Origin of the sequence: Sphingomicrobium clamense (assembly GCF_019264355.1) — a bacterium.
Taxonomy (GTDB): Bacteria; Pseudomonadota; Alphaproteobacteria; order Sphingomonadales; family Sphingomonadaceae; genus Sphingomicrobium; species Sphingomicrobium clamense.
On record NZ_JAHVAH010000001.1, the window covers coordinates 225,116 to 279,770 of the forward strand.

The window sequence follows — 54,655 nt, forward strand, 5'->3', positions numbered from 1 at the left end:
AGTCGCTCAAGCCCTTCGGGCGCATCCTCGAACTGCTCGTCAAAGGCAGTTTCTAGCCCTTTCCCGTTCGTCGATTTGCCGATTGGTCGAAGCCTCGACGGGGGTTCGTCGAAGCGATCCGCTCCATTCACATAGCGTTCACCGGGCGGCTGGCTGGTGTCTTATCTGCATGAGGCACCGCCCCCAAAGGGTGCCGGCATCAAAAGGGGATGCAAGCAATGAAGAGCGAGAAACCGATCTGGGTGCTGGCCAGCGCCAGCCTGATGACATTTTCAACACCGGCGTATGCGGGCGAAGGCGATGTGGAGACCGCCCCGCCCGAGGGCGTCGAAGCCGAGGCCGACGAAGAGGCGGTGCTGGAAAGCGGCGACTACGCCGCGAGCGTCGAACTAAAGGGTAGCCTGCAGGACCAGGCCAACCGCGTGTTCACGAAGGCCGATTTCGAACGCTTCGCCCCGCGCACCGCGCTCGACATGGTGTCGCGCATTCCCGGTTTTTCGATTTCAGGCGGCAATGGCGGAGGCCAGCGCGGGCTCGGCCAAGCGAGCCAGAATATCCTCCTCAACGGGCAGCGTGTTTCGGCCAAGTCGAACGATGCAGCGACGACGCTCAGCCGGATCGATGCCGACGACGTCATCCGCATCGAGGTGGTCGACGGCGCGACGCTCGACATTCCGGGACTCACCGGCGAGGTTGCCAATATTCTATACCGCGCGAGTGAAATGGGCGGGACGTTCGAATGGACGCCGCAATTTCGCAAGCGCGTGGGCCATTCCATCCTGGTCGGCGAGCTCGCGCTCAACGGGCGCAAGGGCAATACCGAATGGAATGCCAGCATCACTGCCGACCGCCGCTTCCAGGGCCATTGGGGTCCGGAAACCGTGTTCGATCCCGACGGCGACATCCTGCTGCGCCGCGACGAATTCGGGCGCTATCCGCAAAACCGCTCGGGCGTCGCCGCGTCGCTCGCGCGCGAGGCGGATAATGGCAACAAGCTCAACCTCAACGCATCGGCCGGCCTGCGCCACTTCGCCAACAGGATCGAAGGCGATGTGTTCGACGGCACCGACCTGTTTCTCGGCAGCGAGGTCGCCGACAACGACTTTAACGGCTACGACCTTGAACTGGGCGGAGACTATGAGTTCGCGCTCGCGTCGGGCCGGCTCAAACTCATCGGCCTGCAGCGCTTCGAATCGCGCCCGGGCGAGAACCGTTTCACCAACCTCGACGGCGACGTCAGCGAGTTCATCGTCGACCGCCTCGGCCGCGAGAGCGTCGTGCGCAGCGAATATCGCTGGGGCGACAAGGCCGACTGGCAGGTCAGCCTCGAAGGCGCGCTCAACACGCTCGACAGTGAGGCGGAGCTGCTCTTCACGCCCGTCGGCGGTTCGGTCATCGACATCCCGGTCCCCGGCGCCAACGCCACGATCAAGGAAAAGCGCGCCGAAGCGATCCTGAGCTACGGACGCCCGATCGCCGAGGGGCTGACGCTCCAGCTCAACCTGGGCGGCGAATATAGCCGGATTAGCGTCGACGGCGATGCCGGGAGCGGCGCGCGCACTTACTGGCGGCCCAAAGGCTCGGTTTCGCTCGCATGGCGCGCATCGCCCTCGCTCGCGGTCAATGCCGAGGTCGAACGCCGCGTCGACCAGCTGAGCTTCTTCGACTTCCTCGCCGCGGTCGACATCGCCAACGACACCAACCGTGCGACCAATATCTCGCTCGTTCCCTCGCAGCGCTGGCGCGGGCGGATCGAAGCGACCAAGACCTTCGAGGGGATCGGCGCGATCAATCCTTTCTTCGAGTTTGCCTTCATCGAGGACAAGATCGAGATCGTGCCGATTTCCTCGACCGAGGAAGCGCTCGGCAACGTCGACAGCGCGTCGGCCTTCTGGGCGGGCGTGCAAGGGACGCTCGAACTCAACAAGCTCGGCTGGAAGGGTGCGCGGCTCGGATTCAACGCCAGCGCGCAGAAAACCTACATCGACGATCCGCTGCTCGGCGACGAGCGCGACATCAGCCAGGTGCTCGACTATTTCGTGTCGGCCAACATCCGCCACGACATTCCCGAAACCAACTGGGCATGGGGCGTCGAGGTCAATCGCAACCGCATGACGCCCTTCTATCGGCTCGACCAGGTCAGCTTCCGCTACAATACGGGCGTCCAGGGCAACGTCTTTGTCGAGAATAAGGATGTCGCCGGGCTCACAATCCGCGCCGCGGTCATCAACCTGTTCGACAGCAAGGACGGATTCTGGCGCGACGTCTATGCCGACCGGCGTGACGGACCGCTGGCCTTCCGCGAGGAGCAGCTGCGCGAATATGGCCGCATCTTCCAGCTCTCGGTGAAGGGCAATATCTAGCCGAACCCTGAGCCTTCGGGCCTATCCTAGGCCGAAGGCTACAGCGGTCCAATAGGTGATGCCCGCCGCGACATAGGCGATCGCGAACAAATAACCGGTCATGAAGAGCGGCCATTTCCACCCGTTCGTCTCGCGCTTGGTCACCGCGATGGTCGAGATGCATTGCGGCGCGAACACGAACCAGGCGAGGAAGGCCAGCGCGGTCGCGAGGCTCCAGCGGCCCGCGAGCCGCTCCTCGAGCGTCTGCAACCCCTCATCCTCTTCCGCATCGAGCGCGTAGACCGTGCCGATCGCCGCGACCGCCACTTCGCGCGCCGCCATCGCGGGCAGCAGGGCGAGGCTGATGTCGCGGTTGAAGCCGATGGGCTCGACCACGACTTCGATCCCGGTGGCGATCTTGCCCGCGATCGAGGCTTCGACCTGGCTTTCGCCCGGCCCCGCCTTGGGGAAGCTGGCCAGCGCCCACAGGATGATAGTCGTTGCGAGAATGATCGTGCCCGCGCGCTTCAAAAAGATCATCGCGCGCTGCCACAATCCAATGAGCACGTCGCGAATGATGGGCATCTGGTATTTGGGCAGCTCCATCAGGAAGCCGCCGCCCGTGCCCTTTACCACGAACTTGCGCAGCACGAGCGCGACGATGAGCGCGCCCAATATGCCCGCGACATAAAGCCCGAACAGCACCAGCCCCTGCAGCCCGATGCCGGGGCCGACATCGCGATTAGGGATGAAGGCGGCGATGATCAGCGCATAGACGGGAAGTCGTGCGCTGCAGGTCATCAGCGGCGAAATCAGGATCGTCGTCAGCCGGTCCTTCGGATCGTCGATCGTGCGCGTAGCCATGATACCCGGGACCGCACAGGCGAAGCTCGATAGGAGTGGGATGAACGCGCGCCCGTTAAGGCCCACCGAGCCCATCAGCCGGTCCATCAGGAAGGCGGCGCGGACCATGTAGCCCGAACTTTCGAGCACGAGGATGAAGAGGAACAGGATCAGGATCTGCGGCAGGAAGACGACCACCGCGCCCACCCCCGCGAACAGCCCGTCGATGATCATCGACTTGAACCAGCTGTCGGGGAGCGTTGCCGCGACCCATTCGCCCATGCCGATCACCGCGCCTTCGAGGAAATCGGCGGGCGGCGCTGCCCAGGCGAACACCGCCTGGAAAATGGTGAACAGGATGACGGCGAGGATGATCGGGCCTGCAATCGGATGCAGGAACAGCCCGTCGAGCCGGTGCGTCATGCGCCGGACCGGGGTTTCCGAGACGATCGAGGCCAGTGCAATGTCGCGCGCGCGCCGCTGGCGATTGATCGCTTCGTCGGGGAAATGTTCGTCCGCCTTGGCGTCTTTGGGATGCGCAAGCGCCTCGCCGATCGCGGCTTTGAGCTGGTCGAGCCCGCGGCGACGGACCGCCACGGTCTCGACGACCGGCACGCCCAATTCTGCCGACAGCTTGGCAGCGTCGAGTTCGAGCCCGTCGCGCGCGGCGAGGTCGATCATGTTGAGCGCGACCACGGTCGGGATGCGCAGGTCGATCAGCTCGAGCGCGAACCGCAGGTGATTGTCGAGGTTCGAGGCATCGAGCACGATGACCAGCGCATCGGGCTTGTCCTCATATTCACGTTCGCCGAGCAGGACCGAGCGGGTGACTTCCTCGTCAGGGCTGCTCGCCTCAAGCCCGTAGGCGCCGGGAAGGTCGACGATGCGTGTCTCGCCAGCGCCGTCGAGCACCAGCCGTCCGACATGGCGTTCGACCGTCACGCCGGGATAATTGCCGACCTTCTGCCGCGCGCCGGTGAGCGCGTTGAACAAGGCGGACTTGCCGGCATTGGGGTTACCGGCGACGGCAATCGTTCTCATGTCAGCTCACGCAGCGAGGGGGACGACTTTGACGGCCGCGGCGTGGCGGCGGCGGATGGCGACGGTCATGCGCCCGACCTTGATGGCCAGCGGATCGCGCCCGAACGGGCCGAGGTGGAGCGGTTCGACCCGTACCCCCTCGTCAAAGCCGAAATGCTTCAATCGCATCGCATCGCCATCGGTGAGCCCCGCCCAGTCGATCGCAGCAACCGTCGCAGCGGTCCCGAGGGGAAGCTGGTCGAGCGCCAGCGCGTCACAGGGCGTCATCTCAGTCATTTGCGACTGATTATCAATAACAGCGGGTGCTGGCGAGTCTTTTAACGCGGCGGGTAGCGCAGGCGGCCGGCGAAGCGCACGAAACTGGGACGGCGCGCCTGACCCTTGCGCCATTGCGCCTTCAGTTTCTCGAACTTGCCGACATCGGCGAGCCGCCGGTCGAGGAAGGCGGCGGTTTCGGTCCAGCCTTCGCTGTCATCGTCTAGCCAGCTCAGGAGCGTCGCGCCATAGACACCCGCAAGGATTGTCCGCTTCGAATAATGATTGAAGTCGGTCGCGGTATCGCCCGCGAGCCGCCACATCACGTCGGCGCTGTGCCAGGCGGTGGAGAGGCCGAGCCCGATATTTTGCGGCATGGACAGGATCGAAAGGCCCTGGCGAACCGCTTCGCGCGCGTCGCCCGCAATTTCAAGCCGCGTCCAGATCAGCGTGCGGATACGCTCGGTGACCCGCAGGTCGGCCAGTTTCTCGGGCGGCTGGCGCCGCGCCATTTCGGCGTCGACCGCCTCGATCCACGCCGCGACCATCGCCTCGGGCCGCTTCGGAAAGGCTAGTCGCGCCTTGTCCCGGTCGATGTCGAGCTGGGCTGCGGCGCTATCGACCGCTTCCTGCTTCCAGCCGTCGAACACGGCGTTCTCGCCGACCTTGAGCGCCAGCTCGGCGCGGATCTTCTCGAGCGGTGTCATGACCCGGACATGGGGACGATGGGCGGTTTTCGCAAGCGTACGATGACAAGCGCGACCACGATCGCGGCAGCGCCGATCCAGTCGAGCGGTGCAAAGGCCTCCTCGTAGATCAACCAGCCTAACCCCGCCGACACCGCAACCTGCGCGATCAGGCCGAGCCCGATCACCAGTTGCGGCAAGCGCCCGATTGCGAAGATCAGCAGCCCCTGCCCGACGACCTGGCTGGAGAGCGCCAGCAGCGCCACGATATCCCAACGCCCGGGCACCAGCGGCTCTCCGGTCGCCATTGCCATGGGCAGGATGAAGAGGCTGCCGAACAGGCTGGCCCAGAAGATCAGCGGCAGCGGCTCCATTTCCGGACGGACCTTGTCGACCGCGATCAGATAGAGGCCATAGAGAATGCCCGCCGCGAGGCTCAGCAGGTCGCCATGGACATGGTCGAGACCGAGTTCGAGGCTGCTGGAGAGAAGCGCCACCGCGCCGAGCACCGCCAGCGCGAGCGCCGCCACCTGGCGGACGTGCGGCCAGCGCCGCGCGAGCACCAGCCCGTAAACCGCAAACATGAAGCTGCCGAAGTTTCCGAACAGCGTCGCATTGCCCATTTTGGTCAGGTGGATGCCCTCGTGCCACGCGGCGAGATCGGCGGCGAAGAAGAAGGCCCCCAGCGCCAGCAACCCAAGCAACCGTCCTGGCGGCGGCGCGAGCGATTGGCCGAGCGCCAGCGCTAGCGCACCCAGCATCGGCACTGCCAGCGACAAGCGCCAGAAGCCCGCCGCCACCGCGCCCACCTCGGCCGCGCGGACCAGCCACGGACCCAGCGCCAGCGCCGCCGACGCGGTCATCAGCGCCGCGAATGCAATGGCAGGTGAGGAGAATCGCGCGCCCATGCCAACCCCGTGCATTTGCGCGCCGATGGAAACAAGCGGGAAAGTGAGGCATTCCCCTTGGAAAGGAGACTGCATTGCCCTCATTGTTCGATCCCGTCGCCATCGGTGACATCGACTGCCCCAACCGTATCGTCATGGCACCGCTCACGCGTGGCCGCGCCGACAAGGATGGCGTCCATTCCGACCTCGCGGTCGAATATTATCGCCAGCGCGCCTCGGCCGGGCTGATCATTACCGAAGCCACCGGTATCTCGCGCGAGGGGCTCGGCTGGCCGTACGCGCCCGGCCTATGGAGCGAAGCGCAGGTCGAGGGGTGGAAGCCGGTTACCGAGGCGGTGCACGAGGCGGGCGGCAGGATCGTCGCGCAGCTGTGGCACATGGGACGACTGGTCCATCCCGACCTTGGCGGCGGCCAACCCGTCTCGGCCTCCGCAACCGCGGGCCCGCACCGTCTACACACCTACGAGGGCAAGAAGGATCCGGTCGAGGCACGCGCGCTCTCGGTCGACGAGATTGCGCGCGTCGTCGAGGACTATGCCCACGCCGCGCGCAACGCGATGGCGGCCGGGTTCGACGGCGTGCAGATCCACGGCGCCAATGGCTATCTGATCGACCAGTTCCTGCGCGCCAACGAGCGCGACGACGAGTATGGCGGCGACATCGAAGGCCGCGTCCGCTTCCTGCGCGACGTCTGTGATGGCGTGGTTTCGGCCGTCGGGGGCGGACGCACCGGCATCCGCCTTTCACCCATCGGCGAGGTCAATGGCTGCGACTTTCCCGAGCCCGAGAAGCTCTTCGTTGCCGCCGCCAGAGCGCTCGAAGAGGTCGGCGTCAGCTGGCTCGAAATGCGCGAGCCGGGCGACAGCAGCAGCTTCGTCGAAGCCGAGCACGAGCGCGTCAGCCCGGCCATGCGCAAGGTCTTTTCGGGCGCGATGGGGCTCAATAGCGACCTCGGTGCCGACAGCGGGCAGGCCTTGCTCGACCAGGGCATTTGCGACTTCATCGCCTTTGGCCGGCCCTTCATCTCCAACCCCGACCTCGTCCGCCGCTTCCGTGAGGACGCGCCGCTCAACGATTGGGACGTGAAGAGCTTTTATAGTCGGGGCGCCGAAGGCTATATCGACTATCCGACCCTCGAAGAGGTGGAAGCATGACCGAGAAATCAGGCCGCGACTGGAAGAAATGGGTGATCGGCGGCGGGCTTGTCGCCGGGATCGCGCTGGTCGGCGGCGCGCGTTTCCTGATGCGCGAGAAGAACACGCCCGAGCCCGATTATGCCGACGTCATGGAGGAAGGCGACTTTGCCGTCCGCGACTATGGTAGCCTGTGGATCGCCGAGACCATCGCCGTCGGCGACCGACGCACCGCGATCAAGTCGGGCTTCAAGATGCTCGCCGACTATATCTTCGCGCGCAGCCATGACGGCGACGAGGTGCCGATGACGGTGCCCGTGCTCCAGCAGCTGTCGGGCAACGAGACCTGGACCATCGGCTTCGTCATGCCCCCCGACTGGGCGCGCGCCGAACTGCCCGACCCGCCGATCGGGGTGAAACTCGACCATGCCGCCGCACGCCGCGTCGCCATCGTCCGTTTCGACGGCAAGCCCGAAGAGGTTGATTTCGCGGAGCAGGAAAAGCGTCTCGCCGGGTGGGTCGAGGCCCAAGGACTCACGCCGATCGGCAGCGCGCCGCTCTACGCCTTCTACAACTCGCCCGCCATGCCGGGTCCGCTGCGCCGCAACGAGATCTGGCTCGAAGTCGAGCGCTAGGCCGCGAATTTTTCCTTGAGTGCGAGCAGGGCAAGCGCGGCCTTGGCCGCTTCGCCGCCCTTGTCCTTTTTCGCCGGATTGGCGCGAACCTCGGCCTGATCGCGATTCTCGACGGTCAGGATGCCGTTGCCGATCGCCAGCCCGTCCATGGTGAGTGCGAGCAGCCCGCGCGCGCTTTCGCCCGCCACGATTTCGAAATGATAGGTCTCGCCGCGAATGACCACGCCGACCGCGACATAGGCGTCGTAGCGCCCGGTCTCCGCCGCCATCGCCACGGTCGCGGGCAGCTCGAGCGCGCCCGGAACGGTCACCGTTTCATGGCTGTGCCCCGCTTCCTCGATCGCGGCGCGCACGCCGTCGAGCAGCTGGTCGTTGAGGTCATCGTAGAACCGCGCTTCGGCAATAAGGACATGCGCCATGGTCAGCCTTCCATCTCGATCTTGCGCTCTTCGACGATGGCCAGCCCGTAACCGTCGAGCGCGACCGGCGAGTGGCGGGTGTTGGACAGGAGGATCATGTCGTGAATGCCCAGCGCGGCGAGGATCTGCGCACCGACGCCATAGCTGCGTAGCGCTTCAGGATTGCCCGGCGCCTTGCCCGAGCGCAGGTCGGTCGAGCGGCTGAGCGAACCCGGGTCGGCGGCATGGAGCGCCACCACGACGCCCGCGCCTTCCTTTTCGATCATCCGCATCGCGCCCTGCAGCTGCCCGGTCTTGGGACCCTGCTCGCCCAGCACGTCGGCGAACAGGTCGAGGCTGTGCATGCGCACCAGCGTCGGCTCGTCGCCATCGATGTCGCCATGGACCAGCGCCATTTGCTCGGCGCCCGTCGCCTTGTCGCGGAAAACGCGCGCGTGCCACGCGGCGCCCGTCGACGACTGGAAACGCGTCTCCGACACCTCGACCACCATGTGATCCTTCTTCAGCCGATAGGCAATGAGGTCGCGGATGGTGCCGATCTTGAGGTTATGGGTCGCGGCAAAATCGATCAGGTCGTCGAGCCGCGCCATCGTCCCGTCCTCGCGCATGATTTCGCAAATCACGCCCGACGGGTTGAGCCCCGCCAGCCGCGAGACGTCGACCGCGGCTTCGGTATGCCCGGCGCGCACCAGCACCCCACCCGGATTGGCGGTGAGCGGAAAGACGTGGCCCGGCGTCACGATATCGTCGGGCCCCTTGGTGCCGTCGATCGCGACCGAAATGGTGCGCGCGCGGTCGGCGGCGCTGATACCGGTCGTCACGCCTTCCTTCGCCTCGATCGAGACGGTGAAGGCGGTCTGCATGCTCTCGCGATTCACGCTCGCCATCGGCGGGAGGCCGAGCTGGTCGACCCGTTCCTTGGTCAGCGACAGGCAGATCAGCCCGCGCCCATGCCGCGCCATGAAGTTGATCGCGTCGGGGGTCGCCATCTGTGCTGGGATGATCAGGTCGCCCTCATTCTCGCGATCGTCATCGTCGACCAGGATATACATGCGCCCGTTGCGCGCTTCGTCGATGATCGCCTCCGCGCCGACCAGCACGTCGCTCTTGCCGCCCGAGAGGAATTTCTCGAGCCGGCCGAGCGTGTCGGCGGTCGGGTTCCAGTCGTCGGCGCCGATCTTGCGCAGCGAGTTGGGATGGAGGCCGGCAGCGCGTGCCAGCCCGGCGCGGCTCATTTCGCCAGACGAGACGAGCGCGGTGACTTTCTCGATGAGGGCAATGGACATGGCGAGGCCGCTATCACACCACAATGTGATTCGGAAGAGCTAGATTGGGAATTTTCCCAAAATGATCACATCCGGCTGTCCATCATGCGCTTGAGGTAGCGCGCAAGAATGTCGATTTCGATATTGAGCTGTCGTCCGGCTGTCATCCCGGCAAAGGTCGTATGGTCTGCCGTGTGCGGGATGATGTTGACCGAGAAGTTTGCGCCCTCGACCTCGTTGACCGTTAGCGAGACCCCATCGAGCGTGATCGACCCCTTCGCTGCAAAATAAGGACTAAGCGCTGCCGGGGCCGCGATCGTCACGCGCATCGAATCGCCGTCCTCGACGACTTTGGTCACCTCGCCGACGCCGTCGACATGGCCCGTGACGATATGGCCGCCCAGCTCGTCGCCGACCTTGAGCGCGCGTTCGAGATTGAGCTTCGCGCCCTCGTCCCACAGGCCCTTTGCGGTCTTCGAGACCGTTTCGGCCGACAGATCGACCGCGAACCAGTCGTCGCCCTTGTCGACCACGGTCAGGCAGGCGCCCGAGCAGGCGATCGACGCGCCGAGATCGACGCTGTCCATGTCATAGCCGCAGCCGATGGTCAGCCGAAGGTCGCCCCGCTGCTCGGCGCTGCGCACGGTCCCGATGTCGGTGATGATGCCGGTGAAGATAGGCCTACTCCTCTCGCACCCGCTCGTAGACTTCGAGCCGGTCGATGCCAAGAACCCTGGGCGTCCCCGCGCGCCACCGTCCATGCGCATCGGCGATCTGGTCGAGCCCGATATAGCCGACGCTCGACTTTCCCTCGCCGATCAGGATCGGGGCGCGATAGATCAGGATGCGATCGACCAGGTCGGCCTTGAGAAACGCGGTCGCCGCGCCCGACCCGCCCTCGACCATCAGGTCGTTGACGTTTTCGAGGTCGTGAATCGCTTCCGGCGACGACAGGATTTCCCAACCCTCCTCGCCATTGCCGCCGGTCAGCACCGCGCGGCGGGGACTGCGATCCTCGAGCCCGGGCAAGCGCACGTCGAGCGATGGCGTGTCGGCAACCAGCGTCCCGCGCCCGACAAGGATCATGTCGGCCTGGCTTCGCACGACATGGACGTGCGCGCGCGCATCCTCGCCCGTAATCCATTTCGATTCGCCCGACGGCAGCGCGATCTTGCCGTCGATCGACAGCGCCAGCTTGAGCGTCACGAAAGGGCGGCCATGCCGGATCCGCATCAAAAAGCCTTCGAGGCTCGCCTCCGCATCCTCGGCCCCGACGCCCTCGACAACTTCGACCCCTGCCTCGCGCAGCATGGCGAGCCCCTTGCCCGCGGTGCGCGTGTCGGGGTCGACGATCGCGGCGACGACTTTGCGGATGCCCGCTTCGGGGATGATCGTCGCGCAGGTCGGGCCGCGCTCGCTTTCGTGCGCGCAGGGTTCGAGCGTGGTGTAGAGCGTCGCGCCCTTGACGTTCTCGCGAGCCTGCCCGAGCGCCACCGCCTCCGCATGCGGTCGCCCGCCGGGCGCGGTCGCACCCTCGCCGACAACCTCGCCATCCTTGACGATCACGCAGCCGACATTGGGGTTGGGCGCGGTCGTCCCGCGTGCAGCGCTCCCCAGCGCGATCGCTCGATCCATGAAGGCCTGGTCAGCCGCGCTCATCAAAGCCCGATACTATTGTTGAAGTCTTCGAGTTCCTGGAACTGCCGACGCCGCTCTTCAAGCGCGCGATCCTTCTCCGCCTGGTCGATCTGCTGCTGCGCGATGATCTCTTCATCCGAGCGATTCTCGGGCCAGCTCTCGACATAGGTAATCGTGGGCGGCGGCGCGGTGTTGTACTTTGAATCGACGAAGAACAGGATTACGATCACGATGGTCGTCAGGATCGCCAGGAACAGGCCGATCGTCTTTTCCGGACTGCGCTGGCGCAGGAAGGCCAGCAGGTCCTTGAAGGCAGCCTTGGGGCTGTGCAGCGGGGGCATGAACGACATGGTTTCAACGTCCTAGCCGCGATGGTCCCGCGCGCCAAGCGGTGAGCGCACCACCGCCTGGCGCACGAGAGGGTCAGTCGTCGAGCTTGAACTCGAGCGACACGACCGTGGTGTCGGCAATCGCATCCCCGCCGAGCGTCGCGGGCTCGTAGCGCCAGTGGCGCAGGATGTGGCGTTCGGCGGACGACAGGAAGGCGCTGTCGAAGCTTCCCAGCGGGGTCACCTTGGTCACGCGCCCGACCGCGTCGATGTCGAGCCGGAGGCGCAGCACCGCTTCCTCGCCCAGCCGGCGCTTGGACGCGGGATATTCGGGCTTGAGCCGATGGGGCGGCGTCTTGAGCCTCCCTTCGGTGCGGACCGGGGCGGGTGTGCCCAAATTGGGCAGGTCGACAACCGTCCCGACCTCGGCCGGCGGCGCGATGTCGATGAAAGTGTCGGTCGCGATGGTCGGCCCGTCGATCGGCAGCGGGACCAGCGCGATGGGCGGGGTCGGCAGCGCCTGTGTCGTCGGCTGCTGCACGCTCGACTGCGGCGGCACCGGATCGGGTGGCGGCGGCGGTTCGGACTGCGGGACGAAACGAACTTCGGGATTGTCGGGCAGGACCGTCGTCACGAATTGCGGGTTGGCCGCCATCAACGCGGCAAGGCCGGCGACATGGATCCCGATGACGATGGTGAGGACCGAGGGCGATTTTCTGGCGCTCTCGCGGGGCGGGGCATAGGCAAGCATACTGATTCTCCCTTCCGAGAATCATGATACACTATATCATTGTTGCCCCAAGCTGAACGCGTCGGTTGCGATTAGCCACCGAGCCGTTCGAGCGCCCGCTTCTTTCCGATCAGCGGCAGAAGTGCAGCCATCTCGGGCCCCGAGCTGCGCCCGGTCAACGCGAGGCGGAGCGGCATGAAGAGCGACTTGCCTTTGCGCCCCGTCTCGTCCTTGAGCGCCGAGGTCAGCGCCTTCCATACGCCATCGTCCCACTCGAGCCCGTCGGCGACATCTGCCGCCTGCTTTAGGAAGTCGCGATCCTCATCGGCGATTGCAGGCGGATCGATCGTGCCGTGCAAGATCGGCACCCACTCCTTGGCTTCACCGAGATGCGCGAGATTGCCGCGCAGCGCATTCCATTCGCGCTCGGCGATCCGCGCGGGCAGGCGGTCGGCGACGGCATCGAAGTCCATCGCGTGGAGCAGCTTGGCATTGAGCGTCTCGACCTCGTCCCAGTCGAAGCGCGCCGGCGCGCGGCCGAAATGCGCGAAGTCGAGACCTTCGGCCAACGTGTCGAGGTCCGCCACCGGTTCGACCGGCTGCGACGTCCCGATCCGCGCGAGCAGCGAAAGCAGCGCCATCGGTTCGAGCCCGCGCTCTTCCATCGTGCCGACACCCGTCGAGCCCAGCCGCTTGGACAATTTGCCTTCCGCCGCCACCAGCAGCGCCTCGTGCGCCAGCTGCGGCCGATCCGCGCCAAGCGCGTCGAACATCTGCAACTGCACCGCGCTGTTGGTGACATGATCCTCACCGCGCACGATATGCGTGACGCCCGTGTCGATATCGTCGACCACGCTCGGCAGCATGTAGAGCCAGCTGCCATCCTCGCGCCGCACGACCGGATCACTGATCAACTTGGGATCGAATTTCTGCGGCCCGCGGACCAGGTCATCCCATTCGATCACCGCGTCATGCGACAGCTTGAACCGCCAGTGCGGCTTGCGACCCTCTGGAATCCCCGCGTCAGGGTCCTTGCGCTCGTAGACCGGCGGCAATCCACGCCCCAGCAAGACCTTGCGGCGCAGCTCCAACTCTTCGGGCGTTTCGTAGCAGGCATAAATCCGCCCCGCCTCGCGCAGCTTGTCGAACGCCGCCTCGTAGGCGTCGAAGCGATCCGACTGGCGCATCGTCTCGTCGGGCGCCAGGCCGAGCCATTCGAGATCGGCCTCGATGAGATCGGCATATTCCTGTGTCGAGCGCGCCGCATCGGTATCGTCGAGCCGCAGGAGAAACGTCCCGCCCTCTTTCTTCGCGAAAAGATAATTGTGCAGCGCCGTGCGGATATTGCCGACGTGCAGCCGCCCGGTGGGCGAGGGAGCGAAACGCGTTTTCATGGATCGCGCCCTAGCGCGGCGCGCCTATTGCGTGAAGAGGGTCAGGCTCCCGCCCGGCCCGTCGAGCACCAGCGCCCCGTCGGGCAGCCGGTAGGCGGTGTCGGCCTCGACGAGCGCCGACTGAACGGCACGCTCGACCTCGCTGAGCGGTCGCAGGCAGCTGGGCGGGGGATAGTTTTCTAACCGATCGGGGTCTCGCTCGACATCGGGTTTGGGAGGCACGCGCAGCAAGGTCCTGCTTAGGGCGTAGAAGCGCCATATCACCACGCAATCCGACCGGAACACGATCCACTCGTCGCTGATCGAGGCCGTGACGGCGCGATCGAGATCGACCACCTCGCCGTTGATCCCGGCAAGTCGCCATTCGCCCTCGATCGAGACAGGCGCCCGCGCCCCGATCGGGAGGGCCTCGAGCCCTTCCGAAGCGGCGTCTGCGCGCTCTTCTTCTACTGCAGGAGGCGGGCTTTCCGCCTGGGGCGAACAGGCGGCGATCGCCAATGAGAGGACCGCCGCCCGCTTCACCTCAGCCCGCTTTTTCGAGCGTCATCGAGCCGCCCGGTCCCGACATCGAGATCTGGTTCTCGCCCGCGCTCATCACGATATTGGCGTCGCGGACGATTTTGGCGATCGAATATTCCCAAGTTGTGCGGTCGCCCGCGCAGCCCGACTTGTCGCCCGAACCCTCGCCCGTTTCGATGATGTTGCCGTTGACCGTGTAAGGCCAGCTCATGTTCGCGCAGCTCGAGCGCACAGCGAACCGGTCGCCCGTCGCGGTGATGGTCATGTTGACCGTCGCGGGAATGGACTCCGCCGCGAACCCGACGAGATTCCAGCTTCCCTCCAGCTCGATATCTTCCATCGCCGGACGCTCGGTCACGGTCTCTTCTTCCTCGACCGGAGCCTCTTCGACCGGCGCGGCCTCCTCGCCGCACGAGGCCAGTGCGAACACGCCCGCGATCAGTACCAGTTTCTTCATGGTCGTCATTCCTCCCCAATGATGCATGCGAACTTTGCCCAGCACGCCGCGCCTGTCCAGCGTCAGCTGCCCGAGCGATAGAAGTTGGTGATCGGATAGCGTCGGTCGCGACCGAAATTGCGGCGACCGATCTTGACCCCTGGCGGGGCCTGGCGGCGCTTATATTCGGCGATCAGCAGCTTGCGCTCGATCTCGCGCACCGTCTCCACATCGACCCCCGTGATCCGCGCCGCCTCGCCCACCGATACTTCGTCCTCGACCAGCGCCTCGAGCATCCGATCGAGCTTGGCATAAGGCGGCAGGCTGTCCTCGTCCTTCTGGTCGGGGCGCAGCTCCGCGCTCGGCGGTTTCTCGATGATCCGCACCGGCATCACCGGCCCGTCGGGCCCCAGCGCACGGCGCGGCTTTTTGGCGTTTCGCCAGCGCGACAACTCGAACACCGTCGTCTTGTAGGCGTCCTTCAGCGGATTATAGCCACCCGACATGTCACCGTAGAGCGTCGCATAGCCCACGCTCATCTCGCTCTTGTTGCCGGTCGTCACCAGCATATGACCGTGTTCGTTCGACAGCGCCATCAGCGTGACCATGCGTAGCCGAGACTGGATATTCTCCGCCGCCAGCCCGTCGACGCCATCGAGCATCTCGTGCATCGCCTCGACGCCGGGCTTGATCGGGATGATGTCGTATTTGACGCCCAGCATTTCGGCGCAGGCCTTGGCGTCCTCGAGACTGTCCGAGCTGGTGTAATCGGACGGCATCATCACGCACCACACCTTGTCCGCGCCCAGCGCATCGACCGCGACCGCCGCGGTCAGCGCGCTGTCGATCCCGCCCGACAGGCCGATGATCACGCCGGGGAAGCGATTGCGGGTCACGTAATCGCCCAGCCCCACCATCATCGCGTGATAGACGTCTTCGGGATAGGGATCGAGCGGCTCGATGCTTTCGGTCGTGCACGCCCAGCCGTCGTCGCCCTTTGCCCATTCGGTAATCGTCAGCGCCTCGTCCCACTCGCGCATCTGCACGACGATCTTGCCGCCGCGATTGACCACGAAGCTCGACCCGTCGAACGCCAGCTCGTCCTGCCCGCCGACACGGTTGAGATAGGCGAGCGGCAGGCCGGTTTCGGTCACCCGCTCCATCGCCAGCGCTTGCCGGATTTCGTCCTTGTTGAGCTCGTAGGGGCTGCCGTTGGGGACCAACAATATCTCGGCACCCGCCGCCTTCAGGTACTGGCACACCGGCTCGAGCCAGATGTCCTCGCAGATCGGCACGCCCAGCTTCACTCCGCGCCATTCGATCGGCTCGGGCAGCGGTCCCGGGCGGAACACGCGCAGTTCGTCGAACGTGCCGTAATTGGGAAGCTCGTGCTTGAATCGGCGCGCAAGAACCTTGCCGTTCTCGGCCAGCAGCACCGTGTTGTAGGCAGCGCCCGCGCGGCCGTGGATCGAGCCGAACAGGATGGCCGGCCCGTCATCCGCCGTCGCGTCCGCCAGCCGCTCGCTCGCCTCCATCGCCGCCGCGACGAAGCCCGGCTTGAGCACCAAGTCCTCGGGCGGATAGCCGGTGATCTGCAGCTCGGGAAACATGACGAGGTCCGCGCCCGCGTCCGCCGCCTTCGCGCGCCACTCGAGCATCGCCTCCACGTTCCCCGCAATGTCGCCGACCCGCTGGTCGATCTGGGCAAGTGCGATTTTCATCGCTCCCCCGCTAGCCCATGTCGTGACACCGTCACAAGCGGTTGCGGTTCGACGCGCCGCCCCCTAAAGATTCGCCAACGCGCGAACAGGGGACTTTGCACTCATGAAACTGCTGGCCGGCAATTCGAACGAGCCGCTTGCAAAAGCGATCGCCGACTATCTTGAAATTCCCCTTACCGAAGCCAGCGTGAAGCGCTTCGCGGACGAGGAAATCTTCGTCGAAGTGCTCGAAAACGTGCGCGGGCAGGACATGTTCGTGGTCCAGTCGACCAGCTATCCGGCCAACGACAACATGATGGAATTGCTCATCATGATCGACGCGTTGCGCCGCGCCTCGGCCAAGCGCATCACCGCAGTGCTTCCCTATTTCGGCTATGCCCGCCAGGACCGTAAGCCCGGGCCCCGCACGCCGATCTCGGCCAAGCTGGTCGCCAACCTCATCACCACCGCGGGCGCCGACCGCGTGCTGACGATGGATCTCCACGCCGGGCAGATCCAGGGCTTCTTCGACATTCCGACCGACAACCTCTGGGCAGCCCCCGTGATGGCCGCCGACATCATGGCGCGCTACGGTGACAAGAAGCTCATGATCGTCTCGCCCGACGTCGGCGGGGTGGTCCGTGCGCGCAGCCTCGCCAAGCGGCTCGACAACGCGCCGCTGGCCATCGTCGACAAGCGCCGCGAGCGCGCGGGCGAAAGCGAAGTGATGAACATCATCGGCGACGTCGAAGGGCACACCTGCATCCTCGTCGACGATATCGTCGATTCGGGCGGGACGCTGTGCAACGCCGCCGCCGCGATGCGCGAACAGGGCGCCACCGAAGTCATGGCCTATTGCTCGCACGGCGTCCTGTCGGGCGCGGCGGAGGACCGGATCAACAAGTCGGAGTTGACCGAGGTGGTCGTCACCGATTCGATCCACCACGAGGGCATGGGCACCGACGGCAAGATCCGCAAACTCACCATCGCCCCGCTCTTCGGCGAGGCGATCAGCCGCATCGCCGACGAGAGCAGCGTGTCGAGCCTGTTCGACTAGGGACGCTATTCCCTTCACAAGGCTTGCAGAATCGGTGGGCGCCCTCTATGTGCGCCCCCGATCTTCCAAATCATTGGAAATCCGACCGGTCCGGCCATGAAGGCTGCCGTGGCAGGTTGAAATCGTCGTCCCGCGCGTGAGCAAGGGGCAACATAGGAGACGAAAATGCCGAAACTGAAGACCAAGAGCGGCGTCAAGAAACGCTTCAAGATGACCGCTACCGGCAAGATCAAGGCCGGCGTCGCTGGTAAGCGCCACCGCCTGATCTCGCACAACGCCAAGTACATCCGCTCCAACCGTGGCACCAAGGTGCTCGCGGACTGCGACGCCAAGACGGTGAAGCAGTGGGCGCCCTACGGCCTCAAGTAAGGAGACGGACAGATGGCACGAGTTAAACGCGGCGTCACCACGCGCGCCAAGCACAAGCGGCTGCTGAAATCGGCGAAGGGCTATTATGGCCGTCGCAAGAACACCATCCGCATCGCGCGCCAGGCGGTCGAAAAGGCCGGCCAGTACGCCTATCGCGACCGCAAGGTCAAAAAGCGGAACTTCCGCGCTCTGTGGATCCAGCGCATCAACGCTGCGGTTCGCGCCGAAGGCATGACCTACGGCACCTTCATGCACGCGCTGAAGGTTGGCGGCATGGATCTCGACCGCAAGGTCCTGGCCGACATCGCCATGCACGAGCCGGAAGCGTTCAAGGGTATCGTCGAGCAGGCCAAGAAGGCCGTCGCCTAAGCCCACCGCGACTAGCGAACATGAAGGGCGCCGGGAGATAATCCCGGCGCCCTTTTTGTACGCCTACGCCACCAACATTCGGTAGGCCGGGAGGGTCAGGAACTCGGCGGGCTCGCGCGCGGTCGCCAGCTCGTAGACCAGCGCTCCCGCCGCCGCGATATGCGCCCCGTCGCCCAGCGCCAGCATCTCTTCCTGGAACCAGTGTTCGAACAGGTCGCGGGTCAGCCGCCGTTCGTCGTCAATCTCGGCTTCGAAGCGTAGCCACTGCCACAGCTGCGTGCGGCAGATTTCCGCCGTCGCCGCGTCTTCCATGAGGTTGTAGAGCGGCACCGCCCCCGCCCCGCCGAGCCACGCCGCGACATATTGCACGGCGACGCGAATATTCTCGCGCACGCCCGCCTCGGTCCGCGGCCCCTCGTGCAGCTCGAGCAGCGCCTCGCGACCTGGCACTGTGTCGGGCATCACGTCCATCTGGTTGGAGCCCTCGACCTTTTCGAAGGTCTCGAACGCGGTCGCGACCAGCCCTGGATGCGCGACCCAGCTGCCGTCATGCCCGATCGCGACCTCGCGCTCCTTGTCGGCACGCACCTTGGCGAAGGCGGCCGCGTTCGCCTGCTCGTCGCCCTTGACCGGGATGAAGGCGCTCATGCCCCCCATCGCGAAGGCCCCGCGCCGATGACAGGTCGCCACCAGCCGCTCGGCATAGGCAGCGAGAAAGGCGCGATCCATCGTCATCGCCCCGCGATCGGGGGTCAGCCGGTCGGCGCTGCGCCCCAGCCGCTTGATGTACGAGAAGATATAGTCCCAGCGCCCGCAATTGAGCCCGACGATATTCTCCTTCAGCGCGTGAAGAATTTCGTCCATCTGGAACGCCGCATCGATCGTCTCGATCAGCACCGTGACCTTGATGGTCCCGCGCTGCAGCTGCAGCCGCTCCTCGACGAGCGCCAGCACGTCGCTCCACAGCGCAGCCTCCTCCATCGTCTCCAGCTTGGGGAGGTAGAGATAGGGCCCGGCGCCCCGCGCCAGCGCCGCATGCGCGTTGTGGATCAGGTAGAGCGCGGCATCGAAGAAGGCCCCCGCCACCGGCGCGCCCTCGACCGTTACATGCGCCTCGAACAGATGCAGCCCGCGCACCCGCGCGATCAGCACGGCCGGGTCGGGCGCTACGCGATAGGCCTTGCCCGTGCGCGGATCGTCATAGGCCAGTGTGCCGCGCCAATAATCCTTGAGATTGCGCTGCCCCGCGACGAGTTCGTCGAACCCCGGCGCGGTCGCATCCTCGAAGTCCGCCATGAACACCCGCGCGCCCGAGTTGAGCGCGTTGATGACCATCTTCGCGTTGGTCGGCCCGGTAATCTCGACCTTGCGGTCCTGGAGCGCGGGCGGGATTGCACCCACCGTCCAGTCGCTTTTCCGAATGTCGCGCGTGTCGGCGCGAAAGTCGGGGAGTTCGCCCGCATCGTATCGCGCCTGCCGCTCCGCCCGCGCCGCGATCAGCGCCTTGCGCCGCTCGTCGAACCGCGCATGCAGCTCCGCCACCAGGTCGAGCGCCTCGTGCGTCAGCACATGGTCAGCCCGCTCGACAGTCGATGCCGCCGCAATCGCGCGCGGCCGTTCCAGCACCGCGCTCATCGCGGCAGCACCGTCGTGCCGGTGGCGATCGCATAGCGCGTCGTCGCACTGCGGCAGCCATTGTCGTTGAAGGTCAGCCGGGTCCATTCCTTCTTCGCCTTCGCCGCGTCGGCAAAGGGTCCCGCCACGCGCGCGGTCTCGGGGATCATGGTCGTGAAGTCGGCGTCGGCATAGTCGCCCCCGACCACCCAATAGAGCTGTTGGTTCATCGCTGGTCTCCTCGTTACGCGGTGGCGAATTGCTGGGCTTCGGTCGATTCCGACAGCGCGGTAGTCGAGGCCTGTCCCGCCGCGAGCGCGTTGGTCACCGCGTCGAAATAGCCGGTGCCGACCTCGCGCTGGTGGCGCGTCGCGGTATAGCCGTCGGTTTCGGAGGCGAATTCGGCCTGCTGCAGCGCCGAGTATGCCGCCATGCCGCGCGCCTTGTAGCCCTTGGCCAGCTCGAACATGCCGTGATTGAGCGCGTGGAAACCCGCCAGCGTGACGAACTGGAACTTGTAGCCCATGCGGCCCAGTTCGGCCTGGAAGTTGGCGATCGTATCGGGGTCGAGCTTGGCCGCCCAATTGAAGCTCGGCGAGCAATTATAGGCGAGCAGCTTGCCCGGATATTCGGCGTGGATCGCCTCGGCGAACTGGCGCGCCTCGTCGAGATCGGGGTGGCTCGTTTCCCACCACAACAGGTCGGCATGCTCGGCAAAGGCCAGCCCGCGCGCGATGCAATGCTCGAGCCCCGTGCCATCCTTCAGGCGAAAGAAGCCTTCGGGCGTGCGCTCGCCGGTCAGGAATTTGCGGTCGCGCTCGTCAATGTCCGAGGTGATCAGCTTGGCGCTTTCCGCATCGGTGCGCGCCACGATCAGCGTCGGCACGCCCATCACGTCCGCCGCCAGCCGCGCCGCGTCGAGATTGCGCACCGCCGCCTGCGTCGGGATGAGCACCTTGCCGCCCAGGTGCCCGCACTTTTTCTCGCTTGCCAGCTGGTCCTCGAAATGGACCCCCGCGACGCCCGCCTCGATATAGGCCTTCATGATCTCGAAGCAGTTGAGCGGCCCGCCGAACCCGGCTTCGGCATCGGCCACGATCGGCGCGAACCAGTCGCGCTGTGTGCCGCCCTCGCTATGCTCGACCTGGTCGGCGCGCTGCAGCGTTTTGTTGATCCGGCGCGCGAGCTCGGGCCCGCTGTTTGCGGGATAGAGCGACTGGTCGGGATACATGGCCCCCGCCTGGTTGGCGTCGGCCGCGACCTGCCAGCCCGAGAGGTAGATCGCCTCGAGCCCCGCACGCACCATCTGCATCGCCTGGTTGCCTGTGACCGACCCCAGCGCGCGCACCGGCTCGTCATCCTTCAGGCGCTCCCACAGCTTGAGCGCACCTTTGCGTGCGAGCGACGAATCAGGGACGAAACTGCCGCGCAATTTCTCCACCGTTTCGGGATCGTAGGGGCGGGTGATGCCGTCGAAACGGCCGTCGGGAGCGGCAACGAGATCGGAAAACTGGGTCATGGCAAGCCTCTTCGTGACAGTGAATAGGCCCACGAAACCGCGCTTTCCTCCATGTTGCACCAGCGAAAAGGGAGAAGTTGACAAGAATTGACTTGTGCAACTTGTAAAGAGTTGCACAGATTTCATTATGAAACCGGCTCGCAAGCTCTTCCTCGGCGCCCGCCTGCGTCGCCTTCGCCGCGACCTCAAGCTCAAGCAGGTCGACATGGCGGGCAAGCTCGGCATCTCGGCGAGCTATCTCAACCATCTCGAGCGCAACCAGCGGCCGGTCACCGCCACGGTGCTCCTGCGCCTCGCCGAGACGTTCGACATCAATGTGCGCCAGTTCGCGGCCGAGGGCGGTGAGCTCGCCGGCCCCGACCAGCTGTCGGAGATTTTTTCCGACGCGCTGTTCGCCGACCTCGATATCGGGCGGCAGGACATTCTCGACCTGTCCGACCATTCGCCGGGTATCGCCGAGGCGATCGGGCGGCTCTATACGACGCTGACCGAAACCGCGCGGCGGCAGTCGCCCAGCGACACGTCGGACCCGCGCTCGCTGATCACCCCCGAGACCTGGGTGCGCGATCATATCCAGGCGCATCGCAACCATTTCCCCGCGCTCGAGGAAGCCGCAGAGACGGTCGGCGGCGCGCTCGCCAATCGCCTCACCATGATCGACACCCTGTGTCACCGGCTGCGCGACGCGTTCGGTGTCAATGTCGAGATTGCCAGTTCGACCGATCTGGGCGGCGCGACGCAGGCTTATGATCGCTCGCGCCGCACCCTGTTCCTCAATGCGTTGCTGCGGCCAGAAAACCGCGCCTTCGGGCTCGCCTACCAGCTCTCCTTGCTCGAATTCGACGCTATCCTGACGCGGATGGTGCAGGAGGCCGCGCCGTCCGACGAGGGCGTGGCGCGCCTGCTCCACATGAGCCTCGCCAACTATGCCGCGGGCGCGATCCTGATGCCCTATGGTCGCTTTCTCGAGAGCGCCGAGCGGCACGGTTATGCGCTCGATCCGCTGTGCGGCGAATATAACGTCAACGTCGAACAGGTCGCGCACCGCCTGACCACCATGGGTCGGACCGGCGCGGAGGGCGTGCCCTTCTTCATGCTACGAGTTGATCCGGCGGGCAACGTGTCGAAGCGCTATGCGGGGGAAAGCTTTCCCTTCTCGCATTATGGTGGGACCTGCCCGCGCTGGCTCCTCCACCTCGCCTTCCAGACGCCGGGCAAGACGATCACCCAGCTGATCGAAACCCCCGACGGCGAGCGCTATTTCACCTTCTGTCGCACGATCGAGCGGCCGATCCGCCCGACGCTGACCGACGATCATCTGCTCGCGATCGGCGTTGGCTGCCACGTCCGCCACGCCTCGCGGCTGGCCTATGCCGAGGGGCTCGACCTCGCCAAGGGAATGGCGACCCCGGTGGGGCCGGCCTGCGCCATTTGCCCGCGGCTCGATTGCGCCTATCGCGCGACCCCGCCCGCCGGCCATCAGCTGGCGATCGACGAGACCCGCAAGACGATTTCGCCCTATCCCTTCCTCGCCGACTAGGGCGCGACGGGCTTTCTCTCGAGCCGCTCGCGCTCCCACTCGCCCGTGTCGGCCGCCGCCCGGTAAGCGCTGTCGAGAAATTCGTCGAGCATCGCCGCCGGGTCGTTGACGCTGCGGACCTCGTCATAGGGTAGCACCCATTCCCCGAACTCGTCGGACCATTTGCCGTGCGCAATGCTGCACTGGCGATACTGGTCGGGCTGGGGATAGGCGTAGGCGTAGAAGAAGGGCTCGGCCTCGACCACGCCGCCGCCCCAAAAGCCGCAGCTTTCAACCTCGTCCGAATAGGCCTCGCGCGTGATGCGGTCGGGCAGGCCGGGCACTCCGCCCGGATGTTCGGGCGCGTCGCGTCCCGAAAAACGAGTCACCGCCAAGTCGAAGCTGCCCCAGAAGAAATGGGTCGGGCTCGACTTGCCGGTAAAGCCCGCGCGGTAGCTATCGAAGACCGGCACCATCGCGACCAGCGCCTCGCGAAACCGCGCCGCAACCTCGGGATCGTAGCTGCGGGGCGAAAGATCGGCAGAAAAACGCACCGCGTTCTCGACCTCGTTGGGCGTGTGATGGAAGCGGCTCGGCAGACCGTGGCGCTCAAGCATCGAGACGAAGCGCCGGTGCAGCGTCGCGATGTTGTCTGCCGCCAGCTCGATCGCATCCTCGGTGCCGTTATTGGTCTTGAGCGCGATGACATGGCGACACAGGTCGAGCGTCAGCGTGAACCGCCGCCCGTCGGCATCGATCGGCTGCATCGCCAGTCCCTCGGGCACCGGGTGCAGCGCGAGGTGCCAGCCATGATTGACCCACGGGCTGTGCGCGACCTTGAGCTTGCCGACCAATTGGCTCGCGAGATGGAGGATCGCCAGCGTCTCGTGGTCGCCCGTGCCGCCCAGTCGTGGCCAATCCATGCGCTCACTCCTTGCAAAATGATGCGACACCCTGTTTAGCGCATCTTCGAACTTTATCCCCGCAGGAACGAATTTTCGTGTCACCGCAAGAACTTCAATCCACCTACGAGGCGAAGGTTGCCGATGCCGGCGACGCCGCCGCGCTCGAGGCCGTGCGCGTCGCGGCGCTCGGCAAGCAGGGCGAGATCACCCAGCTCCTAAAAACGCTGGGCAAGATGAGCCCCGACGAACGCAAGACCGAGGGTCCGAAAATCCACGCCGCGCGGCAGGCCGTGCAGGATGCGATCGAGGCCAAGAAGGCCGAACTCGAGAAGGCCGAGCTCGACGCTCGCCTCAAGACCGAGACGCTCGACCTGTCGCTCCCCGCCGACGAGGCGCCGCGCGGTTCGGTCCACCCGGTCAGCCAGGTGATGGACGAGCTTGCGGAAATCTTCGCCGATCTCGGCTTCAAGGTCGCCGAGGGTCCCGAGATCGAGGATGACTGGCACAATTTCGGCGCGCTCAATATTCCCGAGGCGCACCCCGCGCGCGCCATGCAGGACACGTTCTACGTCGAAAATGACGGCGAGGGCGCCCCGCCCGTGCTGCGCACCCACACCTCGCCGGTGCAAATCCGTACCATGATGACCGAACAGCCGCCGATCCGGATCATCGCGCCGGGCCGCGTCTATCGCTCCGACAGCGATGCGACCCACACGCCCATGTTCCACCAGATCGAGGGGCTGGTGATCGACAAGGGCGTGCATCTCGGCCACCTCAAATGGACGCTCGAAACCTTCCTCAAGGCTTTCTTCGAGCGTGACGACATCGTGCTGCGCCTGCGCCCGTCCTACTTTCCGTTCACCGAACCGTCGGCCGAGGTCGACGTCGGCTGGAGCGTGGAAAAGGGCCGCCGCGTGGTCGGTGGGCAGGAAGGCTGGATGGAGGTGCTGGGCAGCGGCATGGTTCACCCGAAGGTCATCGCCAATTGCGGGCTCGATCCGGATGAATATCAGGGCTTCGCCTTCGGCTGCGGCATCGACCGCCTCGCCATGCTCAAATACGGGATGGATGACTTGCGCGCTTTCTTCGACGGCGATCTTCGTTGGCTTCGTCACTACGGCTTCAATTTCCTGGACCAACCCACGCTTTCGGCAGGAGTGGGCGCATGAAGTTCTCGCTCGAATGGCTGAAGCATTTCCTCGACACCGACGCATCGGTCGAGGAGCTGGCCGAGAAGATGACGCAGATCGGGCTCGAGGTCGAAGGCGTCGAGGATCCCGCCGAGCGCTTCGAGGGCTTCTCGGTCGCGCACGTGCTGACCGCGGATAAGCATCCTGATGCCGACAAGCTGCAGGTGCTCACCGTCGATACCGGTGACGGCAAGCCGCTCCAGGTCGTGTGCGGCGCACCCAACGCGCGCGCGGGGATGAAGGGCGTGTTAGGCCAACCCGGCGCGACCGTCCCCGCCAACGGCATGGTGCTGAAGAAAGCCGCGATCCGCGGCGTCGAATCGAACGGCATGATGTGCTCCGTGCGCGAGCTCGAACTGGGCGACGAGCATGACGGCATTATCGAGTTGCCCGAGGACGCCCCCGTCGGCGCGACCTTCGCCAACTATTCGGGCGCTTCGCCCGTGTTCGATGTGTTCATTACCCCCGACCGCGCCGACTGCATGGGCGTCATGGGAATCGCGCGCGATCTCGCCGCCGCCGGCATCGGCACGTTCAAGCCGGTGGAAGTCCCGACGATCGAGGCCAGCGAGCCTTGTCCGGTCGAGATCCGCACCGACGATCCCGAGGGCTGCCCGGCCTTCTATGGCCGCGTTATCAAGGGCGTGAAGAACGGCGCGTCGCCCGACTGGATGCAGCGTCGGCTTATTGCCGCTGGCCAGCGCCCGATTTCGGCGCTGGTCGATTGCACCAACTATCTGATGCTTGCGACGGGACGCCCGGCGCACGTCTACGATCTCGCCAAGCTGTCGGGCACCGTCGTCGCGCGCCGCGCCAAGGCGGGTGAAAAGGTGCTCGCGCTCAACGAAAAGGAATATGAGCTCGACGACACGATGACCGTCATCGCGGACGACACAGGCGTCCACGACATTGGCGGCATCATGGGCGGCGAGCATTCGGGCGCGGACGAGAACACCACCGACGTGCTGCTCGAAATCGCCTATTTCGATCCCGACCGGATCGCCAAGACCGGCCAGAAACTGATGCTGACCAGCGATGCGCGCACGCGGTTCGAGCGCGGTGTCGATCCCGCCTTCCTCGACGACGGGCTGGCGCTACTCACCGATCTAATCCTCCAGACTTGCGGCGGCACACCGAGCGAGGTCGTCCGTGCGGGCACTCCGCCGACGACACGCGAGGCGATCGCCTTCGACTGGAACCGTACTGCCGCGCTAGGTGGCATCGACGTGCCGCAGGATCGGCAGGTCGAAATCCTCCAGTCGCTTGGCTTCACGGTCGACGGCGATAGCGTCACCGCGCCGACCTGGCGCCACGACGTCGACGGCCAGGCCGACCTGGTCGAGGAAGTCGCGCGCATCGTCGGGTTCGACCAGGTGCCTTCCACTCCGCTCCCGCGCGAGGAGGGCGTTGCCCATCCGACCGCCAGCCGGTCGCAAATCGTCGAGCGCAAGCTGCGCCGCGCCGCCGCCTCGCGCGGCTTCAACGAGGCGATCACGTGGAGCTTCATCCCGACCGAACAGGCCGACCTGTTCGGCGGCGCGCCCAACATCGTCGCCAACCCGATCAGCGAGGACATGAAGGCTATGCGCCCCTCGTTGCTCCCGGGTCTTGCCGCCGCTGCGCGTCGCAATCTCGATCGCGGTGCCGACAGCGTTCGCCTGTTCGAAATCGGTCGCCGCTATCTCGCCGAGGGCGAGCGCCCGACCGCCGCCGTGCTGATGACCGGCAACAAGGCGCCGCGCAGCTGGGCGAAGGGCAAGGCACAAGGCTTCGACGCTTTTGACGCAAAGGCCGAGGCCATCGCTCTGCTCGAAGCGGCTGGCGCGCCGACCGGCAATCTCATGCTGATGATGGATGCGGGCGACACGTGGCATCCGGGCCGCAGCGCCAAGCTCGGCCTCGGCCCGAAGAAAATTCTCGCCCGCTTCGGCGAACCGCACCCGAGCCTCGCCAAGGCGCTCGACCTGCCCAAGGGCACCGTGATTGCCGAGCTCTATCTCGACAATATCCCCGCGCCCAAGAATCAGGAGCGCGCGCGCGTCCAGTATAGCCCGCCAGCGCTGCAGGCCGTCACCCGCGACTTCGCATTCACCGTCCCGTCCGACCTCGCGGCGGGTGATCTTGAACGCGCGATTGCGGGCGCGGACAAGAAGCTGATCACCGGCGTGCGCACCTTCGACCGTTACGAGGGCAGCGATGCGCTGAGCCTCGCGATCGAAGTCACGCTCCAGCCGAACGAGAAGAGCTTCACCGAGGAAGAGCTGACCGCCGTTTCGAAGAAAATCGTCGAAGCCGCCGAGAAGAAGGGTGCGACCCTCCGCGCCTAATTCAGCAAATTAATCGCTTCATGCACCCGCGCCTCGACCTCCTTGCGGGGCAGGCCCGGGGGGATGACCTCGCCGATCTTCACCTGGATCGTCCCGGGATGCTTGACGAAACCGCGCGGCCAGACGCTGCCGCTGTCCTGCGCAATCGGGATCACCGGTAGTCCGAGCATCTTGTAGAGGCCGGCAAAGCCCGGGCGCAGCTTGGGGCGCTCGCCATGCGGGATGCGCGTGCCTTCCGGAAAGATGATGACCGGCCGGTCGGCCTTCGCCGCCGCCTTCGCCTCCTTCATCATCGTCCGCAGCGCGCTCGCGCCGGCCTTCCGGTCGACGCCGATCACGCCATATCGGCGCGCCACCCAACCCCAGAGCGGCATGGTCGTCAGCTCGCGCTTCATCACCACCACCGGCGTGTGGGCGAAGCGCAGTGTGTCGACCGCCTCGACCATCGATTCATGCTTGACCGCGACGAGATAGGGTCCGTTGGGCAGCTCGCCATCCCACTCGAAGCGGATGCCGACCACGTGCTGGACCAGCCAATAGTGAAACTTGGCCCAGAAATGCACGACCTCGCGCAGCGGCGCCTGCCCGAACGGCGCGACGATGAGCGCGAACAGGCACACCAGCAGCGTCGCCGGATAGAAGATCAGCGCAAACAGGAGCGAGCGAAGGAAGGCCATCAGATTCCCAGCAGCAGCCCGAGCCGCCGCAGCACATATTTGTTATATTCCACGAACAGGGTCCTGAACCCCGGGTCCGTGTCGACCGCATCGTAGACGATATAGGTGTCTTCGCCCAAGGCGCGCCGGAACTCGAACGCCGCGCGGCGCATGTGCCAGTCGCTCGTCACCAGCCGTACCTCGTCGAAACCCTCCGCCTCGAGCCAGGCCTTGGCTTCCTCGGCGTTGGAGCGCGTGTCGACCGATTCCGACCCCAACGTGATGCAGCATTCGAGCAGCTTTTCCTTGCCGCCCAGCCGCTCGGCCAGGTCGACTTCGCGGACCGAGGGGTCGGTGCCGGCGATCAGGAGGCGCGAGGCCTTGCCCTGCTCGAGCCGTTCTACCGCCTGTTCGATCCGCCCGCTGCCACCGGTTAGGACGACGATTGCCTGCGTTTCGCGACTGTCGGCGGGCGCGGGCTTGCCCAGCGCGACCGAATAGGCAGCGAAACCGAGCGCGTAGGCCAGCGCGAGGAGAGCAAGAATGCGAAGAATCATGGTGCTGCGCGCAATGCCTGCATGACGGCCCCTCGCGCAACCGCTGTTGCGATGAAGGCCGCAATAAATGGCAACAGGGCGAGCGCGAGGATCGCGAACAGGCCGAGCGGCGCAACGCCCGCGAGCCATTGCCCGCCGATCGCGCCGACGCCGGCGATCAGGATCAACAGCAGCCCTGCCGCCCCCGCGCCAAGCAATGCACCGCTCAACGCCTCGACCATCATCCGCCGCTGGAACAGCGACGCGACCTGCGTGTCGGTCGCGCCCATGCCGTGCATCACCGCGATCGTGCGCTTGTTGGCCGACAGGCTCGCGCGCGTCGCCAGCACCACCGCAGCCCCGGCCGCAAGCCCGACCAGCAGCACGAGCCCGAGCGCCAGCCAGGCCAGCGTCCGCAAACTCCCGATCAGCGGCCCCAGCGCCGCCTGGCTCGAGGTCAATGCGGCATCTTCGAAGTCCTGCTGGATCGCTTCCTCGATCCGCTCCGGATCGGTCCCGGGCGCCAATTGCACTTCGACCATCGCAGGGATAGGCAGCCCCGCCTCTTCCGCCGTCGGACCGAGCCAGCGCGCAAGATCCTGTTCGATCGTCTCGGTCGGCACCGCGTCGGCGCGTCCCACACCATTCAACTCGCGTGCGGCGGTCGCCAGTTCCTCGCTTTGCGCCGCCCCGCCCGGGAGCTGGAGAACATAGTCGTCCGCGCTTGCCGTCTCGAGCCGCCCTGCCGCGCCGCTCACCGCCAGCCCCGCGGCGGCGACCAGCATCATCACGAAGGTCATGATCGCGATCAGCCAGGGCGTCGGCCCCTTGAGCGGACCGCCCGGGATCAGCCGCTTTTCTGAGGCGCCGAGTTTCCAGCTACTCATGCGACCCTCCCCGGCGGATGCTTGAGCCCGCCGGTCGGATCCTTGAGCGCGCCATCGTCGAGCCGGAGCATCACTGCACCCGGCACTTCCTTGACCAGCGAGAGATCGTGCGTCGCGAGCACCACGGTGGTGCCCAATTTGTTAAGCCCTGCGAACAAGTGCATCAGGCGGTGCGCCATCTCGGCATCGACATTGCCCGTCGGTTCGTCGGCGATCAGTAGGTCGGGACGCGCGATCACCGCGCGCGCGATCGCTACGCGCTGCTGCTCGCCACCCGACAGCGTCGGCGGCTTCGCGCGCGCGCGATCGGAAAGGCCGACCCAGGCGAGCATCTCCCTCACCGGCTGCTCGATATCCTCATCGCCGAACCCCGCAATGCGCAGCGGCAGGGCGATATTGTCGAAGGCGGACAGATGCTCGATCAGCCGAAAGTCCTGATAGACGATGCCGATGCGGCGCCGGAGCGCGGGCAGGCCGTCGCGCCCCAACGTCTCGATATCCTCGTCGAAGAGCGTGATGCGCCCGCGCGTCGGACGCTGTGCGAGGTAGAGCAGTTTGAGCAGCGACGTCTTGCCCGCACCCGAGGGGCCCGTGAGCACGTAGAAGCCACCGCTCTCGAGTTGAAAATCGAGATCGCGCAGCACTTCGGCATCAGTGCCGTATCGCAACCCAACGCTGTCGAAGCGCACCATCGTCATGTGAGACCCTCGCCGCCCATGTCCGCCTTGTCGCAGAAGAGCGGAATCTTGCCAATCCGGTTTGCATGCTGTTTACGAAGAGAAACGAGTTCGGGGACATCCAACACATGATTTTGACCTGCCCATCCTGCGATACCCGCTATGTCGTGAAGGACGGCGCCATCCCGCCGCAGGGCCGCAAGGTGCGCTGCGCCAATTGCAGCGAGAGCTGGTTCGAGGCCGGCGAGGCCGAACCCGAAGCAGTAGCGCCGGAGCCCGAGCCCGCCGAGCAAGGCACGCCGCCTGCCGAGGGCCCGCCGGCCGAAGAACCGGTCGTTGACGAGACGCCGCCCGACCCGGCCTTCGCTGGAAGTTTCGACGACTTCGGGGGCGAGCAGGTCCCCGGGATCCCCGAGGTGCCCGAAGAAGAGGCGGTGCCGCCACCGCCCGCGGCGCCGGTCACGGAGCAACGCGATCCTTTCGCCAAGTCCGAGCCGCGCAAGCAGCCGGTGACGCTGGGCGACGAGCCGGTCGAACCCGAAGTTGCCGAAGCGGTCGAGGCGCAGGCTGCCGGACAGCATGTCGAGATTGTCGAGGAAGCCACGCCTGCGGGCGAGCCCGAACAGATCGAGACGCCCGAGGACATCGCCTTCGCCAATCCGATCCCCGACGACTATGACGTCGATGACGAGCCCGATCGCGGATGGGTGAAGTGGGTTGTCGGCCTGCTCGTGATCGCCGCGGCGGCGGCCGCCTTCTATCTCTATGCACCCGCGCAGTGGAAAGCGTCGCTCGGGCTGGCTGAAGTGGAGCAGGAATCACCGCTCGAAGTCATGCTGACCTCGAACGATCGCCAGATTCTCGAGAGCGGCAACGAGCTTCTTACCATCTCTGGCCGGGTCATCAACTCGGGCGAAGAGGAACAGCGCGTGCCGCCGATCGAGGCGATCCTGCGCGATCCCGAAGGCACGATCGTCTTTTCCTGGACCATTCCGCCGCCGGCACGCACGCTCGCGCCGGGCGACAGCGCCAGCTTCAACAGCGCGCAGACCGACATTCCGCAGGGCGCGGATCGCCTGACGGTCCAGCTCGCCGAGGTCGGCGCCTAACGCCTATTCGAATTCGATGAGCTCGGCCTGTCGCCGTTCGCCATCGCGATCGGTCAGCCAGGCCTTGCGCTTGAGCGCGCCGGGCACCGTCCCGTCGAACGCTTCGCGCGTCAGTCGGAACGAGCGGACGATGCGTACGCTGGCGCTGCCAGTCGAGCGCTCGATCTGGGGCCGCGCGCGACGCTCGCGCGCCACATCCGCCACCGGAGCGGGGGTGCCTGCCATCGCCAGAAAGAGCATCGCTGCGTTCATGGGTATGGTCTTAACGCACACCCTAGCGAACTGGTTACCCAAAGCTTAAAGCGCGTCCCGATCCGGGACGTGCGATTGAGGCGTTGCATGCGCCAAAAGGCTTTGCTAGAGGCCCGCCAGCCAGTGAGGCCCCTTAGGGGGCTCCTTCATGAAAAGTGTGCGGTCGTGGCGGAACTGGTAGACGCGCAACGTTGAGGTCGTTGTGGCCGAAAGGCCGTGGAAGTTCGAGTCTTCTCGACCGCACCATTTCATCCCGGACGCCGCCGGCAATCGGCCACCACCCCGTTAAATTGCCATTTACCGGATTCGCTTCCGAGTCGCGCGTCGCCGTGAGCGCTCCCGCCAATTCGGCGGTCGCTTGGCCATTTGCGCGGAACCGCGCCAAACTGCGAAAAAATTAACCTAGATTAGCTCAGCCTTGACTCTTTTCCTCACGTAGCGAACTCTGCCCGCAATCTCACCAAAGCTATTGTTTAGGAGTTGATAAGCCAACCAGAGGGAGTAACGTCATGCCATTATACTACAATACCCAGCCCGGAAGCATGGAATCGGATTTCATGCTGATGAGAATTGCCGGGGAGTTGAACGGCGATTCAGGCAGTGATGTCATCCTTGGCGATATGGGCTTTTTCTGGGGCGGTATTGGAGTTGGCACCAGCTTTGGTTCCGCAACCAACCTCGACAACCCCGGCAACTGGTCGGTCGATCCCAACCCGTTGTTCGGCGACGACACTATTCCTCACATCACAGTACACGCGGATCCCGCCGCCGGTACCCAGCTCTACATTTCTCTGAACCTTGTCCAGGGCCAGGTCCTGACGGTCGACATCGACGGTGGCTGGCTGGATCTGGGCTCTTCCGTCAGCACCGACACGATCGTCACCATTTTCAATGCCGGGCAGGTTCAAGTCGCGTTTGATGACGACTCGCCTTTCACTGACGGTGGGGAAGGTTCGATTACGCAGTTCACGTCCGGCACGACGCGAGACTCGTACCTAGAGTACACTGTGCCGACCACTGGTCTCTATTATATCGTGGTCGGGGAGTTCAGCGGCGACAATAATTTCGAAGGCGACGAAGAGTTCCTGATCAACATCTCGTTGACGGGACAAGAAGTCGGCGCCCCAGATGAGCAGATCGGGAACACGATCAACGGCGGCGACGGAAACGATCTCATTATGGGGGTCGGCGGCAACGATATCCTTCGCGGCGATGCTGGCGACGACCGTATTCTCGGTGGCACCGGGAACGACATCATCGAAGGCGGAATCGGCGCCGACGAGCTGTTCGGTGAATCCGGCGAGGACTCGGTCTTCGGCAATGGCGGGAACGACATCCTCAACCTCGGATCTCGCGCCGACGAAGGCTTTGGCGGTGGCGGCAACGACACCATCTTTTCGGGTTCGGGCAACGACCGCGTCAATGGCGGGTCGGGCAACGACATCATTATCGGCGGAACAGGCAACGACCTGCTGATCGGCGGTCCCGACAACGACAATATTCGCGGCGATAGCGGTGACGACCAGATCATTGGCGGCACCGGAATTGACACGGCCAACTTCTCGACCTCAACAGGGCCGATCACTGCCGATCTTGTCTCCGGCACCGCATCGGGTCACGGGAGCGACACGCTCGCGTCCATCGAAAATCTCATCGGCTCCGGCTTTGACGACGATTTACGCGGCGATGGAGAAGCCAACTTCATCGAGGGGCGAGGCGGCGAAGATTCAATCCAGGGCCGCGCCGGTAACGACACGATTTCGGGCGGCTCGCGCGCCGACGAAATCTTTGGTGGCGTTGGAAACGACACACTCATGGGCGACGCAGGCAATGACCGTATCAACGGCGGATCGGGCAACGACGACATCATGGGAGGAAACGACAATGACCTTCTCATCGGCGGTCCTGGGGATGACACAATCACTGGCGGGGCGGGCATCGATAATATGATCGGCGGCAGTGGTGACGATCGATTCGTGTTCGCCGATGGATCTGGCAATGATTCGATTGACGGCTTTGTGGCCGGAGGCACAGTTGACGTGCTCGATTACAGCGCGACCGCCTATGTCTTCGCGGACCTCAACATCGCGGCCCAGGGCAACAACACTCTGATCCAGACGCCGAATGGCGACACGGTCCTCTTGCTGGGTGTGGCGCCCGGAGATTTGACGATGGCCGACTTCTTATTCGCCTAGATCGCAATCACGAACATTGGGCGTCGTCGCAAGACGGCGCCCTTTTTTTCCGATTTAGCAGTACTTAATGCAATGGCCTCGCAACAGCGCGTAGGTCAGTAGCCCCCACCGACGAGCACATCGACGATCGCAGCCGTATCCAATGATGCCGCGGCCGATACCGACATTCCGGTCTCCGCGACCTCGATCTCGTCGCCCGAAGGCGTCGTCGGCTCACTCGACAGGCTCGCCATGAGCGGCGGCGCGCGCGCCTGGGCGATCTTGCCGGTGTCGGGGGTCAGCGCGATCGTGCCGACCCGCATATAGGGCCGATCGGGCCCGACCATCGCCGGCACGTCGAGCGCCGCCTTGACCATCAGAACTTCGGCCGTCTCCGCGCCCAGCGCGATGCGATAATTGCCGTACGGGACGCCTTCGAACAGGAAGTAGCCGTCGAAATCGCTCCGGGTCCGCGCGACGGTCTGGCCGTTACGATCCATGAGGACGAGCTCGAGCCCCTCGACGGGCCCGGATTGATTGACGAGAGTCCCTTCCACCATTCCGGCACCCACCAGCGGAATGTCGATCTCGCCGACCACTCCCGGACGCGGGACCATGACGCGCAGGGCGTCCTTGGGCGTCAGCGACGGATCGCCGAGACTGTCATGGTCGATGCCGATCGCTACCGGGACATGGGTGGGCAGACCCGCGAGCACGATCATGCCGTTTTCGTCGGTGACATCGTCGCTCACCTGGCGGCCAGCCGCCAACGCCACGCCCGCCTGATAAGGCTCGTCGGCATCACGAATGCCATTGTCGTTATCGTCGCGGAAGATGCGCGCGCGGACCGAGCCGTTGCGCGCAAGCGTTTTCGACGTCGGGCGGAAATTTCCGTTGGGCGTATCGAGCGAGAAGGCGAGGTTGATCCCCGCAGCGAAGCTGCCGTCGCTCGCCGCCTCGGCGGTCAGCGCGACCGACGCAACTTCGAAGCGGCGGACATGGCTGACGCGTGCGCGAAACCTGTTGATGCGCGGCTCGAACGCGAGCCCCGCGTCCCAGTCGACATTGTCGCCGCCCGACCAATAGGCGCTGACACCTGCGCGCTCGAGCCGCAAGTCGTAGAGATCGAATTCGCTCGTGCCCTGCAGGCGTACCGGTCCCATCCGGCCCGCAGCAACGAGGCGAGCCTCCACATTGTCGCGTGGCGCCGCCCCGGGTCGCCCCATGCCCGACCGCTGGTAGTCGATTTCGGTGCCGACGTTCATACGCCCGATGCCGAGCGAGAAGCGGCCGCCCGCGCTCAGCGTACTGGTGCCGTCGGCAAATTCCTGGAGCCGGGCGCGCGCGGTGAGCGGGATCGACCGTTCGCCCAGCTTGATCGGGACCGAAGCCGAAATGCTGTGATCGCCGCGAAGCGTCTGCTGGCGGTCGTCGATGGTCGGGCCGCGGTTGATCGTGCTCGACAGGCCGACCGAGACGTTGCCGATCTCGCCAATCGCACGCCCGCGCACGCCATAGCCGCCGCGGGTGTTGTATAGACCCGAAACCTCCACCAGCGCGGGGCCGATGGTGCGGCGAACCGTCCCTTCGACCCAGCTGACCGTCTCGTCCTGCATCAGCAGCGTTTGGGCGAGGATGCCCGCGCTGGTCTTCTGGTCGATGCCGTGATCGAATGCGACCGTGGCCTGGGCATCGACCAGCGGATCACCCTCGTCGCCGAAACTCAATAGTCCTCGGTCGGGCTGCGACGCGCTGGCGAAATACCAGGTCTTGCCCGGCGGGATCTGCTGGTCGCCGACGAGCACGCTTTCCTGCCGCGTGCGCACTTGCCCCTGCGGACCGTAAAGCACGATCTCGACGTCATTCTCGCCATATTGCAGCTCGATGTCCTCGAAGCGGTAGCGCCCGTCGGGCGTCGTCGTCGCAAAGGCGAGCAGCTGGCCGTTGCGGTAAAGTTCTGCATCCCATCCGGCGGGAAGTTCGCCCTCGAAACTGACCTTGTCGAAATTCGCCAGCCGGCGGAGCGGACGATTGGTGATCAGCGCGCCGCGGCCATTGCCGAGCGAGGTACCGACCCCGTTCGACCCGTGCACCAGGTCGCCAACCTCGAAATGGGTCGCGCCCAGCGGACCGAGCATGTCGCCGCCGGGGTCCGAGCGGTAGGCGCGCAGCCGTACGCTCTCGCCGATGCCGCGATCCTGGCTGGCAATGCGCGCGTCGAAACTCATCTTGGCGAACTCGCCCGAGGCATAGATTGCCGCCGAGCGGTCGATTTCGACCCCGCCATTGGCCGAATAGGCCGCGCCCGCGCTGACCACCACGTCGAGCGCGGGGGTGCGCCACATGCGGTAGGGCAGTTTGACCTGCGGCAGCGATTCGATGTCGAAACTGGCGCGATTGGCGAGCTTTTCGGCGCGTTTGCGGCGTTCGGCGGCCAGTTCGACCGGCAGCTTGGCTTCCGATTCCAGCCGCAGCACCGCGCCGCTCATATTAGCTTCGACCTCTAGGCCAAACCAATCGGCCAGCGCGCTCGTGTCGATGCACCAGCCCTCGGGCACTTCGCGGATATCGGTTATTGCAATTGATTTGCGATTGCCATTGGCGTTGGCTGTCGCGGTCGTGCGGTCGATATCGACCACATTGTCTTCGGTGAACGCCCATCCGCTTGCCCGCTGCGCCTCGAGATCGATCTTGAGCGGCACGTCGAGCGTCGTGAGAAAGTCGCCGAAGACGATGCAGGCGCCCTCGGGGGTCGGATAGGCGCGCACGCCGTCGCCGACGCGGTTGGCGCGTAGGCGCACGTCGAGCAGATATTGTTCTTCCGGATCGGCAATCCAGCGATCGGTGACCGGGCTGTCGGACGCGGACGTGGCTGCACCGCCGGCCCCGAGGGCCAGCAGCGCAAGCAGCGCCTTGGTCCATTTGCCGATCATCGCGGCGCTCCCCCGGTCCCGCGTCTACTGCAGGACCGTGTCGGCCGAGGCGATCACACCGCCGCCGTCATTATTGTTTGCGCGGTAGGTGATCCGGACCGGACCGCTCAGCGACCCGGCATAATCGCCGCGAACGGGGATGCGGATGGTGCGCTTCGCAACCTCGGTATAGAGCGCAATTCCGCGGATTTCCGCGATCGGTTGCTCCTCGCCGGGCTTGGTGACCTCGAGATTGCCGTAGACCGAGCGATCGCCCCGGCGCGTGATGTCGACCAGGATCGCCTTGTCGCCATTTGTGTCGAGGCGCGCGCCCGAAATGCCCGCCTGCACTTCGAGCTGGCCGAAGCGCACGATCACCGGGATCGTCACGCCGTAGACCGGGATCAGCTTGAACGAGAGGCCTTCGCCGGAGCCGCGATCCTCGACCGCGCGCGGCTTGGGAACCGCGCGAAACAGCAGGTGGACGCGATATTCGCCGTCGGGAAGCCCCTGGGGCGCGCGAGCGGCAATACGCACCGCCTGCGGCTGGTTGGGCGCTAGGGTCACGCGGCGCGGCGCGAAGAACACCATTTCCTGCGCCATGCGCTCGGCCTCGCTGGGCGTTGCGACGTCTTCCAGCTTCCCTTCGGGCGTCATGCGGCGCAATTCGGCCGAGATACGATAGGTCGCCTCGTCATCGCCGATATTGTTGAGCATCACCTGGGTCCCGCGACCGTTGGTGAGGATGATCCGCGTCGGCGCGACGAGCAGATCGCCAACGCCTGCGGTCGCGGTGGCGCCGGTCAGCGAGAGGCTGCACGCAAGCGCGCCGGCGGCGATCATGGAACGGAAAATCTTGGTCATCGGCGAAAAACTCCCCCCGGGATGGTCCTGTCCGGCACGCAACTCGTGCCGTTTCGGACCTATTTCTCGCCAAGAATGGTTAATTTTGTGCCAACCTTTTCGATCAAATGAGAGAGAAGATCGCATCGGGCGCGCCAGATCCGCGCAATATCCTTAACGTCGTCCCCGTTTTGGCCCCATCGAGCGCATGAAAAACGGCGACCCCCCGAGGGGAGCCGCCGTCTTTTCTGGTCTCCGGCCCGTTATGGGGACCGGGCCGGTGTCCGACTTATTCGTAGTCGGCGCTGACCTGGAAGGTGCCCGTGTAGGCGCCGTCGGCCTGATTGTCCGGAACCGTGATCGACCCACCGATGGTGAAGTTGAACGCGGCAGCCGAACCCGCGGCGCCCGAGTTGGGCAGCGTTTCGGTGTAGACGGTGCTCGACGCGCCGGAGACACCACCAGTCAGGCTCGGATCGAGCGTGACGGTGAGCGACGGGTTGGCGGTGTTGCCGTCAACGTAGATCAGCGCTTCGTTCGGGATCGTGATGTTGACGTTGACGTTGCGCGTACCCGTCAGGTCGTACGATTCGAAGGTCGACGTGTCACCCGTGGCGAGCGAGCAGGTGAAGCCCGTACCGCAGGTCGCGGTCACGTCACCGGCCGAATCGATCGCGATGGTCGAGCTGACAGCGCCCGTACCCGAACCCGGCAGCACGATGGTGCCGAAGTCGATGTCGCCGGTGCTGGTGAGCGACAGGCCGCGAACGATGTTGACGCGCGCGCTGCCGTTCGAATCGCTGACGGGCGCGGCGAAGGCCGGCGTCGCAACAGCGGTAGCCGCAACGATCGCGGCGAGTTTGGTAAGAGTCTTCATCTGGTAATCCCCACTGGTCCTAGAAAGTGATTCGGCAGGCTCTCCGCCGACCGTGGGATTTGAATTAACCCTGATCGCTTACGGCTTCCCTCAGGCTTATGGTAAATTTGCTGTTTACGATTGGGCTAAATCGGACCGGATTTAACCGCCCTATACTATAGAGCGCTCCAAAAGGCCCGGAAAATGCGGCTTTTCAGCGGTTAAAGATATTCGACCGAAATGGCGATGTCGCCGCGGAAGTCGCCTTCCAGCCCGCCATCGATCAACAGCCGCCCGCCGAATCGGAACTCGATGCGCCCATAATCGTCGAGCCGCGGCGATTCGGGCAGGTCGTGCCGGATCGCCTCGAGCACGATGCGGTCGCCATTGGTCGAATAAAGCGTGATTCGCTCGGGCAGTTGCACGTCCAGCCGGCGACCGGGTTCGCCGCGCACGGTGACCATCCCGACCATCGCGCGCGAGCTGATCGCAGTCACCGCGCCCTCTGCAAAGCGGCTTCCGTCGGTACCGATTTCGGCGCTGCCGCTGCCGACGCCCAAAACCACGAGCTGGTCGAAGTCGAGGCCTGCCTCGATCTCCAGCCCGATCACGTCGTCGGACTGGGTTTCGCTCGATGCGCTATAGGTCGGCGTCTCGCACAGGCGGCACTGCGCGCTCGCCGCAGCCGGCAGGGCCACGGTCGCCAAGATCACGCCCACGAGGGCGACAAAGACGGCTTTCACGCCATTCATGCGGGCCACGCTATTGGGTAAGGCGTGAAAAGATGGTTAAAGGGTCGTCAAGAAATCGGGCAACCAACTGGCCAGCGGGGACTTCTCACTCCATGACCGATAAGAAACGCACCGACGCCGAGTGGCGCTCCACCCTGTCATCCGAACAATATCGCATCCTGCGACAGGCGGGGACCGAGCCGCCCGGATCGGGCGAACTCAACCATGAAAAGCGCGACGGCGAATATCGCTGCGCCGGGTGCGGCACCAAATTGTTCGACAGCAATGCCAAATATGACAGCGGCTCGGGCTGGCCCAGCTTTACCGATGCCGCCGATGGCGACGCGGTCAGCGAACATGCCGACCAGAGCCACGGTATGACCCGCGTGGAAATCCGCTGTTCAGCTTGCGAAGGGCATTTAGGGCATGTTTTCCCCGACGGCCCCGGCCCGAGCGGTCTGCGCTACTGCGTCAATTCCGCTTCGCTCGACTTCATGCCCGAGGATGACGACTGATTAGCAATTGCCGTGGCCATGCGCCGCGCCTAGGCCTCGGAGCGCAATGACCAAGAAAGAGCAGCTGAAGCGCTGGAGCTGGCGCATCTTCAAATGGGGCCTGGCGCTCGCGGCCGTGGCCTTTCTCGCGCTCGCGATCGCCGTCGGCATCGCGATGCAGTCGCTGCCTTCCTACCAGGAACTGACCAAGCGCTCGGATCTCGGCCAGACGGTCCGCATGCGCGCCGAGGACGGGACGATCCTCGTTTCCATGGGTCCCAGCTTCGGTCGCTGGCTGACCTATGACGAGATCCCCGAAGAGATGAAGACGGCGATGATCTCGGTCGAGGATCGCCGTTTCCGCTCGCACCCCGGGGTCGATCCCATCGGCATCATGCGCGGCATCAAGGTCTCGCTCCAGACGGGCGATGGCGTTCGCGGCGTGTCGACCATCTCGCAACAGCTCGCGCGCAACATCTTCCTGCACAACCGCCGCGAGCTCGACCGCAAGGTCCGAGAGGGCATCCTCGCGCTTGCGCTCGAACGCAAGTTCACCAAGGACCAGATCCTCGAACTCTATCTCAACCGAGTCTATTTCGGCGGTGGTGCCTACGGCATCGATGCGGCCAGCCGGACCTTCTTCGGGCACAGCGCGACCGAGATGGACCTTGGCGAAGCCGTTATTGTCGCCGGATTGGTGAAGGCACCCTCGCGCTACTCGCCGACGGCCGATGTCGACGCCGCGCGTGGGCGTGCCAGCGTCGTTCTCGGTCTGATGGTCGACCAGGGGAAGATCTCGCCCGCCGAGGCCGCGGCGGTCGATCCCGCCACCATCCGCCTCGAAAAGCGTACCGGCGGCAACAGCGCCCGCTACTTCACCGACTGGGCCTTGCCGCAGCTCGACACGCTGATCGACGACACCAACGAGCCGATCGACGTGTGGACCACGCTCGACGTATCGATGCAGGACGCCGCCGACGCCGCGGTCAACGCGCATGCACCCGCCGGCGCGCAGGGTGCGCTGGTTGCCATCGACCGCGACGGCGCGGTCCGCGCGATGGTCGGCGGCAAGGACTATGTCGAATCGATCTACAACCGCGCCACCGTCGCCAAGCGCCAGCCGGGCTCGGCCTTCAAGCTCTTCGTCTACCTCACCGCGCTCGAGAATGGGTATCGACCCTCCGACATCGTCGTCGACGAACCGGTCGAAATCGATGGCTGGGCACCGCGCAACTCCAACCGCCAGTTCTTGGGCGAAGTCACGGTGCGCGAGGCCTTCGCCCGCTCGATCAACACGGTCAGTGCGCAATTCGGGGCGCAATTCGGGTTCAGCACCATCGCTGCCATGGCGCAGCGCTTCGGCATTTCCGACGATATCTCGACCTATCCGGCGATGGTGCTCGGCACGTCCGAGGTCCGCCTGATCGACATGACGCGCGCCTTTGCCGCCGTCTCCAATGGCGGCATTTCGGTGCCGCCTTATGCCATCACCAAGGTCGAAACCGCCGAAGGGCGCACGCTCTACCAGCGCCAGCCGGGGCCCGAGCGCGTGCTCGTCGCGCCGTGGGTCGCGCAGGAAATGACCGACCTGCTCCAATCCGCAGTCCAGTACGGTACCGGCCGTGCCGCCAATATCGGACGCCCGGTTGCCGGCAAGACCGGCACCACCAGCTCGAACAAGGACGGCTATTTCGTCGGCTTCTCGTCGGGCCTGACAACCGGTGTCTGGTACGGCCGCGATGATGCCGGACGTGTTGCGGGCCTTTCGGGCGGCGCTGCACCCGCGCGCGCATTCCGCGACTTCATGGTCCGTGCGGTCGCGAACCGACCGGTCGAGCAATTCGACGTCGGTGGTCCGCCCGAGGAATGGCTGCTCGAACCCGACGAAGAAGTATGGTTCGGGACCGAACCGCTGATCGGACCCGATGGCGAAATCATCGGCAGCCCCTACGACCCGCTCGCCCCGAGCGTCGAGGTGCCCGATCTCGAAGAAGATCCCAGCTGGCTCGACGACGTGCTGCGGCGCGAGCGACAGCCTTCGGCACCTCCGATCCCGCCCGATCCCGGACAGGCCGATCCGCGTCAGCCCGCCCCGGGCAGGGTCGAGCCCGACCGGCCCCCGCCGGGCAGCGACCCGCGGGTCGTGCGTGTCCAGCCACGCCAGCCGACGCGTTCAGCCGACCAGCCGGACCCGCTCGCTCCACAGCCGCAATAGGGCCTTCGCCTCGGCGACATCGCCGTCGAACAGCTCGGCCTCGAGCGCGCGAAAGTCGGGACCGTGGTCCATGTGGCGCCGGTGCGCGACCTCGTGCGCGACGACGTAGCGCCACACGGCATCGGGCATCAGGATCAGCCGCCAGCTATAGCGCAGCGACCCTTCGCTCGAACAAGTTCCCCAGCGTGTTCGCGCATCGCCGACCCCGACCTTCGCGATCTCGACGCCTGCCCGCGCCGCCACCGCGCGACTCTCGGCCTCCAACAGACGCTTCGCGTCCTGTTTGAGCCAGCGCAGCACGCGCGAAGGAAAGGCGTCGGCCGGTCCGCCTGCGATGAGCGTTTGCCCCTCAAGTCGAACCGTGCGCGGCGCCTCGGGATCATGCACAAGCTGCACGTCTCCGCCGCGAAACGGAATCGTCGCTCCGTGAGATAGTGAAACCGCCTGCGCCCGCTTGGCGCGTTGTTTCTCGACCCACTCCGCCTTGGTCTGCGCCCATTGCAGCGCCGCGCGCTTGCTGGCGCGCTTGGGACAGGTCAGCTTCACCCGGTCGGTCTGGATGTCGTAGCGCAGCGACCAGCGTTTGGCGCGCGGATGCGGACGAAGGTCGATCGCGACCTCGCCCCCGCCCGGCAGTGTCAGGCGCGGCTCAGAGCGGGTCCGGAGCAAGATGGTCCTCGATATCGCCGGCATCCTCTTCGGCAACGGTCCAGCCGCGGATCGAGGCCCCGGCCGCGTGGACGGCCTCGGGGTCGCCGCAGACGAGATAGTGCCATTCGGGGAGCGGGTGGCCTTCGTGGCGGAGGCGATAGGCGCAACTGTCGGGCAGCCAGGTGACTTCGCCAACCTTGGCCTGCGTCAGTTGCAGGCAGTCGGGAACGTGCCGTTTACGGTTGGGATAGTCGGTGCATCGCGCGGTCTCGCGATCGAGCAGCCGGCACGCGATATTGGTGCCGTAAATATGCCTGGTGTCGGCATCCTCGGCCTTGTGCAGGCAGCACCGCCCGCACCCGTCGCACAGCGCTTCCCACTCGCCGGCGTCGAGCTGATCCAAGGGCTTTTCCCAGAAGGGTTTTTTGCTATTCATGTCGTCACGAAGGTCCCGCGGGGCCAATGTAGCGCCGAGATGATGAGGATGAAAGTGACCAGACTGCTCCTTTTGCTTGCCGTCATGATGGGCGTGGCAACAACCGCCTCAGCGCAATTGTCGGGCTATGGATCGGAAGCCGAACAGTTTCTCAGCGACGTTCGCGACTTCAATGCCGAAAAGGCGATGGGCGCGCTTCGTCGCCCCGGCAACAACCTGGTCAATTATCGCGGTCGCGCGGGCGATGCGGCGCTCCATATCGCGGTCATGGGCAAGAAGATGAGCTGGGTCGATTCGCTGGTCGGCTTCAACGCCGACGTCAATATTCGCAACGCCGATGGCGACACGCCGCTCATCCTCGCCGTGAAGACCGGACAGTTCGACATTGCCAGCCGCCTGCTCGGCTTCGGTGCCGATCCCAATATCGCCAACCGCCGCGGCGAAACACCGGCGATCCTGGCGGTACTCGGCCGCCACGAACTGATTCTCGAAGCGATCCTTCGCGATGGTGGCAATCCGGACATCAAGGACCGCAACGCCGGTCTGTCGGCCCGAGACTATGCCGCCCGCGATCGCCGCAATCCGCGCCTGCTCGAACTGATCGAATCGACCGAGGCGCAAGACAAGCTCGAGTTCGGGCCCGTCATCCGCTAGTGGCCTTCGCCCAGCGCGGGGTCGAGCTGGCTTGCCAGTCGTAACGCGCCGCGCCGTGCCAGCCGCAGCGTCTCCGCCTTGCGCCGCGCCGCCGCCAGCTTGATCTCGGTCGCCTCGCGCGCGATCGCCGCGTCGTAACGGTCGGCGACGATCAGCCCGGCACGCTCGGGCAGATAATCCTCGCTGTCGCAGATCGCGGCCAGATCGGGCGGCACCGCCCAGTAGAAGCGATCGCAATAGTCGAGATAGTCGCGCCACTTGGCGTCGCTCGTCAGGTCGGCCTTGGAGACCTTGATCTCCACGATCACGATCCCGCCTTTCTTCTCCAGCCCCATCAGGTCGGCGCGACGGTGGTTCGGAAGCGGGACTTCGCACATCACGTAGGTCGCGCTGCGGGCCAGCAGGCGCGTCACGCCGCGCGCGACATCGAGCGCAATCGGCGGCGAATCATCCAGGCATTGGGTCATGCACTCGCCCTAGAACAAAAGGGGGCCGCGAACCAGTCGCGACCCCCTTCATGATCTCGTCCGGCTCGCGCCTACTGGTAGAAGATGTGATTGCCCACGGTGCCGATGCGCGTCAGGCGCCAGCCCGGATTGACGTAGCGAGCGTGGAAGAAGAGGGCGTCGGACACGCTCGATTCGTGATGCTCGCCCTCGACGATCCGCGCGATCCCCACGGCGCGCTTCCACGCGGTCGTGTTGCGGCGCGGTTCGGGGATGCGACCGTTCTTGACGAAGCTGAACTGCTTGCGCTGCTTGACCACCCCGCAATAGGTCGACGGCCAACGACGGCTCTCGGCGCGGTTGGCGATCACTTCGGCCACGGCCAGCTGGCCTTCGAGGCTTTCACCGCGCGCTTCGAAATAGATGGCGCGCGCCAGGCACTCCATCTCCGAATCGCGCGGGCTGGTGCCGGCAAAATGCGCGACCAGGCCCGACAGGTTAGCGGGCAGGGTCGGGGCAGCTTCTTCGGCCGCCACTTCGAGCGCTTCGTCGGCGAGCAGGCTGACCGTATCGATTTCGATCGGGTCGGTGATCGGACCGTCGAGGATGATGTCGGTCGCGACGGTGGACGGCATCAGCACCGATCCTTCCATCGCAACCGGCTCGAGGTCCGGTCCAGCCTTCGCGGGTGCCACCTGCGTGGTGGACACCGCTGCCGCCATGAATAGCGCAGTGCGCAACATCGTTTTCATCGAGCCTCAGGCTCATGCGGTGAACTCGGCTTGTCCGGGAGAGGGAACGGCGACGCCGTTAGTGAGTTATCCCTTGTCCCGGGGCTTCATTCCCCGTCTGCGTGGTGCTGTCGGATCCCCCACGGATCGTCGATGCACCCCCCGCTTTGATCTCAGCGGCGGCCATTTTAGCAAAAAGAGTGCACACTCAAGGAAATTCGGTCATTTCAGCGACGAACCGTTTCCCGTTTGCGATATCCAGCTCGATTAACCATAAATCCGGATCGTTTCGCCGCTTCTTTTCGAGGAATTGGCTGATTTCCGCCATTTCAGATTCGGAACCCGGGCCCGTTTCGGACCATTCGTAAGCACCGCTGACCTGCAATTGACGCTCCAAGCAGGTGAAATGGCGTCCTTTTTCGGCAATCACCAGCAGCAGCGACCCGCGCTCCTCGTCGCCCTTTCGCAGCACCGTCGCGAAGCCGCCCTCGGCCATGATCCGCCGCATTAGCGCCTTGGCCTCGACTCCGGCGGCGAGCCGCTCGTTCACGGCAGCTGGTACCCCTCGAGCCCGGAGAGCGCGATGTGCGAGCGCATGAACGTCCCCGTCCCGCGGCCGCATTCCTCGCCCTCGGCGTCAATGATCCGCGCGTCGGCGACCAGCACGCGGCGCTTGCCACTGACCCAGCGCCCTTCGGCCACCGCCGGCCCTTCGCGCATCGGGCGCGTGAACAGCAGGTTGAACGCAGTGGTCAGCAGGAAGCGGTCGGTTACCAGTCCGTTGGCGGCGAAGAAGGCCGCATCGTCGAGCATCTTGAAATAGACCGACCCGTGCGCAGCACCTGCCGCGTGGAAAAAGGCGGGATCGACTTCGAAATGGATCCGGCTCACGCCAGGCTCGGGAAGCTCCAGCCGGCTCTTGAACTGCTGCTGGATCGGCGCTGCGGCGTAGAGCGCTTCGAGCGCCCGGCAATGCGCCTGTGCCCCGGTCGGCCCCTCGGTCGACGGATCAGGCAGCATGCACCTCGTCGGCGCTCATCAGCACGGCGGCCAGCGCGTCGCGATCGCGCGCGCCGCGCATCTTCTCGACCGTCCCTGCGTCGCGGACCAGCCGGCTGACCGCGGCCAGCGCACGCAGATGGTCTGCGCCCGCATCGGGCGGCGACAAAAGCAGGAAGACGACGTCGACGGGCATCTTGTCGATCGCGTCGAAATCGACCGGTTCGTCGAGCCGGGCGACCAGTCCGTAGACATGGCTCAACCCCTCGACCTTGCCGTGCGGAATGGCCACGCCACCGCCGAAACCGGTCGAACCCAGCTTCTCGCGCTCGAGGATCGAATCGACGACGATGCCCGGCTCGAGCCCGAGTTTCTGACTCGCAACCTGGCCCAGCATTTGCAGAAGCTGCCGCTTGCTTGCAGCCGACAGCTTGGTTCGGATCGACGAAAAGTCGATGAATTCGCTCAGATTCATAACTTCAAACTTGCACCCACGGGAACTCGCTCGGGGCGCCCTCTAGACCAAAAACTCGGGTGTTGTCAGCCCCCTGGCCACAATCACCCGTTCGGTTCGACCCAACCGATCGTCCCGTCGTCGCGTCGATAGACCATGTTGAACTGGTCGGTCTTCACGTTGCGGAACATCAGGGCGTTGGTGTTGCGCAGGTCGAGCATCATCACCGCATCGCCCACGCTGGCGGTCGGAATGTCGACCCGCGTCTCCGCCACCACGGCCGGATATTCGGGGCTCGGCGCTTCCTCGGGCGGCGGCGCGAACACGGTATAGCCCGCGTCATAGCTGTCATTGTCGGGTTCGGGGGTATGGCGCCGCTCGCGCAGTCGCTCGACATAGCGTTTGAGCTGGCGTTCGATCTTGTCCGCGGCGCCGTCGAAGGCGACATGCGCGTCGCCGGCGCGGTTCGAGGCCTTGAGCACGATGCCCTGGTTGACGGGCGCGACGATGTCGCAGGTGAAGTCGTCATGGGGGCCGCGTCCGAACGTCACGTTGGCGCCCACACTGCGCGAGAAATATTTGTCGGCCATCCCCTCGATGCGGCTCGAGACATGGGCTTGGAGGGCCTCACCAGTATCTACCTGATGACCCGCGACACGGATATCCATCCGCTCCTCCTTTCTTTGACAATCCACGCGGCCTTGGGGTGGCCGCCACATAGTTTCGAGATGGGTTAGGCCACCTTGCTCCACAAGGGGTCTTCCATCTTTTCGATAAACGCACGATGCGCCGCCAGTTCCTCAGCACTAGGCGCATGCGGCCGTGCCGGGCGCACCTTGCGCGGTGCGGGCGCATCCTCGATGCCTGCCGCGACCGCGACGGTCGAGGTATCCGAGACCTCGATGCCCAGCCCGATCTGCCGTCCGCCGGTCAGTTCGATATAGACTTGGGTCAGCAGTTCGGCGTCGAGCAGCGCGCCATGTTTGACGCGCGCCGAACGGTCAACGCCGTACCGCGTGCACAAGGCGTCGAGGCTATGCTTGGCGCCCGGATGCTTGGTCCGCGCCATCGGCAGCGTGTCGATCATGCGCGTCATGCAGACGCATTCGTGACCCGCTTTTTCGAGCTCGAAATTGAGGAAGCCGAAGTCGAACGAGGCATTGTGCGCGACCAGCTTCGCATCGCCCAGGAATTCGATCAGCTCGAGCGCCTTGTCGGCGAACAGCGGCTTGTCGGACAGGAAGGCGCTCGAGAGGCCGTGCACCGCCTCCGCCTCGCTCGGCATGTCGCGCTCGGGGTTGAAATAACAGTGATAGGTACGGCCGGTCTCGACCCGGTTCTCGAGCTCCACGCAGCCAATCTCGACAATGCGGTCGCCCCCGGGCGACAGGCCCGTGGTTTCGGTATCGAACACGATTTCGCGCATGGCGATGTTATGCGCCTCTCGCGAGCCCGAGGCAAGAGAGGATCCGGTCCACCTGGGCGCGGGTTTCGTCCAGATCGCCGCTGGTGTCGACGATGAAGTCCGCGCGTTCGCGTTTCTCCTCGTCGGGCATCTGCCGCGCCAGGATCCGCTCATATTTCTCGACCGTCATCCCGTCGCGACCCAGCACGCGTTCGCGCTGCATCTCGGGCGGCGCCGACACGACGATGACATGGTCGAAGTTCTCCGCGCCATTGGTCTCGAACAGGAGCGGGATGTCGAACAGCAACGCCTGCGCGTCGCCATTTTCCAGGATAAAGCGGGTGCGTTCGTGATGCACCGCGGGATGGACGATCGCCTCGAGCTTGGCCAGCTTGTCGCGGTCGCCCAGCACCATGCCCGACAGCACGTCGCGATCGACTTTGCCGTCACGGGTCGAGCCCGGAAATTCCTGCTCGATCACGGGCACGAGCTTGCCGCCTTGTCCCTGCAATTCGCGCACGGTCGCGTCGGCGTCGAAGGTCGGGATGCCCGCCTCGGCGAACATTTTTGCCACGGTCGACTTGCCCATGCCGATCGAGCCGGTGATGGCGAGCGTCTTCATGACCTCAGCATAGCAAAAAGCGCATCGTCATGCTGGCGCGGCGGTTCTTCGCCGAAAAACAATGCGAAGCTGGTCGCGGCCTGCTCGACCAGCATCGACAATCCGTCGACCGTCTCCAGCCCGCGCTCGCGCGCCGCCTTGAGCAACGCGGTTTCGGGGGGCGAGGTCACGAGATCGAACACCCAGCCTTTGTCGGAGAGCCCCTCGACGCTCGCGGGGTTCTCCGGAAAGCCCTTCATGCCCAGCGGCGTGGCGTTGATGATCCCGTCGCCCGTGATCGGACTGTCGATCGGTCGCGGCCCTTTGCGCAGGCCGAATTCGACCGCCAGCTTGGTCGCGGTGGTCAGGTCGCGCGCCTGCATCCGGATCGCGGGCGTCAGCCCGACGGTCCGCGCCGCGACCAGCACCGCACGCGCCGCGCCGCCATTGCCGAGCAGCGTCACCCGATCCATCGCGCGGCCCTTGTCGTGCAGTTGCTTCAACAACATCACAATCGCGCCGACATCGCTATTGCCCGCCACCAGCGTGCCCTCGTCATGGACCAGCATGTTGGCCGCGCCCGCCGCCACCGCGAGGTCGGTCGCGCGGTCGGCTGCGCCGATCGCATCGAGCTTCAGCGGCATGGTGACATTGCACCCCTGCCAGGCCTTGTCCTTGCGCCGCTCGGCCAAATAACTTTTCAGCCCCGCGCGCGCGACCTGCTGCGGGCGATAGTCGGCCTTCATGCCCATCTTCTTGATCCAGAATTTGTGAATCTCGGGCGATCGGCTGCCGTCGATGGGGTCGCCGATCACCTCGGCATAGGGGGTCGCTTTGCTCATGACGCGATGACCTTGCGGTCTCGCAGGGCGCCAAGCAAGGGCAGAAGCGGCATACCGAGGATCGTGAAATAATTGCCGTCCATTTTGTCGAACAAGGTGACACCCGGCCCCTCCATCCGGAACACACCGACGCAATAAGACACTTCGGGCCACTCGGCAGCGAGATAGGCGTCGATAAAGTCGTCGCTCAACACGCGCACGTGCAGCCGCGCCGTCTCGTGATGGCACCAGTCGACATTTCCGTCCCGTACCAATGCCACCGCGCTGGTCAGCTCCATGACCTTGCCCGAGAAGACGCGCAGATGCTCGGCGGCGTTGGCGCGGTCGGTCGGCTTGTCGAACAGGCGCCCGTCAACCGCCACCACGCTATCGCTGCCGATCACCCAATCGTCGGCATCGGCCGCAACCGACAGCGCCTTGGCTTTCGCCAATGTCGGGGCCAGGCTTGCCGCCCCGCCATCATGCGTTCGCTTGACCGCATCCTCGTCGCAATCGGGCTTCACGACCTCGTAATCGACGCCCGCCTGGTCGAGCATTGTCCGCCGGATCGGACTGGAGGAACCGAGGATCAAACCCATGGGAGCCTTTCTGTGGAAAAAGCGCGGGACAGGCCTAGCGCGAAGCCGTGGACAGGCCAACCGCATGATTCCCCAAACGCCCATGCCGACTCATTTCGAGATTCGACCCACAGAATGACTCGTCGGATGGGGAAAATGTGGATAGCGGGAGTCCTGCTCGGCGACTCATTGGAGTCATTGAGTCAAGAAGAGTCTGCGCGTGTTGGCAAAGCGCGCTCAACTCGGCTAACCCCGCAACCCACGCGCCAATATCAACTCCTATCTTTTCTATAATATATATAAGGAGAATAGAGGGTGGCCCCTCTCTCGTCCGAAAAACCCCTTCTGGCCGTCCTTCGCGGCACGCGCATGGACCCGCCTCCGGTCTGGTTGATGCGTCAGGCCGGGCGTTATCTGCCCGAGTATCGCGAACTGCGCGCCAAAATGGGCGGCTTCCTCGACATGGCCTATGACGCCGAGGCCGCGGCCGAGATCACGATGCAGCCGATCCGCCGCTTCGGCTTCGACGGCGCGATCCTCTTTTCCGATATCCTCATCGTCCCGCACGCGATCGGCCAAGACCTGACCTTCGTCGCCGGCGAAGGCCCGCGCCTCTCGCCCCCGCTGACCGATGCGCGGCTCGAGGACTTCACCCCCACCCCGCACCACCTCGAGGCGATTTACGCCACCGTGCGCGCGGTGAAGGCGCAGCTCGACCCGTCGACCACCTTCCTCGGCTTCGCCGGCTCGCCCTGGACCGTCGCCACCTACATGGTCGCCGGCCACGGCACCAAGGACCAGCACCCCGCGCGCATCATGGCCTACGCCGAAGAAGACCGCTTCGCGCAGCTGATCGCGCGGATCGAAGAGGTCACGGTCGACTATCTCTCGGGCCAGATCGAGGCCGGGGTCGACGCGGTGCAATTGTTCGACAGCTGGGCCGGCAGCCTTTCGCCCGCCCAGTTCGAGCGCTGGGTGATCCAGCCCAATGCGCGCATCGTCGCCGCGCTCAAGGCCCGCCATCCCGATACGCCCGTCATCGGCTTTCCCAAGGGCGCGGGCGCCAAGCTCGTCGACTATGCTTCGCGCACCGGCATCGACGCCGTCGGCATCGACGAGACGATCGATCCCGTCTGGGCCAACGCCGCCCTGCCCGCCGGCATGCCCGTGCAAGGCAATCTCGATCCCATGGCTCTGCTCGCGGGCGGATCGGCGCTCAGCGAGGCCGTGGAGGCCATCAGGACCGCCTTTGCGGACCGACCCCACATCTTCAATCTTGGCCACGGCATCGACAAGACGACCCCGATCGCCCATGTCGAAGATCTGCTCGCGCAACTACGAGGCTAACCAATGGACTCCATGATCGGCTTTCTCGGCGCATCCTATCTCTGGGTGAAGGCCGCGCACGTCACCTTCATCATCTTCTGGATCGCCGGCCTGTTCATCGTCCCGCGCTATTACGTGCACCATCACGAAACCACGCCGGGCAGCGCCGAGGACCGCGCCTGGACCGAGCGTGCCGACCGCGCGCGCACCGTCATCCTGCTCCCCGCCCTGGTGCTTAGCTGGCTGCTCGGCCTCGCGCTCGCGCTCCATATCGGCGCCTTCACCCAGGGCTGGTTCCACGCCAAGCTCCTGCTGGTCATTCTCCTCTCGGCCTATCACGGCTGGGTCGTCTCGTTCGGCAAGAAGCTCGCGGCGGGCGAACGCCCGATGCAGGGCCGCAGCCTGCGCATGATCAACGAGGTCCCCGCCCTCTTCACGATCCTCATCGTCGTCATGGTGATCGTCCGCCCCTTCTGACGCTTCGCCGCATCGCCGTGAGTCGCCCCGTTGACTTCACGCAGAGGCGCACCTAACTCCTCCTCTCGACGGCGCACCCGGCAGTCCTTGCCGCGTTTTCTTTTCGCGCCGCCCGGTTCCTCCCCAGCGCCACATGTCTTTGTCGCGCGCCGCAAAGAATCCATAGGTCCATGCATCTCAAAGACTTGAAAGAAACGTCTCCCGCCAAGCTCGTCGCCATGGCCGAAGAGCGCGGTGTCGAGGCCGCTTCCACCCTGCGCAAGCAGGACCTCATGTTCTCGATCCTCAAGGAAGAGGCCGAGAACGGTACGCAGATCATGGGCATGGGCACGATCGAAGTGCTCAATGACGGGTTCGGCTTCCTGCGCTCGCCAGAAGCGAACTTCCTCGCCGGTCCCGACGACATTTATGTCGCCCCCGCGGTGGTCAAGAAGTTCGGCCTGCGCACCGGCGACACGGTCGAAGGCGAGATCCGCGCCCCCAAGGACGGCGAACGCTATTTCGCGCTGACCAAAGTCACGCAGGTCAATTTCGACGATCCCGAGGCGGTCCGCCACCGCGTCAATTTCGACAACCTGACCCCGCTCTATCCGGACGAGAAGCTCACGCTCGACAGCAGCGATCCGACCGAAAAGGACAAGAGCGCCCGCGTCATCGACATCGTCGCCCCGCTCGGCAAGGGCCAGCGCGCGCTGATCGTCGCCCCGCCGCGCACGGGTAAGACCGTGCTGCTGCAGAACATCGCAAAGGCGATCACCGACAACCACCCTGAGGTTTTCCTCCTCGTGCTCCTCATCGACGAGCGCCCCGAGGAAGTCACCGACATGCAGCGCAGTGTGAAGGGCGAGGTCGTCTCCTCGACCTTCGACGAGCCGGCCTCGCGACACGTCCAGGTCGCCGAGATGGTAATCGAAAAGGCCAAGCGCCTCGTCGAGCACAAGAAGGATGTCGTCATCCTCCTCGACTCGATCACCCGTCTCGGCCGCGCCTACAACACGGTCGTGCCCAGCTCGGGCAAGGTACTCACCGGTGGTGTCGACGCCAACGCGCTCCAGCGCCCCAAGCGCTTCTTCGGCGCCGCGCGTAATATCGAGGAAGGCGGCTCGCTTTCGATCATCGCCACCGCGCTGATCGACACCGGCTCCAAGATGGACGAAGTCATCTTCGAAGAGTTTAAGGGCACCGGTAACAGCGAAATCGTCCTCGACCGCAAGGTCGCCGACAAGCGCATCTTCCCCTCGCTCGACGTCGGCAAGTCCGGCACGCGCAAGGAAGAGCTGCTGGTCGACCAGGCCACTCTCTCGAAGATGTGGGTCCTGCGCCGCATCCTCATGCAGATGGGCACCATCGACGCAATGCAGTTCCTCCTCGACAAGATGAAGGACGCCAAGTCCAACGAAGACTTCTTCGCGAGTATGAACCAATAGCTGAGCCGGAGACCCGGCACGCTTCAGGCGTGCTGGGTTTCGGTCGGAACTCTCCCCTTTCTCACCCATTGGAGCCAGCATGATCGACCAACTGATGATGCTCATCGCCGCCGTCTCTTCGGAGGCGCTTTCGCTTGGCGGACCTGCCGATATCTGGGACGCCATCGTCAAGGATTTCTCGAACATTACCGAGCCCGAGGCGCTGGTCGCCTTTGGCCAGGTGCTGATGATCGACCTTATCCTCGCGGGTGACAATGCGATCATCGTCGGCGCGCTTGCCGCAGGCCTCCCCGCGGACCAACGCCGCAAGGTCATCATAATCGGTGTCGCCGCAGCGCTCGTGTTGCGTATCCTGTTCGCACTGATTGTCGTCCAGTTGCTCCAGATCGTCGGGTTGATTTTCGCTGGCGGCCTGCTGCTCTTGTGGGTCGCTTGGAAGATGTGGCGCGAACTGCACCATCTCGGCGAAAGCCCGGGCAGCCCCGAGATCGAGGGCGACGAAAGCTCGGGCGTGAAGCCGATGAAGAGCTTCTACGCTGCCGCCTGGGCGGTTGCGGTCGCCGACGTCTCGATGAGCCTCGACAACGTGCTCGCGGTCGCGGGCGCGGCCAAGGACCATCCCGGCATTCTGATCGTCGGCCTGATCCTCTCGGTCGCATTGATGGGCGTCGCCGCCAACATCATCGCCAAATATATCGAGCGCTATAAGTGGATCGCCTATATCGGCCTCGCGGTCATCCTGTGGGTCGCCGGCGGCATGATCTATGACGGCTTCGTCGATCCGAACGTCGGGGTCGGCCAGCTCTTCGGATAGTGGAGGCCGCAGCCTCCGATACGATCGTTGCGCTGTCGAGCGGGAGCCTTCCTGCGGCTATCGCCGTCGTCCGCATGAGCGGACCCAGGGCCCCCGAGGTTGCCGAGGCGATCGCGGGGGCGCTTCCGGCGCCGCGAACCGCGTCGCTGCGGGTCTTGCGCGATCCGTCCGATGCCAGCCCGATCGATGAGGCGCTGGTCCTCCACTTTCCGGCGCCCGACACGGCGACAGGCGAAGAAATCGTTGAATTTCAATGCCATGGTTCGAATGCCGTGGTGCGCAAGCTGATTGACGTCATGACATCAGTGAAGGGGTGCCGCCTTGCGCAGCCGGGTGAATTTACCCGTCGAGCGCTCGAGAGTGGCCGGGTCGACCTAACCGCGGCCGAGGGCCTTGGCGACCTGCTCGCCGCAGAGACCGAGGCCCAACGCCGCTCGGCACTGCGAATCGCACGAGGCGGGCTCCACGACGAGCTCGCGTCGCTGCTTGAGAAGCTGGTCACCCTGTCTGCCAGGCTCGAGGCCGCGATCGACTATGTGGGTGACGAGGAGGAGACGGGCGGACAGGACGACGCGCTTCGGGCCGAATTCGCCGCCATTCGTGACAAGGTCGACGAGCTGATCGCAAAACCCTCGGTCGAGCCTTTGCGCGAGGGCATTCGGGTCGTCGTCGGTGGGCCTACAAATGCTGGTAAATCCAGTCTTATCAATAAGTTAGCGGGATCCGCGCGAGTAATCGTGTCCGATATCCACGGCACGACGCGCGATCTTGTCGAGATCCCTGTTTCGATCGGCGGCGTGCCGTTCACGTTGGTCGATACCGCGGGCCTGCGCGAGAGCGACGACACCATCGAGCAAATCGGGATCGAGCTCGCCGGACAAGCCCAGCGAGATGCCGACATCCTCTTATGGCTCGGTGATCCCGACCAAATGCCAGAGCACCCCCGCGCGATCCTGGTCCGATCGAAGAGCGACCTGGACGAAACGTCGGACGGAACGGGCATCGCCGTGTCGAGCAAGACCGGCGACGGCCTCCCCTCCCTCATGGCGAAACTTACGGAGCTTGCACGGGGCATCGTCCCGACCGCCGACGAAATCGGACTATCCGACTGGCAGGCGGACACGTTGAGAGTCGTGCGAGAGACCTTGGACGTTCACAGCGAGGATCTCGCGATTCTGGCGGATTCCGTGAGGTCTGCGCGAGTTTCGGTCGGAAGGCTGCTCGGCGCAGGCGACGTCGAAGACGTGCTCGACCGCCTTTTCGGCAAATTCTGCCTCGGAAAGTAATGTTTCACGTGAAACATCGCTCTTTTGACCGAATCGTCGTCATCGCATAGGGAGCGTGGATGTTT

At 65.0% G+C, this 54,655-nt stretch carries 60 protein-coding genes and 1 tRNA gene (2 of these 61 cut by a window edge); 22 read left to right on the plus strand and 39 right to left on the minus strand.

Annotation, left to right across the window (positions count from 1 at the left end; translation table 11 throughout):
• A protein-coding gene (locus KTQ36_RS01060) for a TonB-dependent receptor plug domain-containing protein (protein ID WP_218631932.1) crosses the window boundary here: on the plus strand, positions 1–56 show its 3' end. The gene continues 2,014 nt to the left of window position 1, outside the view; the window shows 56 of its 2,070 coding nt (coding positions 2,015–2,070); its start codon lies off the left edge, out of view; it ends in the stop codon at positions 54–56.
• Between the two features lie 162 nt (positions 57–218).
• Positions 219–2,363, plus strand: coding sequence for a TonB-dependent receptor plug domain-containing protein (locus KTQ36_RS01065; protein ID WP_218631933.1), 2,145 nt, complete (start codon positions 219–221; stop codon positions 2,361–2,363).
• Positions 2,364–2,384: 21 nt separating this feature from the next.
• Here KTQ36_RS01065 and feoB read toward each other — a convergent pair whose 3' ends face one another.
• The 4 genes from feoB to KTQ36_RS01085 are packed head-to-tail and all read right to left on the minus strand — an operon-like array spanning position 2,385 to position 6,075.
• Positions 2,385–4,226, minus strand: coding sequence for a ferrous iron transporter B (gene feoB / locus KTQ36_RS01070; RefSeq protein ID WP_218631934.1), 1,842 nt, complete (start codon positions 4,224–4,226; stop codon positions 2,385–2,387).
• 6 nt (positions 4,227–4,232) lie between these two features.
• A complete protein-coding gene (locus KTQ36_RS01075) occupies positions 4,233–4,502 on the minus strand; it encodes a FeoA family protein (RefSeq protein ID WP_255553926.1) in 270 nt (89 codons plus the stop codon).
• A gap of 41 nt (positions 4,503–4,543) precedes the next feature.
• Complete coding sequence (locus KTQ36_RS01080) at positions 4,544–5,188, minus strand: COQ9 family protein (RefSeq protein ID WP_218631935.1); 645 nt, start codon at positions 5,186–5,188, stop codon at positions 4,544–4,546.
• Complete coding sequence (locus KTQ36_RS01085; protein ID WP_218631936.1) at positions 5,185–6,075, minus strand: DMT family transporter; 891 nt, start codon at positions 6,073–6,075, stop codon at positions 5,185–5,187. The genes KTQ36_RS01080 and KTQ36_RS01085 overlap by 4 nt, the downstream gene beginning before the upstream one ends.
• 74 nt (positions 6,076–6,149) lie before the next feature.
• Here KTQ36_RS01085 and KTQ36_RS01090 point away from each other — a divergent pair, with 74 nt between their 5' ends.
• A complete protein-coding gene (locus KTQ36_RS01090) occupies positions 6,150–7,229 on the plus strand; it encodes an alkene reductase (RefSeq protein ID WP_218631937.1) in 1,080 nt (359 codons plus the stop codon).
• On the plus strand, positions 7,226–7,843 hold the full coding sequence (locus KTQ36_RS01095; RefSeq protein ID WP_218631938.1) for an SOUL family heme-binding protein: 618 nt from the start codon (positions 7,226–7,228) through the stop codon (positions 7,841–7,843). The genes KTQ36_RS01090 and KTQ36_RS01095 overlap by 4 nt, the downstream gene beginning before the upstream one ends.
• On the opposite strand, the gene ribH is transcribed toward KTQ36_RS01095, so the two are convergent.
• The 10 genes from ribH to KTQ36_RS01145 form a co-directional block, all read right to left on the minus strand.
• Complete coding sequence (ribH, locus tag KTQ36_RS01100) at positions 7,840–8,262, minus strand: 6,7-dimethyl-8-ribityllumazine synthase (RefSeq protein WP_218631939.1); 423 nt, start codon at positions 8,260–8,262, stop codon at positions 7,840–7,842. The genes KTQ36_RS01095 and ribH overlap by 4 nt on opposite strands.
• A gap of 2 nt (positions 8,263–8,264) precedes the next feature.
• The gene (ribB, locus tag KTQ36_RS01105; protein ID WP_218631940.1) at positions 8,265–9,548 is read right to left on the minus strand and encodes a 3,4-dihydroxy-2-butanone-4-phosphate synthase; all 1,284 of its coding nucleotides are present in this window, start codon (positions 9,546–9,548) and stop codon (positions 8,265–8,267) included.
• A gap of 65 nt (positions 9,549–9,613) precedes the next feature.
• Complete coding sequence (locus KTQ36_RS01110) at positions 9,614–10,204, minus strand: riboflavin synthase (RefSeq protein WP_218633762.1); 591 nt, start codon at positions 10,202–10,204, stop codon at positions 9,614–9,616.
• A gap of 4 nt (positions 10,205–10,208) precedes the next feature.
• Positions 10,209–11,186 (minus strand): bifunctional diaminohydroxyphosphoribosylaminopyrimidine deaminase/5-amino-6-(5-phosphoribosylamino)uracil reductase RibD, encoded by a 978-nt coding sequence (ribD, locus tag KTQ36_RS01115; protein WP_345777646.1) that lies wholly within the window; start codon positions 11,184–11,186, stop codon positions 10,209–10,211.
• A complete protein-coding gene (locus tag KTQ36_RS01120; RefSeq protein WP_218631941.1) occupies positions 11,186–11,515 on the minus strand; it encodes a hypothetical protein in 330 nt (109 codons plus the stop codon). Before KTQ36_RS01120 ends, ribD begins: the two co-directional genes overlap by 1 nt.
• Before the next feature lie 73 nt (positions 11,516–11,588).
• Complete coding sequence (locus tag KTQ36_RS01125) at positions 11,589–12,245, minus strand: energy transducer TonB (protein ID WP_218631942.1); 657 nt, start codon at positions 12,243–12,245, stop codon at positions 11,589–11,591.
• 71 nt (positions 12,246–12,316) lie between these two features.
• Complete coding sequence (locus KTQ36_RS01130; protein ID WP_218631943.1) at positions 12,317–13,618, minus strand: glutamate--tRNA ligase; 1,302 nt, start codon at positions 13,616–13,618, stop codon at positions 12,317–12,319.
• Positions 13,619–13,642: 24 nt separating this feature from the next.
• A complete protein-coding gene (locus tag KTQ36_RS01135) occupies positions 13,643–14,140 on the minus strand; it encodes a hypothetical protein (protein ID WP_218631944.1) in 498 nt (165 codons plus the stop codon).
• A 1-nt stretch (position 14,141) separates the two neighbouring features.
• On the minus strand, positions 14,142–14,594 hold the full coding sequence (locus tag KTQ36_RS01140) for an META domain-containing protein (RefSeq protein WP_218631945.1): 453 nt from the start codon (positions 14,592–14,594) through the stop codon (positions 14,142–14,144).
• 62 nt (positions 14,595–14,656) lie between these two features.
• Entirely contained in the window at positions 14,657–16,294 is a 1,638-nt protein-coding gene (locus KTQ36_RS01145) for an NAD+ synthase (protein WP_218631946.1), read from the minus strand.
• Between the two features lie 103 nt (positions 16,295–16,397).
• Between KTQ36_RS01145 and KTQ36_RS01150 the strand changes: the two genes are divergently transcribed.
• The 3 genes from KTQ36_RS01150 to rplT all read left to right on the plus strand — a co-directional run bounded on the left by KTQ36_RS01150 (position 16,398) and on the right by rplT (position 18,068).
• Positions 16,398–17,330 (plus strand): ribose-phosphate pyrophosphokinase, encoded by a 933-nt coding sequence (locus KTQ36_RS01150; RefSeq protein WP_218631947.1) that lies wholly within the window; start codon positions 16,398–16,400, stop codon positions 17,328–17,330.
• Positions 17,331–17,495: 165 nt separating this feature from the next.
• A complete protein-coding gene (gene rpmI / locus KTQ36_RS01155; RefSeq protein ID WP_218631948.1) occupies positions 17,496–17,699 on the plus strand; it encodes a 50S ribosomal protein L35 in 204 nt (67 codons plus the stop codon).
• A 12-nt stretch (positions 17,700–17,711) separates the two neighbouring features.
• Positions 17,712–18,068 (plus strand): 50S ribosomal protein L20, encoded by a 357-nt coding sequence (gene rplT, locus KTQ36_RS01160; protein ID WP_218631949.1) that lies wholly within the window; start codon positions 17,712–17,714, stop codon positions 18,066–18,068.
• A gap of 63 nt (positions 18,069–18,131) precedes the next feature.
• Here the strand turns inward: rplT and aceB are convergent, their stop codons facing one another.
• From aceB to aceA, 3 genes are read right to left on the minus strand one after another with little or no spacing between them, the layout of a single operon-like run.
• On the minus strand, positions 18,132–19,703 hold the full coding sequence (gene aceB / locus KTQ36_RS01165) for a malate synthase A (protein WP_218631950.1): 1,572 nt from the start codon (positions 19,701–19,703) through the stop codon (positions 18,132–18,134).
• Positions 19,700–19,912: a DUF4170 domain-containing protein gene (locus KTQ36_RS01170; protein ID WP_218631951.1), complete on the minus strand. Its 213-nt coding sequence runs from the start codon at positions 19,910–19,912 to the stop codon at positions 19,700–19,702. The genes aceB and KTQ36_RS01170 overlap by 4 nt, the downstream gene beginning before the upstream one ends.
• A gap of 14 nt (positions 19,913–19,926) precedes the next feature.
• Positions 19,927–21,201: an isocitrate lyase gene (gene aceA / locus KTQ36_RS01175; protein ID WP_218631952.1), complete on the minus strand. Its 1,275-nt coding sequence runs from the start codon at positions 21,199–21,201 to the stop codon at positions 19,927–19,929.
• 127 nt (positions 21,202–21,328) lie between these two features.
• Between aceA and KTQ36_RS01180 the strand changes: the two genes are divergently transcribed.
• Positions 21,329–22,741, plus strand: coding sequence for a helix-turn-helix domain-containing protein (locus tag KTQ36_RS01180; protein ID WP_218631953.1), 1,413 nt, complete (start codon positions 21,329–21,331; stop codon positions 22,739–22,741).
• On the opposite strand, the gene KTQ36_RS01185 is transcribed toward KTQ36_RS01180, so the two are convergent.
• Positions 22,738–23,643 carry a DUF5996 family protein gene (locus tag KTQ36_RS01185; protein WP_218631954.1) on the minus strand — a complete coding sequence of 302 codons (906 nt, stop codon included), beginning with the start codon at positions 23,641–23,643 and terminating at the stop codon, positions 22,738–22,740. The two genes, KTQ36_RS01180 and KTQ36_RS01185, sit on opposite strands and share 4 nt — an antisense overlap.
• 77 nt (positions 23,644–23,720) lie before the next feature.
• Here KTQ36_RS01185 and pheS point away from each other — a divergent pair, with 77 nt between their 5' ends.
• A complete protein-coding gene (pheS, locus tag KTQ36_RS01190) occupies positions 23,721–24,794 on the plus strand; it encodes a phenylalanine--tRNA ligase subunit alpha (protein WP_218631955.1) in 1,074 nt (357 codons plus the stop codon).
• Positions 24,791–27,142 (plus strand): phenylalanine--tRNA ligase subunit beta, encoded by a 2,352-nt coding sequence (gene pheT / locus KTQ36_RS01195; protein WP_218631956.1) that lies wholly within the window; start codon positions 24,791–24,793, stop codon positions 27,140–27,142. Before pheS ends, pheT begins: the two co-directional genes overlap by 4 nt.
• Here the strand turns inward: pheT and KTQ36_RS01200 are convergent.
• From KTQ36_RS01200 to ftsE, 4 genes are read right to left on the minus strand one after another with little or no spacing between them, the layout of a single operon-like run.
• On the minus strand, positions 27,139–27,819 hold the full coding sequence (locus KTQ36_RS01200; RefSeq protein ID WP_218631957.1) for a lysophospholipid acyltransferase family protein: 681 nt from the start codon (positions 27,817–27,819) through the stop codon (positions 27,139–27,141). The two genes, pheT and KTQ36_RS01200, sit on opposite strands and share 4 nt — an antisense overlap.
• A complete protein-coding gene (locus tag KTQ36_RS01205) occupies positions 27,819–28,355 on the minus strand; it encodes a YdcF family protein (RefSeq protein ID WP_218631958.1) in 537 nt (178 codons plus the stop codon). Before KTQ36_RS01205 ends, KTQ36_RS01200 begins: the two co-directional genes overlap by 1 nt.
• A complete protein-coding gene (locus tag KTQ36_RS01210) occupies positions 28,352–29,221 on the minus strand; it encodes a cell division FtsX domain-containing protein (protein WP_218631959.1) in 870 nt (289 codons plus the stop codon). The genes KTQ36_RS01205 and KTQ36_RS01210 overlap by 4 nt, the downstream gene beginning before the upstream one ends.
• Positions 29,218–29,919, minus strand: coding sequence for a cell division ATP-binding protein FtsE (ftsE, locus tag KTQ36_RS01215; protein ID WP_218631960.1), 702 nt, complete (start codon positions 29,917–29,919; stop codon positions 29,218–29,220). The genes KTQ36_RS01210 and ftsE overlap by 4 nt, the downstream gene beginning before the upstream one ends.
• A gap of 107 nt (positions 29,920–30,026) precedes the next feature.
• Here ftsE and KTQ36_RS01220 point away from each other — a divergent pair, with 107 nt between their 5' ends.
• Positions 30,027–31,007, plus strand: coding sequence for a zinc-ribbon domain-containing protein (locus tag KTQ36_RS01220; protein WP_218631961.1), 981 nt, complete (start codon positions 30,027–30,029; stop codon positions 31,005–31,007).
• A gap of 3 nt (positions 31,008–31,010) precedes the next feature.
• Here KTQ36_RS01220 and KTQ36_RS01225 read toward each other — a convergent pair whose 3' ends face one another.
• Positions 31,011–31,259 carry a hypothetical protein gene (locus KTQ36_RS01225; protein WP_218631962.1) on the minus strand — a complete coding sequence of 83 codons (249 nt, stop codon included), beginning with the start codon at positions 31,257–31,259 and terminating at the stop codon, positions 31,011–31,013.
• A gap of 159 nt (positions 31,260–31,418) precedes the next feature.
• Here KTQ36_RS01225 and KTQ36_RS01230 point away from each other — a divergent pair.
• A tRNA-Leu gene (locus KTQ36_RS01230) sits at positions 31,419–31,505 on the plus strand.
• A 311-nt stretch (positions 31,506–31,816) separates the two neighbouring features.
• A complete protein-coding gene (locus tag KTQ36_RS01235) occupies positions 31,817–33,454 on the plus strand; it encodes a calcium-binding protein (protein ID WP_218631963.1) in 1,638 nt (545 codons plus the stop codon).
• 95 nt (positions 33,455–33,549) lie between these two features.
• Here KTQ36_RS01235 and KTQ36_RS01240 read toward each other — a convergent pair whose 3' ends face one another.
• From KTQ36_RS01240 to KTQ36_RS01255, 4 genes are all read right to left on the minus strand, one after another.
• Complete coding sequence (locus KTQ36_RS01240; protein ID WP_218631964.1) at positions 33,550–36,366, minus strand: carboxypeptidase-like regulatory domain-containing protein; 2,817 nt, start codon at positions 36,364–36,366, stop codon at positions 33,550–33,552.
• A 24-nt stretch (positions 36,367–36,390) separates the two neighbouring features.
• A complete protein-coding gene (locus KTQ36_RS01245; RefSeq protein WP_255553938.1) occupies positions 36,391–37,209 on the minus strand; it encodes a fimbrial biogenesis chaperone in 819 nt (272 codons plus the stop codon).
• Between the two features lie 268 nt (positions 37,210–37,477).
• Entirely contained in the window at positions 37,478–38,065 is a 588-nt protein-coding gene (locus KTQ36_RS01250; RefSeq protein WP_218631965.1) for a DUF4402 domain-containing protein, read from the minus strand.
• Between the two features lie 200 nt (positions 38,066–38,265).
• Positions 38,266–38,796, minus strand: coding sequence for a DUF4402 domain-containing protein (locus KTQ36_RS01255; protein ID WP_218631966.1), 531 nt, complete (start codon positions 38,794–38,796; stop codon positions 38,266–38,268).
• 92 nt (positions 38,797–38,888) lie between these two features.
• On the opposite strand from KTQ36_RS01255, the gene msrB reads away from it, so the two are divergent.
• Together msrB and KTQ36_RS01265 are read left to right on the plus strand one after the other, a co-directional pair.
• Positions 38,889–39,290 carry a peptide-methionine (R)-S-oxide reductase MsrB gene (gene msrB, locus KTQ36_RS01260; protein ID WP_218631967.1) on the plus strand — a complete coding sequence of 134 codons (402 nt, stop codon included), beginning with the start codon at positions 38,889–38,891 and terminating at the stop codon, positions 39,288–39,290.
• Positions 39,291–39,336: 46 nt separating this feature from the next.
• Complete coding sequence (locus tag KTQ36_RS01265; protein WP_218631968.1) at positions 39,337–41,484, plus strand: transglycosylase domain-containing protein; 2,148 nt, start codon at positions 39,337–39,339, stop codon at positions 41,482–41,484.
• Here the strand turns inward: KTQ36_RS01265 and KTQ36_RS01270 are convergent.
• Entirely contained in the window at positions 41,443–42,153 is a 711-nt protein-coding gene (locus tag KTQ36_RS01270) for a M48 family metallopeptidase (protein WP_255553939.1), read from the minus strand. The genes KTQ36_RS01265 and KTQ36_RS01270 overlap by 42 nt on opposite strands.
• A complete protein-coding gene (locus KTQ36_RS01275) occupies positions 42,134–42,571 on the minus strand; it encodes a YcgN family cysteine cluster protein (RefSeq protein WP_218631970.1) in 438 nt (145 codons plus the stop codon). The genes KTQ36_RS01270 and KTQ36_RS01275 overlap by 20 nt, the downstream gene beginning before the upstream one ends.
• Positions 42,572–42,625: 54 nt before the next feature.
• Here KTQ36_RS01275 and KTQ36_RS01280 point away from each other — a divergent pair, with 54 nt between their 5' ends.
• Positions 42,626–43,225 carry an ankyrin repeat domain-containing protein gene (locus tag KTQ36_RS01280; protein ID WP_218631971.1) on the plus strand — a complete coding sequence of 200 codons (600 nt, stop codon included), beginning with the start codon at positions 42,626–42,628 and terminating at the stop codon, positions 43,223–43,225.
• Here KTQ36_RS01280 and KTQ36_RS01285 read toward each other — a convergent pair.
• From KTQ36_RS01285 to KTQ36_RS01330, 10 genes are all read right to left on the minus strand, one after another.
• Entirely contained in the window at positions 43,222–43,692 is a 471-nt protein-coding gene (locus KTQ36_RS01285) for an MmcB family DNA repair protein (RefSeq protein WP_218631972.1), read from the minus strand. The two genes, KTQ36_RS01280 and KTQ36_RS01285, sit on opposite strands and share 4 nt — an antisense overlap.
• A gap of 71 nt (positions 43,693–43,763) precedes the next feature.
• The gene (locus KTQ36_RS01290; protein WP_255553940.1) at positions 43,764–44,423 is read right to left on the minus strand and encodes a cell wall hydrolase; all 660 of its coding nucleotides are present in this window, start codon (positions 44,421–44,423) and stop codon (positions 43,764–43,766) included.
• A gap of 187 nt (positions 44,424–44,610) precedes the next feature.
• Positions 44,611–45,024 (minus strand): DUF1491 family protein, encoded by a 414-nt coding sequence (locus KTQ36_RS01295; protein ID WP_255553941.1) that lies wholly within the window; start codon positions 45,022–45,024, stop codon positions 44,611–44,613.
• Entirely contained in the window at positions 44,949–45,422 is a 474-nt protein-coding gene (locus KTQ36_RS01300; RefSeq protein ID WP_218631974.1) for a PaaI family thioesterase, read from the minus strand. Before KTQ36_RS01300 ends, KTQ36_RS01295 begins: the two co-directional genes overlap by 76 nt.
• Positions 45,412–45,876 carry a PTS sugar transporter subunit IIA gene (locus KTQ36_RS01305; protein WP_218631975.1) on the minus strand — a complete coding sequence of 155 codons (465 nt, stop codon included), beginning with the start codon at positions 45,874–45,876 and terminating at the stop codon, positions 45,412–45,414. The genes KTQ36_RS01300 and KTQ36_RS01305 overlap by 11 nt, the downstream gene beginning before the upstream one ends.
• A gap of 83 nt (positions 45,877–45,959) precedes the next feature.
• Positions 45,960–46,523: a ribosome hibernation-promoting factor, HPF/YfiA family gene (hpf, locus tag KTQ36_RS01310; RefSeq protein ID WP_218631976.1), complete on the minus strand. Its 564-nt coding sequence runs from the start codon at positions 46,521–46,523 to the stop codon at positions 45,960–45,962.
• Positions 46,524–46,588: 65 nt separating this feature from the next.
• Positions 46,589–47,281 (minus strand): DNA polymerase III subunit epsilon, encoded by a 693-nt coding sequence (gene dnaQ, locus KTQ36_RS01315; protein WP_218631977.1) that lies wholly within the window; start codon positions 47,279–47,281, stop codon positions 46,589–46,591.
• Between the two features lie 7 nt (positions 47,282–47,288).
• A complete protein-coding gene (gene coaE, locus KTQ36_RS01320) occupies positions 47,289–47,882 on the minus strand; it encodes a dephospho-CoA kinase (protein WP_218631978.1) in 594 nt (197 codons plus the stop codon).
• Positions 47,879–48,703: a shikimate dehydrogenase family protein gene (locus KTQ36_RS01325; protein WP_218631979.1), complete on the minus strand. Its 825-nt coding sequence runs from the start codon at positions 48,701–48,703 to the stop codon at positions 47,879–47,881. The genes coaE and KTQ36_RS01325 overlap by 4 nt, the downstream gene beginning before the upstream one ends.
• On the minus strand, positions 48,700–49,281 hold the full coding sequence (locus KTQ36_RS01330) for a Maf family protein (protein WP_218631980.1): 582 nt from the start codon (positions 49,279–49,281) through the stop codon (positions 48,700–48,702). Before KTQ36_RS01330 ends, KTQ36_RS01325 begins: the two co-directional genes overlap by 4 nt.
• Before the next feature lie 294 nt (positions 49,282–49,575).
• Here KTQ36_RS01330 and hemE point away from each other — a divergent pair, with 294 nt between their 5' ends.
• The 6 genes from hemE to mnmG all read left to right on the plus strand — a co-directional run.
• Positions 49,576–50,607, plus strand: a complete 1,032-nt coding sequence (gene hemE, locus KTQ36_RS01335; protein ID WP_345777647.1) for a uroporphyrinogen decarboxylase — start codon at positions 49,576–49,578, stop codon at positions 50,605–50,607.
• A 12-nt stretch (positions 50,608–50,619) separates the two neighbouring features.
• The gene (locus KTQ36_RS01340) at positions 50,620–51,063 is read left to right on the plus strand and encodes a CopD family protein (protein WP_218633767.1); all 444 of its coding nucleotides are present in this window, start codon (positions 50,620–50,622) and stop codon (positions 51,061–51,063) included.
• A gap of 170 nt (positions 51,064–51,233) precedes the next feature.
• A complete protein-coding gene (rho, locus tag KTQ36_RS01345) occupies positions 51,234–52,490 on the plus strand; it encodes a transcription termination factor Rho (protein ID WP_218631981.1) in 1,257 nt (418 codons plus the stop codon).
• 94 nt (positions 52,491–52,584) lie between these two features.
• Positions 52,585–53,304: a TerC family protein gene (locus KTQ36_RS01350; RefSeq protein ID WP_218633768.1), complete on the plus strand. Its 720-nt coding sequence runs from the start codon at positions 52,585–52,587 to the stop codon at positions 53,302–53,304.
• Positions 53,304–54,590, plus strand: a complete 1,287-nt coding sequence (gene mnmE / locus KTQ36_RS01355; protein WP_218631982.1) for a tRNA uridine-5-carboxymethylaminomethyl(34) synthesis GTPase MnmE — start codon at positions 53,304–53,306, stop codon at positions 54,588–54,590. Before KTQ36_RS01350 ends, mnmE begins: the two co-directional genes overlap by 1 nt.
• A gap of 59 nt (positions 54,591–54,649) precedes the next feature.
• On the plus strand, positions 54,650–54,655 hold the beginning of the coding sequence (gene mnmG / locus KTQ36_RS01360; protein ID WP_218631983.1) for a tRNA uridine-5-carboxymethylaminomethyl(34) synthesis enzyme MnmG. It continues 1,800 nt past the right edge of the window; 6 of the gene's 1,806 nt are visible here — the first part of the coding sequence; the start codon lies at positions 54,650–54,652; the stop codon falls past the right edge of the window.

Coding starts and splice junctions, on each gene's coding strand:
- KTQ36_RS01065 (WP_218631933.1), top strand. CDS start 219: ATGAAGAGCGAGAAACCGATCTGGGTGCTGGCCAGCGCCAGCCTGATG.
- feoB (WP_218631934.1), bottom strand. CDS start 4,226: ATGAGAACGATTGCCGTCGCCGGTAACCCCAATGCCGGCAAGTCCGCC.
- KTQ36_RS01075 (WP_255553926.1), bottom strand. CDS start 4,502: ATGACTGAGATGACGCCCTGTGACGCGCTGGCGCTCGACCAGCTTCCC.
- KTQ36_RS01080 (WP_218631935.1), bottom strand. CDS start 5,188: ATGACACCGCTCGAGAAGATCCGCGCCGAGCTGGCGCTCAAGGTCGGC.
- KTQ36_RS01085 (WP_218631936.1), bottom strand. CDS start 6,075: ATGGGCGCGCGATTCTCCTCACCTGCCATTGCATTCGCGGCGCTGATG.
- KTQ36_RS01095 (WP_218631938.1), top strand. CDS start 7,226: ATGACCGAGAAATCAGGCCGCGACTGGAAGAAATGGGTGATCGGCGGC.
- ribH (WP_218631939.1), bottom strand. CDS start 8,262: ATGGCGCATGTCCTTATTGCCGAAGCGCGGTTCTACGATGACCTCAAC.
- ribB (WP_218631940.1), bottom strand. CDS start 9,548: ATGTCCATTGCCCTCATCGAGAAAGTCACCGCGCTCGTCTCGTCTGGC.
- ribD (WP_345777646.1), bottom strand. CDS start 11,186: ATGAGCGCGGCTGACCAGGCCTTCATGGATCGAGCGATCGCGCTGGGG.
- KTQ36_RS01120 (WP_218631941.1), bottom strand. CDS start 11,515: ATGTCGTTCATGCCCCCGCTGCACAGCCCCAAGGCTGCCTTCAAGGAC.
- KTQ36_RS01125 (WP_218631942.1), bottom strand. CDS start 12,245: ATGCTTGCCTATGCCCCGCCCCGCGAGAGCGCCAGAAAATCGCCCTCG.
- KTQ36_RS01130 (WP_218631943.1), bottom strand. CDS start 13,618: ATGAAAACGCGTTTCGCTCCCTCGCCCACCGGGCGGCTGCACGTCGGC.
- KTQ36_RS01140 (WP_218631945.1), bottom strand. CDS start 14,594: ATGAAGAAACTGGTACTGATCGCGGGCGTGTTCGCACTGGCCTCGTGC.
- KTQ36_RS01145 (WP_218631946.1), bottom strand. CDS start 16,294: ATGAAAATCGCACTTGCCCAGATCGACCAGCGGGTCGGCGACATTGCG.
- KTQ36_RS01150 (WP_218631947.1), top strand. CDS start 16,398: ATGAAACTGCTGGCCGGCAATTCGAACGAGCCGCTTGCAAAAGCGATC.
- rpmI (WP_218631948.1), top strand. CDS start 17,496: ATGCCGAAACTGAAGACCAAGAGCGGCGTCAAGAAACGCTTCAAGATG.
- rplT (WP_218631949.1), top strand. CDS start 17,712: ATGGCACGAGTTAAACGCGGCGTCACCACGCGCGCCAAGCACAAGCGG.
- aceB (WP_218631950.1), bottom strand. CDS start 19,703: ATGAGCGCGGTGCTGGAACGGCCGCGCGCGATTGCGGCGGCATCGACT.
- KTQ36_RS01170 (WP_218631951.1), bottom strand. CDS start 19,912: ATGAACCAACAGCTCTATTGGGTGGTCGGGGGCGACTATGCCGACGCC.
- aceA (WP_218631952.1), bottom strand. CDS start 21,201: ATGACCCAGTTTTCCGATCTCGTTGCCGCTCCCGACGGCCGTTTCGAC.
- KTQ36_RS01180 (WP_218631953.1), top strand. CDS start 21,329: ATGAAACCGGCTCGCAAGCTCTTCCTCGGCGCCCGCCTGCGTCGCCTT.
- KTQ36_RS01185 (WP_218631954.1), bottom strand. CDS start 23,643: ATGGATTGGCCACGACTGGGCGGCACGGGCGACCACGAGACGCTGGCG.
- pheT (WP_218631956.1), top strand. CDS start 24,791: ATGAAGTTCTCGCTCGAATGGCTGAAGCATTTCCTCGACACCGACGCA.
- KTQ36_RS01200 (WP_218631957.1), bottom strand. CDS start 27,819: ATGGCCTTCCTTCGCTCGCTCCTGTTTGCGCTGATCTTCTATCCGGCG.
- KTQ36_RS01205 (WP_218631958.1), bottom strand. CDS start 28,355: ATGATTCTTCGCATTCTTGCTCTCCTCGCGCTGGCCTACGCGCTCGGT.
- KTQ36_RS01210 (WP_218631959.1), bottom strand. CDS start 29,221: ATGAGTAGCTGGAAACTCGGCGCCTCAGAAAAGCGGCTGATCCCGGGC.
- ftsE (WP_218631960.1), bottom strand. CDS start 29,919: ATGACGATGGTGCGCTTCGACAGCGTTGGGTTGCGATACGGCACTGAT.
- KTQ36_RS01220 (WP_218631961.1), top strand. CDS start 30,027: ATGATTTTGACCTGCCCATCCTGCGATACCCGCTATGTCGTGAAGGAC.
- KTQ36_RS01225 (WP_218631962.1), bottom strand. CDS start 31,259: ATGAACGCAGCGATGCTCTTTCTGGCGATGGCAGGCACCCCCGCTCCG.
- KTQ36_RS01235 (WP_218631963.1), top strand. CDS start 31,817: ATGCTGATGAGAATTGCCGGGGAGTTGAACGGCGATTCAGGCAGTGAT.
- KTQ36_RS01240 (WP_218631964.1), bottom strand. CDS start 36,366: ATGATCGGCAAATGGACCAAGGCGCTGCTTGCGCTGCTGGCCCTCGGG.
- KTQ36_RS01245 (WP_255553938.1), bottom strand. CDS start 37,209: ATGACCAAGATTTTCCGTTCCATGATCGCCGCCGGCGCGCTTGCGTGC.
- KTQ36_RS01250 (WP_218631965.1), bottom strand. CDS start 38,065: ATGAAGACTCTTACCAAACTCGCCGCGATCGTTGCGGCTACCGCTGTT.
- KTQ36_RS01255 (WP_218631966.1), bottom strand. CDS start 38,796: ATGAATGGCGTGAAAGCCGTCTTTGTCGCCCTCGTGGGCGTGATCTTG.
- msrB (WP_218631967.1), top strand. CDS start 38,889: ATGACCGATAAGAAACGCACCGACGCCGAGTGGCGCTCCACCCTGTCA.
- KTQ36_RS01265 (WP_218631968.1), top strand. CDS start 39,337: ATGACCAAGAAAGAGCAGCTGAAGCGCTGGAGCTGGCGCATCTTCAAA.
- KTQ36_RS01275 (WP_218631970.1), bottom strand. CDS start 42,571: ATGAATAGCAAAAAACCCTTCTGGGAAAAGCCCTTGGATCAGCTCGAC.
- KTQ36_RS01285 (WP_218631972.1), bottom strand. CDS start 43,692: ATGACCCAATGCCTGGATGATTCGCCGCCGATTGCGCTCGATGTCGCG.
- KTQ36_RS01290 (WP_255553940.1), bottom strand. CDS start 44,423: ATGAAAACGATGTTGCGCACTGCGCTATTCATGGCGGCAGCGGTGTCC.
- KTQ36_RS01295 (WP_255553941.1), bottom strand. CDS start 45,024: ATGCGGCCGCGGGACGGGGACGTTCATGCGCTCGCACATCGCGCTCTC.
- KTQ36_RS01300 (WP_218631974.1), bottom strand. CDS start 45,422: ATGCTGCCTGATCCGTCGACCGAGGGGCCGACCGGGGCACAGGCGCAT.
- KTQ36_RS01305 (WP_218631975.1), bottom strand. CDS start 45,876: ATGAATCTGAGCGAATTCATCGACTTTTCGTCGATCCGAACCAAGCTG.
- hpf (WP_218631976.1), bottom strand. CDS start 46,523: ATGGATATCCGTGTCGCGGGTCATCAGGTAGATACTGGTGAGGCCCTC.
- dnaQ (WP_218631977.1), bottom strand. CDS start 47,281: ATGCGCGAAATCGTGTTCGATACCGAAACCACGGGCCTGTCGCCCGGG.
- coaE (WP_218631978.1), bottom strand. CDS start 47,882: ATGAAGACGCTCGCCATCACCGGCTCGATCGGCATGGGCAAGTCGACC.
- KTQ36_RS01325 (WP_218631979.1), bottom strand. CDS start 48,703: ATGAGCAAAGCGACCCCCTATGCCGAGGTGATCGGCGACCCCATCGAC.
- KTQ36_RS01330 (WP_218631980.1), bottom strand. CDS start 49,281: ATGGGTTTGATCCTCGGTTCCTCCAGTCCGATCCGGCGGACAATGCTC.
- KTQ36_RS01340 (WP_218633767.1), top strand. CDS start 50,620: ATGATCGGCTTTCTCGGCGCATCCTATCTCTGGGTGAAGGCCGCGCAC.
- rho (WP_218631981.1), top strand. CDS start 51,234: ATGCATCTCAAAGACTTGAAAGAAACGTCTCCCGCCAAGCTCGTCGCC.
- KTQ36_RS01350 (WP_218633768.1), top strand. CDS start 52,585: ATGATGCTCATCGCCGCCGTCTCTTCGGAGGCGCTTTCGCTTGGCGGA.